The organism is Paenibacillus hexagrammi (genome assembly GCF_021513275.1).
GTDB lineage: Bacteria > Bacillota > Bacilli > Paenibacillales > NBRC-103111 > Paenibacillus_E > Paenibacillus_E hexagrammi.
Genome location: NZ_CP090978.1, coordinates 6,058,015 through 6,115,685, shown reverse-complemented (window position 1 = coordinate 6,115,685; position 57,671 = coordinate 6,058,015). Strand labels below are relative to the sequence as shown.

The window sequence follows — 57,671 nt, the reverse complement described above, 5'->3', positions numbered from 1 at the left end:
GGAATAATGACAGAATCAGCAGCAGTTAGGGAATTAATCGTTAGAAGCCCTAGTGATGGTGGACAGTCAATCAAAATATAGTCGTATAGATGCTTTACTAGCTGAAGAGACTTTTTCAACCGAACTTCTCTTGAAATCGTAGGAACAAGTTCAATTTCGGCACCAGCAAGCTGGATAGTAGCCGGAATGATTTTAAGATTTTCTACGTTCGTTTCAACCGTTGCGTCCTTCGGATGAATGTCATTGATGAGAACATCGTAAATGCAATAAACGACATCCGCTTTGTTGACGCCAATTCCACTTGTTGTGTTTCCCTGCGGGTCAATATCTACTAACAGCACTCTTTTGCCGAGCGAAGCCAAAGATGCTCCTAGATTTACAGAAGTAGTCGTCTTACCGACGCCACCCTTCTGATTCGTTATTGCAATGATTTTGGACAACCTGTTCACCTCTATCGCTTATGCTCCACAAGCTTACATACAGAATACTATTATCTTACCATATCTACCAAACAGTTACCTTATCAATATTTTACTACAGAACCTGATAGATTCCAAAAAAAGAAGCAAAAAAACGGCTTGCGCCGTTTAGTAAGCACTAGATTGCTATTATCTTTTTGGTATTTTAATAATAATTTCGTAGTGATCTTCGTGATCTCTCTCGGAGGTATCAATGTTCATACCTGAGCTTGTCACCATCTCAACAGACTGGCGTATCGTATTTAAAGCTAACCGTACATCCTTCGTATAGGAGACGCGCTTAGCTTTTTTAATTTAGCAGCTTCTTTAAGGAAATTAATTTTCGCTTCGGTTTGTTTGACATTGAGCTCCTTCGCGATAACTTCCTCAAGCACTTTAATTTGTAATTCCTCTTGGTCGAGGGCTAGGAGAGCACGAGCATGACGTTCCGTAATTTTGCGTTCCATTAGAGCCGTCTTTGCCGGTTCACTTAAATGAAGCAAACGGATCTTATTAGCAATAGTAGATTGACTTTTCCCCAACCGTTGAGCAAGACTTTCTTGCGTTAAATCATGCATCTCAATGAGCTGCTGATAGGCTGCTGCCTCTTCAATTGCTGTCAGCCCTTCTCTTTGCAAGTTTTCAATTAGAGCAATTGATGCAGCTTGTGAATCATTGAAGTCCCGCACGATGGCTGGAATCGTATCCAGGCCAAGCTTTCTAACCGCTCTTAATCTTCGTTCACCGGCAATCAGTTCAAATGCATTGTTTTTAACCCTAACGACAACAGGCTGAATCACACCATGAGTACGGATTGTCTGACACAGTTCGTCTATGCGATCATCATCAAAAACCGTTCTTGGCTGGTACGGGCTAGGCGTGATGCTATGTACGGGTATATTCTTTACCTCATCTGTATTGGATCGATCCGTAAGGCCAAATAGTTTTGATATTTGTTCTTTCATAGGAAAACTTACCACCAACTCTTCCCCGTAGTTTAACAGTCCGTGCAGCTGTAGAGCTGAACCGACATAGGATGACGAGAAATCTCATACTATTACTAATTCTCCATGAAAACGGAAGTTCCTGCTGACAAATTATGAACGTTTTGAATAAAATGTTTCACGTGGAACATTAAGTTAAGGTTTCACCAGAGGGCTTTTTAAAGGGGTGCCCGCTTTTCTAGGATATTTACCAGGTGTGTTTCCCACCTTATGAATTCGAACAAAATGACGAATCGATTGTTCAATTGGAAGTTCCATTTTATCTACGCTGACGAGCTTGCCCTTGAGTTCCGATAGACTGAATTTTGCTTCACTCAGCTCCTCTTCAATCTCGGAACCTTTCATCGCCATAAATGTCCCCTCTTTTCTTGCAAAAGGAAGACAGAACTCATTAAGAACACCTAGCCTAGCAACAGCTCGAGCTGTTACAAGATCAAACTGGTCACGAAAGGCGGACTGCCTTGCTATATCCTCTGCTCTTCCATGCACACAATTCACTTGATCAAGCTCAAGCTGAGATACCAACTCACGTAAAAAGGTAATTCTCTTATTCAAAGAATCGACGATAGTTACTTGTAAATGTGGGAACGCAATCTTCAATGGAATACTTGGAAATCCAGCGCCAGAGCCTATATCAGCTAGCTTGATAACATCCCCGATAGGAAAATAAAAAGAAAGAAGAGAGTCGTAGAAATGCTTCATATAGACTTGTTCTCTTTCTGTAATTGCCGTTAAATTCATTTTTTCGTTCCACTCAATTAAGGTCCGGTAATACATGTCAAACTGGTCAAGTTGTCTCTGAGAAAGTTGAATCCCGCGATCTGTAAGCAGCTGTGAGAAATATTGTTGAATAGCGTCCATGATTACCCTCTTGAAGCCGTGACTCTATTGTAATGTTCCAAATACACCAACAAAATTGAAATGTCAGCCGGTGTCACCCCAGAGATACGCGATGCTTGCCCTATGGATACAGGGCGAATCTTCGTCAACTTTTGCTTCGCTTCTGTAGCGATACCATGGATTTCGCTGTATTCGATATCATCAGGGATTTTCTTTTTCTCCATTTTGCGAAGTCTTTCTACCTGGGCCAGTTGCTTTTCGATGTACCCGGCATACTTCACCTGAATTTCTACTTGTTCTTTCATTTCATCCGTTAGCTCTAACGGAGATGGCGACATTTGCTCAATATGCCCATATTCCACTTCCGGTCTGCGAAGTAAAGATAGTGCGTCAACAGAATTGTTCAAAGTCACGCTATTTAAACTCTCCAATATCGCCTGCACGTGCGGCTCAGGACGGACTTTAGACGTTCTCAAACGTTCGATCTCTTGCTCAACCAAATCTTTCTTCTGCAAAAATATCTGATAGCGTTCCTCAGGGATCAGTCCAATTTCATAGCCGATGGGAGTCAACCGCAAATCCGCATTGTCATGACGAAGCAGCAAACGATATTCCGCTCTTGAAGTCAGCAAACGATACGGTTCGCTTGTGCCCTTAGTAACAAGATCATCGATAAGTACACCAATGTATCCCTCAGAACGATCGAGGATAACAGCTTCTTTGTTTTGCGCTTTACGTGCTGCGTTAATGCCAGCCATGATACCCTGCCCAGCAGCTTCTTCATACCCGGAAGTTCCGTTAATTTGACCAGCAGTGAACAAACCGCTGACCACCTTGGTTTCAAGTGATGGCTTCAATTGAGTTGGAATAACAGCATCATACTCAATTGCATATCCGGTACGCATCATTTCTACCTTTTCAAGACCCGGGATAGATCGAAGAATGTTTAACTGTACATCCTCAGGCATACTCGTCGAGAGACCTTGCACATAGTATTCAGACGTGTTACGACCTTCCGGCTCCAAAAAAGATTTGGTGCTTTGGCTTATCAGCAAAACGAACGATTTTATCTTCAATAGAAGGACAATAACGTGGACCTGTACCTTCAATAGCCCCCGAGAACATTGGAGCTCGGTGCAGGTTATCATTGATAATCTTATGTGTACCTTCCGATGTGTAAGTTAACCAGCAAGGGATTTGTTCGCCTACGCCTTCTTTCGTTTCATAAGAGAAGAATTTGGGATTCTCATCACCAGGCTGAATTTCTGTTTTCTCAAAATCAATCGTGTCTTTGTGTACCCGCGGCGGCGTACCTGTCTTAAAGCGGACTAGATCCAATCCAAGCTTACGCAGAGATTCGGAGAGTTTAACTGCCGGCTGCTGATTATTCGGGCCACTCTCATACATAAGCTCACCAATAATAACTTTCCCCCGCAGATAGGTGCCTGTCGTAAGTACGACGCATTTCGCATAGTATTCAGCGCCTGTTTTCGTAATGACCCCTTTGCAAACACCGTCTTCTACGATCAAATCCTCAGCCATACCTTGACGAAGAGTCAAGTTCTCTGTAGCTTCTATAGTTTCTTTCATTTTGTGCTGATACAAAAACTTATCCGCTTGAGCACGCAAAGCATGGACTGCAGGTCCTTTACCGGTATTCAGCATTCGCATTTGAATGTAGGTTTTGTCAATATTTCTGCCCATCTCTCCGCCTAAGGCGTCAATCTCCCTAACAACATGGCCCTTTGCAGGACCACCAATAGATGGATTACACGGCATAAAAGCCACCATATCCAAGTTAATTGTGAGCAATAGTGTATTACAGCCCATTCTTGCTGAGGCAAGAGCTGCCTCACAACCGGCATGTCCGGCACCGATCACAATGACTTCATAATCGCCAGCATGATATCCCATTTCTCATTCTTCCTCCCTCTTTTTTGAAAACCAAAAATGAAAATCGTAAAATCCAATCATTTACCCAAACAAAACTGTGTAAAAATCTGATCGATCAATGATTCCCCCACGGAATCCCCTATAATCTCACCTAACTGCTCCCACGCAGCTCGAATATCAATCTGAATCATATCAATTGGCACATAATCTGCATTTGCATCCAGAGCATCCTGCAGTGATTTCAGCGCCTGCTTCAATAAGGAAATATGTCTTACATTACTCACATAGGTTAAATCAGCGGATTCCAATTTTCCCTCAAAGAATATGGAGGATATCGCTTTTTCCAAGCTATCCACACCACGATTTTCAAGCAAAGATAATTCTACAATCCGTTCATCCGAAAAATAAGCACGTACTTGATCGAGATCAATTCGTCTCGGCAAATCGATCTTATTCAAAATGACGATTGTTTGCTTCTCGGCTAATTGCTTCATCATGACAAGCTCATCCATCTGAAGCTCTTCATTGCTATTCAAGACCAGCAAGATCAAATCCGCCTCAGCAAGCGCACTCTTGGATCGTTCCACTCCGATTCGCTCAACAATATCTGTTGTTTCCCGTATCCCTGCAGTATCCAGCAGCTTCAGCGGAATTCCACCCACATTTACGAATTCCTCAATGACATCCCGAGTCGTTCCAGGTATATCGGTAACAATAGCCCTGTTTTCTTGGGCCAATTCATTAAGAAGAGAGGATTTTCCCACATTCGGTCTGCCGACGATAGCGGTCTCAATCCCCTCACGTAATATCTTACCTTGCTGTGCTGTATGGAGCAGCCTTTCAATTTCTGTCTTAACCAACGTACATTTGTCTCTAATCAAAACATTGGTCATTTCCTCGACGTCATGCTCCGGATAATCAATATTCACCTCAACATGCGCCATTAATTCAACTAATTGATGCCTTAGCAGCTTGATTTCTTTGGACAGCTTGCCTTCAACCTGCTTTAATGCAACCTTGAAAGCCCGATCCGATTTGGCTCTGATCAAGTCAATTACAGCTTCAGCCTGTGTCAAATCAATACGGCCATTCAGAAAAGCCCTCTTCGTAAATTCCCCTGGTTCAGCTAAACGAATACCTTGAAGCAAAAGCAAATCAAGTACTTTCTTAACGGAAACGATTCCCCCATGACAGCTAACTTCCACGACATCCTCCATCGTAAACGATCTCGGATTTTTCATAACAGTCACAAGTACTTCTTCTAGCTTTTCCGTTGTTCCCGGTTCAACGATATGCCCATAATGCACGGTATGTGTAGCTGCATCAGGCAGTCTAATTTTGGAGTGAAACACTCGGTCGACCAAAGGAATTGAATCATCTCCACTAACTCTTATAACAGAAATGCCCCCCTCGCCAAGTGGCGTCGATATGGCGGCAATCGTATCTTTTAACATCCTTTTCACCTCGATAAAGTCCCTATATGAAAGAAAAAGCAATGACATGAACCAAGTCATTGCAGCGAATTAACCATTATTTAAGGGCGATAACCACTCTACGGTTCGGTTCCTCGCCTTTACTATATGTTTTAACTAATCGATGATTCTGAAGCTCGGAATGGATAACTTTTCGTTCCTGAGAATTCATCGGTTCCAATATCACTTCTTTTTTCGACTTAATCACACGGTTCGCAAGCCTTACAGCCAGTTCCTCTAGCGTTTTCTTCCGTCTTTCACGGAAATTCTCCGCATCTAAGATTATACGCAAATGTGAATTCGAATATCGGTTCGCTACAATGTTAACCAAATATTGCAGCGCGTCCAAAGTTTGTCCTCTTTTGCCGATCAATATACCAAGCTCAGGACCGCTTAAGCTCAAGACCGTGCCTTCTTTATCTTTACGCTGATCTATGGTGATGGAAATTTGCATCGTCTTGAAAATATCCTGTAAAAAAAGGTTCGCTTCCTCAAGCGGGTCCGGTATCAATTCTAGCTCGACTTTCGCCTCTTTAGAACCGATGAAACCGAGGAACCCTTTGGAGGGCTGCTCGAGAATATGAATATGAACACGATCTTCAGATACTTGCCATTTAGCGAGACCGGCTTTTACCGCATCTTCGATGGTTTTTCCAGTCACCACGATTTTTTTCATTTGGACAGGCCACCCTTATTTTTTTGAGATCCAGGAGAACCATAAATAAAGTAAGACTGAACAATTGTGAAAATGTTACCGTATATCCAGTAAAGCGGCAGAGCGGCAGCGAAATTCATCGACATGACAAAAATCATTACCGGAAAAATAAACAACAGGCTTTTCATCTGCTGATTCATTTGTGAAGACATGAACTTCTGCTGAATGAAAGTTGTTGCAGCCGCGATCAGTGGCAGAATGTAATAATGATCCGGTGAACCTAAGTTCAACCATAAGAACGTATGCTCACGAATATGTTCGTTCCGCATAATCGACTGATACAATGCAATCAAAATTGGCATCTGAATAACAATCGGGAAACAACCTGCAAGCGGATTGACTCCATTTTGTTGAAACAGCTTCATCGTTTCTTCCTGCTGTTTCTTAGCGTCATCCTTGTATTTCTCTTTCAACTTCTTCATTTCTGGTTGCAAATCTTGCATCCGTTTGGAGCTTTTATACTGCTTGAGTGTCAGAGGCAATATAATGAGACGAATAATGATCGTGACGACCAGGATGGAGAGACCGTACTGACCCCATAAGTGATCTGCGAACCAATCAAGCGTTTCTGATAAAGGGTACACAAAATACTTCGTGAAAGGATTTGCGGTGTTTAAATCAATGGGTGCCGTGGCAGCAGTATGTGGCGCACAACCGGCGAGCAAAACGAGCATCGCTGCAGCGGCAGCAAGCAAATAGATTCGACGAGTCAAAATGAGGTCCTCCTATATATCTTTTCCAACATAAACTATACCACAACTTCTATGCACAAGGAAATACGAGCTACTTTTTTACGGGCTCGCTTCTTTTCGGATTAGAAAAGGCTTTCCTAATAACATGGTTCAAACTCTTTTCAATTTCGTGATAGTCCATTTCCGCCGCAGGCTTTCTTGCGATCAAGACATAATCGAAGTGAGGCGGCATCGAATCCTTACGCAGACGGATAACTTCCTTTATTACACGGCGAAGACGGTTGCGAACAACCGCATTACCTACTTTCTTACTAACGGATATGCCTAACCGGAATTCCTCCTGCTTTGGCTGAGCCAAGTAATATAGTACAAATTGATGATTTGCCATCGATTTGCCATACCGGTAAACCTTATTAAAATCTTCTCTTCTGGCCAACCTATATTTCTTTTCCACAGATAAGCACAACTCCAGGCAAGCAGGCCCCTTCATCAAAGGTTGCTTATATATAATCTATTTATTCAGTGTAACCGCATCGTTTTGAATCGAAACCCCAATTTCTTCTGTAGACACAAAAAAAAGCCCCTTTCGGAGCCTCTCTTTATGCGCTAAGAATTTTTCTTCCTTTTAGACGACGAGCGCTCAGCACTTTACGGCCGTTCTTCGTGCTCATTCTTTTACGGAAGCCATGGTTTTTCTTGCGCTTTCTCGTATTAGGGTTAAACGTTGGACCCATCTATAGCACCTCCCTGTTCGAGGATATCCATCCTTCAAATTTCTTTAATCATTAAAGCATTTTCGCAGCGAAAAGTCAACCAGCACATAGGATCGCCAAGATTGGACAATTTAATGCTAAAGAACAACCTGTGTATAAAATTTCGAGCGCAAAAATCAAAGAATGTCGAAAATTAACAGAATATCAACAATATCTTGTGCTGTGTATAAAACCTATGCACAACTTATTGAAATTGTGGATAAAGGTAAACAATCCGTTGATTAAGCCGTCATCTTTTGATAAGATGATAATGTTTCTGTTGTGGATAGTCCTCACACATCCTCAAAATTATCAACAGCCTGTGGATAACATTGTGAACAATTTTCCCTCTCAACGAATAAGTCTTTTTAACCGATTCTTAGTTGTGTGGATAAAACGACAAAACCTACTCTTTTCTGACATGCCATTCCTCTTGCTGGCCTTATGCCACATGTACGAATTTCAAAGGAGTGAATTACTGTGGAAGGCCATACTAACGATTTATGGCAGCAAGTCTTGTCCATCATTCAAACCAAGCTGAGCAAGCCCAGTTTCGATACATGGTTAAAATCAACCAAAGCTTCAGTATTTACAGATGCTTCGGTTGTTATTTGCGCGCCGAACAATTTTGCTAGGGAGTGGCTCGAAAGCCGCTACACCAAACTAATAGAAGGAACCATCTACGATTTCACCGGCAAACGAGTTGAGGTCAAATTCATCATCGAAACCGAAGAGCAGAAGTCACAAGCTGCTGCGCCGACAGGTGTTGTAGTTCCGCCCAAAGGCCCGGTCATTACAGCCCAAGAAGAGAATTTCACCAATATGATGAACGCACGCTACACATTTGACACGTTCGTCATCGGTTCGGGCAACCGCTTTGCACATGCAGCATCACTAGCGGTAGCGGAAGCGCCGGCCAAAGCTTATAACCCTCTCTTCTTATATGGAGGAGTTGGACTCGGCAAAACTCACTTAATGCATGCGATCGGCCATTACGTACTGGAGCACAATCCCAAAGCGAGAGTTTTATATATCTCATCCGAGAAATTTACGAACGAATTTATCAATACCGTGATCCTTCATAACCGCGGTGAAGATTTCCGCAATAAATATAGGTCTATCGATGTTCTGCTAATTGACGATATTCAATTCTTAGCTGGAAAAGAAGGTACACAAGAGGAATTTTTCCATACATTCAATGCGCTTCATGAAGAAGGCAAACAAATTATTATCTCGAGTGACCGTCCGCCCAAAGAGATCCCAACTCTTGAAGATCGGCTGCGATCAAGATTCGAATGGGGACTTATTACCGATATCCAGCCGCCCGACCTGGAAACACGAATCGCGATTCTACGCAAGAAAGCGAAAGCGGAAAATCTAGAAATTCCGAATGAAGCGATGAATTACATTGCGAATCAGATCGATACGAACATTCGTGAGCTGGAGGGTGCCTTGATTCGCGTAGTAGCCTATTCTTCCTTAATCAATCAAGACATTAGTGTTCACTTAGCAGCCGAAGCGCTGAAGGATATCATTCCTTCAAGCAGGCCTAGGTCATTACGATTCAGGATATTCAGCAAAAAGTAGGCGAATTCTATGGGCTGAAGCTTGAAGATTTCAAAGCGAGGAAACGAACGAAGGCAGTAGCCTTCCCGCGGCAGGTTGCCATGTACCTAGCGAGGGAGCTGACTGACTTCTCCCTTCCGAAGATCGGAGAAAATTTCGGTGGGCGTGACCATACTACCGTTATACATGCGCATGAAAAAATAACCGAGTCGTTAAAAGCCGATCAGGAATTATATAAAATCATTCATACCTTAATTGAGAAAATCAAAAATCCGTCGTAATCGGATCCCATCTATAAACAATAGCCTTAAGCCTATGCACAATCTATTCACATGTGGATAGGCTTGATTTTTGAGTGTTTCGTCCACATATCCACATATTCAGTGGCCCTACTTCTATTACTAAAAATAATTCAAATATTAAAATATGTTATTATAGATCAATATGCTCGTTCATCGAAAAAAAGAACCGCAGGAGTGAAAATATGAAACTAACCATTTTGAAAGACCATCTAATTGAATCCATTGGTCACGTTTCCAAGGCTATATCGAGCAGAACCACAATTCCTATCCTCACCGGGATAAAAATAGATGCAAACCATCACGGCGTTACACTAACCGCCAGCGATACCGATATTTCTATTCAAAGCTTTACAACTACAGAAAATGGGAACTTGAGAATTATTGAATTATTTCGCCCTGGCAGTGTAGTGCTTCCCGCTAAATTCTTTGTAGAAATTATTCGAAAGCTTCCCTCTCAATCGATTGAGATTGAGGTCGGACAGCATTTTCAAACGACCATTCGGTCCGGTTCCTCCGAAATTCAAATTATGGGACTTGACCCAGACGAATACCCGCTTTTGCCACAAATCGAAGAAGATAAAATGATTCGTGTTCCTAGCGATCTCTTAAAAATGATGATCAAGCAAACTTCATTTGCTGTTTCGACCAATGAGTCCACACCTATTCTAACCGGTGTACTGTGGCATATTAGCGGCGACAAGTTGAAGTTTATTGCATGCGACCGTCACCGCCTGGCAAGCCGGGAAATCACGATTGACAATGAAACCGCGCAAAACTTGCAAAATATCGTCATATCCGGGAGAACCCTTAATGAACTAAGCAAAATTTTGCCGGATCAAAACTCCCTTATAGACATTGTTATTTCGGACAATCAGGTTTTATTCAAGATTCATTCGATTTTGTTCTATTCGAGAATTCTGGATGGTACCTATCCGGATACGTCTAAGCTGATTCCGCAGTCTTTTCAAACTGAAATGGTAGTTCCAACCAAAGGATTAGCTGAAGCGATCGACCGCGCTTATTTATTGTCGCGAGAGGACAAAACCAATATTGTGAAAATGATTATGCGTGAGGATCAGACTATAGAGATTTCCTCCAGCTCCTCCGAGCTAGGTAAAGTAACCGAGCAAATTAACCTGCAAAGTATTAGTGGTGAGCTGCTTCGAATCTCTTTTAACTCTAAATACATGCTCGATGCGCTTAAGGTTCTCGATTCTGATTTTATTCATATTGGATTTACCGGTGCTATGCAGCCGATTATTATTAAGCCTGAGGATACCTCCAATATTCTTCAGTTGATTCTTCCTTACCGCACGACGAACTAATCCACATGTGCATAACTTTTCAAAAAAGGGAGCTGCCGTATGAAGCAAATCGCTATTCGCGATGAATACATCACGTTGGGACAATTTTTAAAGCTGTCGGACTGTATATCCACAGGTGGACAAGCTAAATTTTTTGTGCAAGAGACGAAAATTGAAGTGAACGGACAAGCGGAGAACCGCAGAGGACGAAAGCTGGTACCGCGAGATGTGGTATCGGTTGAGGGCTTCGGACAATTTGAAGTGGTAAGCTCCTGATAGCGCCGGGCTTCCAGGAGGGTCTGCCATGTTTTTAAATAAGCTGAAGGTGAATCACTATCGGAATTATGAGCAGGTAGAGCTAACAACGGACAGCAATATCAACATTTTTGTCGGCCCCAACGCTCAAGGGAAAACGAATCTGCTCGAATCCATCTATGTCCTGGCCATGACGAAATCGCATAGGACCCATCAGGATAAAGAACTGATCGGTTGGAATCAAGATCATACCAGTCTGCACGCCGAGGTCACTAAGCGATACGGCAGCTGCAAGCTGGACCTTGCTATTTCCCCTAAAGGAAAAAAAGCAAAGATAAACGGCCTGGAGCAAAAAAAACTGAGTAATTTTATCGGTGCTCTTAATGTCGTTATGTTTGCCCCCGAAGATTTGGAAATCGTGAAAGGGACCCCGGGGATCAGACGGCGATTCCTGGATATGGAGATCGGACAGGTGCATCCAGCCTATCTCTATGATTTGTCCCAGTATCAAAAAATACTGCTGCAGCGTAATAATTACTTGAAGCAGTCGGGTCCTGTCAAAGCGTCATTAGACCCCATGCTGGAGATCTGGAACGAACAATTAGCCCAGTATGGTGTTAAAATCATGAAAAAGCGTCAAAGCTTTATTAAGAAGCTCCAACAATGGGCGGAAACTATTCATAGAGGGATAACCAATCATAACGAAGAGCTCAGAATCCGCTACTCCCCATCGTTCGACATCCAGGACTTTGAAGATGAATCTGTTTTCTTAGAACAATTTATGATAAAGTTATCACAGGTTAAAGATCAGGAATTTCGCAGAGGTGTAACCCTGGTGGGCCCTCACCGCGACGATCTTCTTTTTTACATCAATGAGAAAGAAGTTCAAACTTACGGATCTCAGGGACAGCAGCGCACAACTGCCCTATCGCTTAAGCTGGCCGAGATTGAACTCATTCATGAGGAAGTCGGCGAATACCCTCTTCTATTGCTGGATGACGTACTTTCGGAGCTGGACGAATATAGACAGACTCAACTTATTCAGACATTTCAACAAAAGGTGCAAACGTTTATAACAACAACCGGTCTGGATAGCGTTCATATGGATAAGCTGGACCACGCTTCCGTGTTCCATGTTTTGAAAGGAAATGTAAGTAGCAGGAGCTGATGCGAATTGTTTATACATTTGGGCGGAGAAAAGATTATTCGGGCTTCCGAGTTGATTGCTATATTTGACATTTCCATCGAGAAGTCTTCCAAAATATCAAAGCAGTTTATCCAGTTTGCCAGCAAGAATAAAAATATCGAGAAAATCGGCGAGGAAGAGTGCAAATCGCTCGTGGTTACGCAGAGTAAAGTCTATTACTCCCCAATCTCTTCAACGACTCTTAAGAAAAGAGCTCATCAATTATTGACGAACTAACCGGTTTTCACTATAAAAAAGCAGGTGGAGATTAACATGTCTGTGAATCAAAATGCGTATGATGAAAGCCAGATTCAGGTTCTGGAAGGCTTAGAAGCAGTCCGGAAACGGCCTGGGATGTATATCGGCTCGACCAGCTCTCGCGGACTTCATCATCTCGTGTGGGAGGTTGTCGATAATAGTATCGACGAGGCTCTGGCCGGATTTTGTACGAGAATTGATGTCATCGTTCACAAAAATAATAGTATAACCGTCATTGATAACGGACGGGGAATTCCAGTCGGCGAGAACGCAAAGCTAAAACGTCCGACTCTTGAGGTTGTTCTCACCGTGCTTCACGCAGGCGGTAAATTCGGCGGAGATGAATCTGGTTATAAGGTTTCCGGAGGGCTGCATGGTGTAGGTATCTCCGTTGTAAATGCGCTTTCTGAGACATTGACCGTTCAAGTAAAGCGCGAAGGAAAGATTTATCAACAGGAGTACCGTCGAGGTACGCCTCAATACGATGTCAAAGAGGTCGGAGAAACAGAAGAAACAGGGACGATAGTAAAGTTCCAGCCGGACCCGGAAATTTTCAAAGAAACCACCGAATACGACTACGATATCTTGCAAGCTAGGATTCGTGAGCTGGCGTTTTTGAATAAAGGAATCGAAATTAACCTACTGGATGAGCGTACTGATACTTCGAATACATACATGTACGAGGGCGGTATCATTTCCTTTGTTGAGTACTTGAACCGGAATCGCGAGGCAGTGAACCAAACTCCGATTTACGTGGAAGGCTCCAAAGATAATATCTCCATCGAGATTGCCTTACAATACAACGACAGCTATACAGAAAACATTTATTCTTTCGCTAACAATATCAATACTCACGAGGGCGGAACACACGAATCCGGTTTTAAAAGTGCTTTGACACGGATTCTGAACGACTATGCCCGCAAAAGCAACTCCATCAAAGAGAGTGACTCCAATCTCTCGGGCGATGATGTACGTGAAGGACTGGCTGCAATTATTTCGGTGAAAATTCCCGAGCCTCAGTTCGAGGGTCAAACGAAGACGAAGCTAGGTAACAGTGAAGTCCGCGGTATTGTGGAGTCTTTGTTTGCCGAGAAGCTGCAGACTTTCCTGGAAGAGAACCCGGCTACCGCTAAACGCATTGTAGAAAAAGGCGTACAGGCCGCTCGTGCGAGAGAAGCAGCTCGTAAAGCAAGAGAGCTTACAAGACGTAAGAGTGCGCTTGAGGTTAGTTCTCTCCCTGGTAAGCTTGCGGACTGCTCCTCCAAGGATGCGTCAATCAGTGAAATTTACATCGTAGAAGGTGACTCCGCGGGGGGATCTGCCAAGCAGGGGCGCGACCGTCATTTCCAAGCTATTTTGCCACTGCGCGGTAAAATTTTGAACGTGGAAAAAGCGAGACTTGATAAGATTTTATCGAATACAGAGATTCGAGCCATGATCACAGCCTTCGGTACCGGAATTAGTGATGACTTCGATATCGCTAAGGCTCGCTATCACAAAATCATCATTATGACCGATGCTGATGTCGACGGCGCGCATATCCGTACCCTGCTGCTAACTTTCTTTTACCGTTACATGAAGAAGCTGATCGAATACGGCTATGTCTATATCGCACAACCCCCTCTCTATAAACTCGAACGTAATAAGATCATTCGTTATGCTTATAATGACAAGCAGCGTGAGGAAATTATGCAAGAGTTCGGAGATAGTATGAAGGTGAACGTACAGCGCTATAAAGGTCTAGGAGAGATGAATCCAGATCAGCTTTGGGAAACCACCATGGACCCGGAGAGCCGAACTCTTTTGCAGGTTACCATTGAGGACGCCATTGAAGCGGACTCCATCTTTGATGCTCTGATGGGAGATAACGTAGAACCGCGCAGAGATTTTATCGAAGAGCATGCGAAATACGTGAAAAACTTGGATTTCTAAAATCGACGTCTTAGGCGTTGCATATGATGTAAGCTTTCAGGAGGAACATTCATGAGCGAAGAATTACATTCGCAAGTCAAAGAAATCGATATTGGTACGGAGATGCGCACATCCTTCCTGGATTATGCGATGAGTATTATCGTCTCGCGTGCCCTGCCTGATGTAAGAGATGGACTTAAACCGGTTCATCGGCGTATTTTGTATGCCATGTCAGAGCTGGGAATGTCACCGGATAAACCTTACAAGAAGTCGGCTAGAATCGTCGGCGAAGTAATCGGTAAATATCATCCGCATGGTGACAGCGCTGTTTATGAGACCATGGTACGTATGGCCCAGGATTTTTCACTCCGCTATATGCTTGTAGACGGTCATGGTAACTTCGGTTCGATTGACGGTGATATGGCTGCTGCGATGCGTTATACGGAGGCTCGTTTATCCAAAATTGCGATGGAACTTCTTCGTGATATTAACAAAGAAACCATTGATTATGCGCCTAACTACGACGGTGAAGAGCAAGAACCGGTTGTACTGCCTTCTCGTTTCCCTAACCTATTGGTCAACGGAAGCTCTGGTATTGCGGTAGGTATGGCTACTAACATACCTCCTCATAATTTGCGTGAGGTTATCGAAGGCATTCAGATGCTAATTGAAAATCCCGACATAACGCCGCTTGAGCTGATGACAGCTATTAAAGGCCCCGATTTCCCTACAGCTGGGTTAATCTTAGGCCGTGAAGGGATTCGGCAGGCCTATTCAACGGGCAGAGGCTCCGTTACCATGCGAGCTCGCACGAACATCGAGGAAACAGGTAATAAGGCCAAGATTATCGTCACAGAACTTCCATACCAAGTGAATAAAGCACGACTGGTTGAAAAAATAGCCGAGTTAGTCAGAGAAAAGAAAATCGACGGAATTACTGATCTTCGCGACGAGTCCGACCGTAACGGAATGAGGATTGTCATTGAGCTTCGAAGAGATGTGAATCCGAATGTTGTGCTGAATAACTTGTTTAAACAAACGGCGATGCAGTCCAATTTCGGTATCATCATGCTAGCCCTCGTAAACGGCGAACCTAAAGTGTTGAACTTACGTCAGATGCTGCATTATTATCTCAAACATCAGCAGGAAGTAATTCGTCGCCGTACCGAGTATGATCTGCGCAAAGCTGAGGCTCGCGCACATATTCTAGAAGGATTGCGTATTGCGTTGGATCATCTCGATGAAGTCATTGCGCTCATCCGTTCTTCACAAACGACCGATGAAGCCCGGGAAGGCTTGATCAACACATTCAGCTTAAGTTATGAGCAGGCACAGGCTATTCTGGATATGCGTTTGCAGCGCCTGACAGGCTTAGAGCGTGAGAAGATCGAGGCTGAATATGCCGAGCTTATGAAAAAAATCGCTGAATACAAGGCAATTCTGGCTGATGAGCAGCTAATCCTTGGCATCATCAGTGAAGAGCTGAAAGAGATTAAAGAGAAATTCGGAGACGAGAGACGCTCTGAAATCACCATAGGTGAAGAAAGCATCGAAGATGAGGATCTCATACCACGCGAAGATGTAGTTATAACAATTACGCATACCGGCTACATCAAGCGACTTCCAGTAACGACATATCGAAGCCAGAAGCGCGGTGGGCGTGGTGTTGTTGGGATGGGTACCAAAGACGATGACTTTGTAGAGCATTTGTTCGTAACCAACACGCATCATTACCTGATGTTCTTTACTGATAAAGGGAAGGTATATCGTCTGAAAGCTTACGAGATCCCGGACCTGAGCAGAACGGCACGGGGAACGCCGATTATTAACTTAATTCAGATCGAACAGGGCGAAACCGTGAATGCGGTAATTCCGGTAGAGAGCTTTGAGACTGAACAATATCTGTTCTTTGCCACAAAGCAGGGTATAGTGAAGAAAACCCCGATTAATGATTATTCCAATATCCGCAAGGGCGGATTGATTGCTATTAATTTGCGGGAAGACGACGATTTGATCGGCGTCAAGCTGACAGATGGTAATCAAGGCATCATTATGGGGACTAAATTCGGTATGTCCATTCATTTCCCTGAACAAGAAGTTCGTTCAATGGGGAGATCGGCTACAGGGGTTAAAGGAATCCATCTGGATGAAGACGATGCGGTAATCGATATGGATGTTGTGCACCAAGACAATAGCGTACTTATCGTAACCTCGAAAGGGTTTGGTAAACGAACACCTGTCGGCGAGTACCGGATGCAGTCCCGCGGAGGTAAAGGTATCAAAACCTTGAATGTCACGGATAAAAACGGCCTAGTCGTAGGACTTAAAGTTGTGCAAGAAGACGAGGACCTCATGATTATCACGGCATCAGGAACTGTTATTCGTACCAGTATGTCTGGAATTTCCTTGATGGGTCGTAATACACAAGGTGTGCGTCTCATTAACATTCGAGAAGACGATGAAGTAGGAACACTGGCTCGAGTTCAGAAAAATGAGGAACAGAATGATGATTTGGATGAAGAATCGGAAGATACGGAATCCTAAAAATAAAATGTCGGGATGGGCTTACAAACCCATCCTTTTTATTTTACAATGAAGGTAAGACCAACTAGTAAAGCGAGTGAATGATGTGCCAACAATAGCCGTTACTCAATTGAAATATGGAGACAAGCTAGGCGACAACGTTGTAACGAAGCTGGGCAATATACTTTTTAATAAAGGGAAACTACTTTCAGAAAGAGATATTGAAATTCTTAAAGCTTTTCTTATTCCATCCGTTTCGATTGAATCAAAGACAAGCAGCTCTGAGCCGGAAAGTATTTCAAGCGAACCGAGAATTGAAGAAAGCACTGCATCACATTCATTTCATACGGAATACCAGAGTATGTTAACCCTGCTCAAGAGAGTATTCCATTTGGTTAACGGTGGACAGCCGATCCCGATACTCGATGTACGAACTAGATTAGAGGCATTAATCCAACACATTGATTCGTATAAGGTGCTTACCTATACACCTAAGAATCCTAATCTTCAGGATTATTTGTATCATAACAGCATTATGGTCAGCTTAACTTCCTATTTGCTAGCGAAGTGGCATGGAATGCCTCAAAAAGATCTCATGCAAATCGCATTAGGAGGATTACTTCACGATATTGGTAATGCGAAGGTTGATTACGCGATTCTTGAGAAGAAACACTCGCTTACCCGGCCTGAAATGGAGGAAATCAAGCAACATACCTTGATTGGGTATAATGTCCTTAAGAACTTGAGCGCAATTAACGAGGGAGCCAAATTAAGTGCGTTGCAGCACCATGAACGAGAAGACGGATCCGGCTATCCGTTAGGAGTTAAAGGCGATAAGATTCACATCTATGCTAAGATCATTGCAATTGCGGATATTTATCATGCTATGACAAGCGATCGTTTCTACCGTTATGGATTTTCCCCCTATTTGGTGCTGGAGCAGCTGTTTACAGAATCGTTTGGTAAGCTTGACCCCACACTTGTTCAGGTTTTCATAAACAAATCTACACAGATTAGCAATGGAACTTTAGTAAAGCTAAACGATAATCGTGTGGGTGAAATTGTGTTCTCAGATCGTGCCTATCCGACAAGGCCTTGGGTGAACATTAATGGAACTATCGTGAACTTGGCTATTGAACGCAGTCTCTTTATTGAAGAAGTCATTGGCCATGTGTAAATAGTTGAATGCCTTGTGCAAAGCACAGGGTATTTTCTTTTTCAATAAAAAGCTTGCATTCATTATCTAGATTTGGTATATTACTTCTTGTCGCTTCGAAAGCCGAACGAAAGAAATAAAAAAAACTTGCAATTGGCTGAATGAATGTGATATATTAATCAAGTCGCCCTCGAGAGATGGCGGGTTTGAACGAAAGAAATTGTTCTTTGAAAACTGAACAACGAGTGAAGAAGCAAGTCGAGAAATCGACTTAAAACAAAGAGATTATAAAATCTCGTCAGCTTTGAAATTGAGCTATTCAGCTTAACAATAGGTAATACCTTATTGGAGAGTTTGATCCTGGCTCAGGACGAACGCTGGCGGCGTGCCTAATACATGCAAGTCGAGCGGGTTTGTCCCTTCGGGGACAAGCTAGCGGCGGACGGGTGAGTAACACGTAGGCAACCTGCCTGTAAGACCGGGATAACTATCGGAAACGATAGCTAAGACCGGATAGCTGGTTTCTCTGCATGGAGAGATCATGAAACACGGTGCAAGCTGTGGCTTACAGATGGGCCTGCGGCGCATTAGCTAGTTGGTGAGGTAACGGCTCACCAAGGCGACGATGCGTAGCCGACCTGAGAGGGTGAACGGCCACACTGGGACTGAGACACGGCCCAGACTCCTACGGGAGGCAGCAGTAGGGAATCTTCCGCAATGGACGAAAGTCTGACGGAGCAACGCCGCGTGAGTGATGAAGGTTTTCGGATCGTAAAGCTCTGTTGCCCTAGACGAACAGCATCAGGAGTAACTGCCTGGTGTGTGACGGTATAGGAGAAGAAAGCCCCGGCTAACTACGTGCCAGCAGCCGCGGTAATACGTAGGGGGCAAGCGTTGTCCGGAATTATTGGGCGTAAAGCGCGCGCAGGCGGCTATTTAAGTTTGGTGTTTAAGCCCGGGGCTCAACCCCGGTTCGCATCGAAAACTGGATGGCTTGAGTGTAGGAGAGGAAAGTGGAATTCCACGTGTAGCGGTGAAATGCGTAGAGATGTGGAGGAACACCAGTGGCGAAGGCGACTTTCTGGCCTATAACTGACGCTGAGGCGCGAAAGCGTGGGGAGCAAACAGGATTAGATACCCTGGTAGTCCACGCCGTAAACGATGCATGCTAGGTGTCGGGGATTCGATTCCTCGGTGCCGAAGTAAACACAGTAAGCATGCCGCCTGGGGAGTACGCTCGCAAGAGTGAAACTCAAAGGAATTGACGGGGACCCGCACAAGCAGTGGAGTATGTGGTTTAATTCGAAGCAACGCGAAGAACCTTACCAGGTCTTGACATCCCTCTGACCGCTCTAGAGATAGGGCTTCCCTTCGGGGCAGAGGAGACAGGTGGTGCATGGTTGTCGTCAGCTCGTGTCGTGAGATGTTGGGTTAAGTCCCGCAACGAGCGCAACCCTTGATCTTAGTTGCCAGCACTTCGGGTGGGCACTCTAAGATGACTGCCGGTGACAAACCGGAGGAAGGTGGGGATGACGTCAAATCATCATGCCCCTTATGACCTGGGCTACACACGTACTACAATGGTCGTTACAACGGGAAGCGAAGGAGCGATCTGGAGCCAATCCTAAAAAGGCGATCTCAGTTCGGATTGCAGGCTGCAACTCGCCTGCATGAAGTCGGAATTGCTAGTAATCGCGGATCAGCATGCCGCGGTGAATACGTTCCCGGGTCTTGTACACACCGCCCGTCACACCACGAGAGTTTACAACACCCGAAGTCGGTGAGGTAACCGCAAGGAGCCAGCCGCCGAAGGTGGGGTAGATGATTGGGGTGAAGTCGTAACAAGGTAGCCGTATCGGAAGGTGCGGCTGGATCACCTCCTTTCTATGGAGACTCGGTTCTGCAACGAACCAGTCAAGTGCTCTTGGAGCACAAATAGCTTCTTCACTCGTGTTCAGTTTTGAAAGGTCAATCCTTTCAAAGTAATGCATTTGTTCCTTGAAAACTAGATAACGAAAACGAAACGTAAAGCGTGAAACTTAGAAATCCTTTTCGACATCTGGTCAACAGATGAAGAAAGTACATTCTAGTGGTTAAGCTAGAAAGAGCACACGGAGGATGCCTAGGCGCTAGGAGCCGAAGAAGGACGTGGCGAACGACGAAATGCCTCGGGGAGCCGTAAGCAGGCTTTGATCCGGGGATGTCCGAATGGGGGAACCCAGCTGTGGTAATGCGCAGTTACTATGCAGTGAATACATAGCTGCATGAGAGGCATACCCAGGGAACTGAAACATCTAAGTACCTGGAGGAAAAGAAAACAAAATGTGATTCCGTCAGTAGCGGCGAGCGAAAGCGGATTAGCCCAAACCAAGGAGCTTGCTCCTTGGGGTTGTAGGACCTCAACGTGGCAAAAGTTTGTTAGGTGAAGTGATCTGGAAAGGTCCGGCAAAGAGGGTAAAAGCCCCGTAGCCAAAAACAAACGTATGCCTAGAGGGATCCTGAGTACGGCGGGACACGTGAAACCCCGTCGGAATCCGGCAGGACCATCTGCCAAGGCTAAATACTACCTAGCGACCGATAGTGAAGCAGTACCGTGAGGGAAAGGTGAAAAGCACCGCGGAAGCGGAGTGAAAAAGAACCTGAAACCGTGTGCTTACAAGAAGTCAGAGCCCTCTTTATGGGTGATGGCGTGCCTTTTGTAGAATGAACCGGCGAGTTACGTTCCCGTGCGAGGTTAAGCTGAAGAAGCGGAGCCGTAGCGAAAGCGAGTCTGAATAGGGCGCTTTAGTACGTGGACGTAGACCCGAAACCGTGTGATCTACCCCTGTCCAGGGTGAAGGTGAGGTAACACTCACTGGAGGCCCGAACCCACGAATGTTGAAAAATTCGGGGATGAGGTGGGGGTAGCGGAGAAATTCCAATCGAACTCGGAGATAGCTGGTTCTCCCCGAAATAGCTTTAGGGCTAGCCTCGGAATCAAGAGTTGTGGAGGTAAAGCACTGATTGGGTGCGGGGCCCGCCAAGGGTTACCAAGTCCAGTCAAACTCTGAATGCCACAAACTCATATCCGGGAGTCAGACAGTGAGTGCTAAGATCCATTGTCAAAAGGGAAACAGCCCAGACCATCAGCTAAGGTCCCCAAGTGTGTGTTAAGTGGGAAAGGATGTGGAGTTGCACAGACAACCAGGATGTTGGCTTAGAAGCAGCCACCATTGAAAGAGTGCGTAATAGCTCACTGGTCGAGTGACTCTGCGCCGAAAATGTAACGGGGCTAAACACGCCACCGAAGCTATGGCATGTACGTAAGTACTTGGGTAGGGGAGCGTTGAATGCGGGTAGAAGTCAGACCGGAAGGACTGGTGGACTGCATTCAAGTGAGAATGCCGGTATAAGTAACGAAAAGATCAGTGAGAATCTGATCCGCCGAAAGCCTAAGGGTTCCTGAGGAAGGTTCGTCCGCTCAGGGTCAGTCGGGACCTAAGGCGAGGCCGAAAGGCGTAGTCGATGGACAACAGGTTGATATTCCTGTACCACCGTAGCCGTTATGAGCGATGGAGTGACGCAGAAGGATAGTGACGCGAGCTGATGGATGCTCGTCCAAGCAGTGAGGCTGGTGTGTAGGCAAATCCGCACACCATAAGGCTGGGCTGTGATGGGGAGGGAAACTTATAGTACCGAAGGTCATGATTTCACACTGCCAAGAAAAGCTTCTAGCCAGGCGAAGGTGCCCGTACCGCAAACCGACACAGGTGGGCGAGAAGAGAATTCTAAGGCGCGCGGAAGAACTCTCGTTAAGGAACTCGGCAAAATGACCCCGTAACTTCGGGAGAAGGGGTGCCTCGGTAGGGTGAATAGCCCGAGGGGGCCGCAGTGAAAAGGCCCAAGCGACTGTTTAGCAAAAACACAGGTCTGTGCGAAGCCGCAAGGCGAAGTATACGGGCTGACGCCTGCCCGGTGCTGGAAGGTTAAGGGGAGCGGTTAGGGGTTTACCCCGAAGCTGTGAACCGAAGCCCCAGTAAACGGCGGCCGTAACTATAACGGTCCTAAGGTAGCGAAATTCCTTGTCAGGTAAATTCTGACCCGCACGAATGGCGTAACGACTTGGGCGCTGTCTCAACGAGAGATCCGGTGAAATTTTAATACCTGTGAAGATGCAGGTTACCCGCGACAAGACGGAAAGACCCCATGGAGCTTTACTGCAGCTTGATATTGGACTTTGGTACGATCTGTACAGGATAGGTGGGAGCCGTAGAAGCCTGAGCGCCAGCTTGGGTGGAGGCGCCGTTGGGATACCACCCTGATCGTATCGGAGTTCTAACCTTGTACCGTGAACCGGTATGGGGACAGTGTCAGGTGGGCAGTTTGACTGGGGCGGTCGCCTCCTAAAAAGTAACGGAGGCGTCTAAAGGTTCCCTCAGAATGGTTGGAAATCATTCGAAGAGTGCAAAGGCATAAGGGAGCTTGACTGCGAGACAAACAGGTCGAGCAGGGACGAAAGTCGGGCTTAGTGATCCGGTGGTACCGAATGGAAGGGCCATCGCTCAACGGATAAAAGCTACCCTGGGGATAACAGGCTTATCTCCCCCAAGAGTCCACATCGACGGGGAGGTTTGGCACCTCGATGTCGGCTCATCGCATCCTGGGGCTGAAGTAGGTCCCAAGGGTTGGGCTGTTCGCCCATTAAAGCGGTACGCGAGCTGGGTTCAGAACGTCGTGAGACAGTTCGGTCCCTATCTGTCGCGGGCGTAGGAAATTTGAGAGGAGCTGTCCTTAGTACGAGAGGACCGGGATGGACGTACCGCTGGTGTACCAGTTGTCTCGCCAGAGGCATAGCTGGGTAGCTATGTATGGAAGGGATAAGCGCTGAAAGCATCTAAGCGTGAAGCCCACCTCAAGATGAGATTTCCCAATTCGTAAGACCCCTTGTAGACGACGAGGTTGATAGGTTCGAGGTGGAAGTGCAGCAATGTATGGAGCTGACGAATACTAATCGGTCGAGGGCTTAACCTAAATACCCAAGAAAGTGAAGAAGAGCTTCGAAGCATATTCCGAATACTTTCTCGGGGCCCGGAACAAAACCGGTAAACAAATACTCACACTTTACGTAAGTTTCGTATCTAGTTTTCAGGGTGCAAGCCTTGAAGAAAGCTTATGCTTTCGTAGTCAGTTTTGCTAAAGCAAAACTCTTAGTTTGGTGATGATGGCGGAGGGGATCCACGCGTTCCCATCTCGAACACGACCGTTAAGCCCTCCAGCGTCAATGGTACTTGAACCGAAGGGTTCTGGGAGAGTAGAACGTTGCCAAGCAACAAAAGAGTCTTTTTGGGTGAAATCCCAGAAAGACTCTTTTTCTTTAATCGTTACAAATTGATGAATTTAACCATACTAGCCCTATGAGGAGGGATTGGTATGGAAAGACTTTTACTAAGAAGTACAACGCTTATTTTGTTAGTATCTGTGATTATCTTACAGAACGGATGTACTGGACAGCCTGATTCAGCAACTCATCAAATAAATCCGCAGGCTCATTCATCGGCAGTGCCTATCCCTAAATCCCAGGAAGAAAAGCCAAAAGCATCGCCTACAACGGAAGCGCCACCTTCGCCACCTTCACCATCAACTTATCCACCTAATGGGCCTAGAGTACAAAGTACGAATGACAATAGGCAGCCGATATCACAGAATGTCCAAGTAAAAGGGATCTACGTATCTGCTTGGTCAACAGTTGGCAGCAAGTTCGATAAGCTTGTAAAGTTAGTGGATGATACAGATCTAAACGCAATGGTGATTGATGTTAAGAATGACTCCGGTCAGGTTACACATCCTTCTAAGGTTCCTTTAGTAAATGAAATTGGGGCCAATAGTAATATTATAATTAAGGATATGAAGGCAAAGCTTCTATATCTGAAAGAGAAAAACATATACTCCATAGCAAGAATTGTTGTTTTTAAAGATCCATACCTAAGTAAAAAGAAACCGGATTATGCCATGAAACGTAAATCGGGAGGGGTATGGAAGGACAATAAAGGTATTGCTTGGGTGGACCCATATATAGAAGATGTATGGAATTATAACATTGAAATTGCGAAAGAGGCTGCAAGTCTGGGCTTCGACGAAATTCAGTTTGATTATGTTCGTTTCCCTGATAACGGAAGAAAAGTAGATAAGGAAGTTACATTTAGTAATAATCGTGGATGGTCAAAGCCGGAGGTCATTGAGGGCTTTTTAAAAAGAGCTAAAGAGCAAATTAAAGGTACACCCATCTCTGCAGATGTATTTGGCTTAACAACATCATCAGATAATGATATGGGTATCGGGCAAGAGTGGAATCGAATTAGTAAGTATGTCAATACCATATCGCCTATGCTTTATCCTTCACATTATTCTAGTGGTGTGTATGGAGTGAAGCATCCTGATTTACAGCCGTATGCGATTATCCATAAAGCAATTGGAGATGCTATTTTAAAGAATAATATTTTACAGAAACAAGGAATACAGGCCGCAGGGATTAGACCCTGGTTTCAAGATTTTACGGCGACTTGGGTAAAGCCACATCAAACATATGATGCCAATGATGTACGAGAGCAAGTAAAAGCAGCGAAAGAATATCAGGTAGAACAATTCATTTTGTGGAATTCAACAAGCACTTATACGTATCGTTAACGCAATCTTCATATTTAGATGATATCGATTTGGAATAGAGTCCTTTTCCTTGACACGAAAAAAAGGCTTTTGTTACTATTGCAATAATTATATAGATGTCTGAGGAGGAATTCGTGTTGTGAGGGAAGACAAGTTCGCTAAGGAAGGCTTAACGTTTGACGATGTGCTTTTGGTGCCAAGAAAGTCGGAAGTGTTTGGTAAGGAAATAGATATAGCTACGGTTTTGGCTCCAAACGTCAAACTGAACATTCCTTTCATCAGCTCTGCGATGGATACCGTTACAGAATCCAAGCTTGCTATTGCTATGGCACGTGAAGGTGGAGTAGGTATTATTCATAAAAACATGCCGATCGAGCAGCAAGCGGAAGAAGTGGATCGTGTTAAAAGATCCGAAAGCGGAGTTATCACGAATCCTTTTTCACTTACACCTGAACATCATGTCTATGATGCGGAAGCTCTTATGGCTAAATATCGGATTTCAGGCGTACCAATCGTTAATGAGGACAATAAGCTCGTTGGTATCCTGACCAACCGAGACCTTCGTTTTGTACATGACTATTCGATAAAAATCAAAGAAGTTATGACCAAAGAAGATTTGGTTACCGCTCCTGTAGGTACAACACTGCAGCAAGCAGAGATCATACTCCAGCAGCATAAAATAGAGAAATTGCCTTTGGTTGACGATAATAATGGACTGAAGGGTTTAATTACCATTAAGGACATTGAGAAAGCGATTCAGTTCCCGAATGCAGCTAAAGATTCATTAGGACGTTTGCTGGTAGGTGCAGCAGTTGGCGTATCTAAGGATGTGATGGAACGTACAGCAGCTTTAGTGAAGGCGGGTATCGACGTAATCGTTGTAGATTCAGCTCATGGTCACCACATTAACATTGCAAATACGGTCAAAAAGATAAGAGAGCTATATCCTGAACTTCCAATTATTGCGGGTAATGTGGCAACTGGTGATGGAACTAGGGATTTAATCAAAGCTGGTGCCTCCATGGTCAAAGTAGGTATCGGTCCTGGATCGATTTGTACAACACGTGTAATCGCAGGAATAGGTGTCCCTCAAGTTACGGCCATTTACGATTGCGCTCAAGCGGCTGCAGAATTTAATGTCCCGATCATCGCTGATGGTGGTATTAAGTATTCGGGAGATGTAGTCAAAGCAATTGCAGCAGGAGCCAGCGCCGTCATGATCGGAAGCTTGTTTGCCGGTACGGAGGAAAGTCCGGGAGAGTCTGAAATTTTCCAAGGTCGAAGATTCAAGGTTTACCGAGGTATGGGCTCACTAGGAGCGATGAAAGAAGGGAGTAAGGATCGATACTTCCAGGAGAATGAGAGTAAGCTTGTTCCGGAAGGTATTGAAGGGCGTGTGCCATATAAAGGACCTCTAGCGGATACCGTTTATCAATTGATTGGCGGATTACGTTCAGGTATGGGTTACTGCGGCGCTCACAATATTCAAGAGCTCATTCACGATACTCAGTTCATTCGCATTACCGGTGCAGGGCTTCGTGAAAGTCACCCGCATGATGTTCAAATTACAAAAGAGGCTCCTAACTATTCCATGTAAGTCTAATTGCTCATAAGAGAGAGGCGAGGGATTGAACCTTCGTCTTCTTTTTTTGTCTATTAGGGTGTGTTACAATATATCGTGACTTTTAAAAGATCAGGGAGAGTGAAATTGTGAATATATTGGCTTGGAATAAAAGGAAGTTGGCAATTGCATTGGGTGCGAGTCTAATGGTTCAATCCGTACTTTTACATATACAGCCATCGAAAGCTCTAGCGGCGGAAACACCGGCTGCAACAACAGCACCAGCGGGAAATGAACCGCAAATTAATGGGAAGTCTGCAATTGTTATGGAGGCAAGCACGGGTACGGTTTTGTATGAAATGAATGCAGATGAGGCACTTCCGCCAGCAAGTATGGCAAAAATGATGACAGAATACCTTGCAATGGAAGCCATTAAGGAAGGCAAATATACTTGGGAAACCCCAATCACTGCTAGTAAAAATGCAGCAGATGTCATTGGTTCCGGTCAATTAATTGCAGAGAATGAGACGCTTACTTACAAAGATATGTTCAATGCAATGTCGATCTACTCAGCTAATGATGCTTCGGTTGCGTTCGCCGAGACGCTTGGTGGAACGGAAGAGAATTTTGCTAAAATGATGAATGAGAAAGCTAAAGAGCTGGGGATGTCCGATCAAGCACATTTCATCAGTGCAACGGGCTTATCTCGTGCTGACTTAAAGAACCCTCCTGCATCTATTGAGGGAGAAACAGTTATGACTGCAAGGGATGCCGCTATTCTCGCCTACAATATTTTAAAAGATCATAAAGAAATTCTGGAATTTACTAAAATTCCATCGTTGAAGCTGCGCCCTACAGACAAAACGCCGATGATTAACTGGAACTGGATGCTGGAAGGTAATGCGAGCAATACGAATTTTAAAAAGTATGCGTATCCTGGCTTGGATGGTTTAAAAACAGGCTCAACCGACGATGCGGGCTACTGCTTTACCGGTACGGCTGAAAGAAATGGTATGCGTATTATTACAGTTGTGATGGGAACGAAAACAGAGCCTGAGCGGTTTAACGAAACACGCAAGCTGCTAGACTACGGGTTCAATAACTTTGAAGTCAAGCCTTACATGAGTGAAAAGACAGAAATAGATTCATTGAAAAAGGTAAACATTAAAAAAGGCGTCCAAACGGAAGTTCCTCTTGTCACGAAGTCCGGCGTAACCTTTGTAACGAAAAAAGGCGCGAAGCCGGAGGAATTCACCATCACTGCTGAGCCTGTTGAAGAAAGCAAGCTGGTTGCCCCAATCAAGAAGGGTGATGTGTTAGGCAAAGCGAAGGTTAGCTATAACGGTCAGGTACAAACTATTGACTTAATTGCTGATGCAGATGTGGAAAAAGGCAGCTGGATTCGTCTGCTATTCCGTTCCATCAAAAACTTCTTCGGTGACATGTTTAGCGGAATGAAGGACATTTTCTAGAACCAGATAATGGGTTGTATATTGAGGCACCATCATGTAAAATGATTGTTTAGAAGTTTACTATCGAATCGTGCAAAGAAACGCATGAATTTGGCATAAAGGCATAGGAGGAATTGGAGTATGGAAACAGGAACATCCCGCGTGAAAAAAGGTATGGCCGAAATGCAAAAAGGCGGCGTCATCATGGACGTTATGAACGCCGAGCAAGCAAGAATCGCTGAAGCTGCAGGCGCCTCTGCAGTTATGGCATTAGAGCGGGTACCTGCCGACATCCGTGCAGCCGGCGGCGTAGCTCGCATGGCTGATCCTACAATCGTCGAAGAGGTAATGAAGGTTGTTTCCATTCCGGTTATGGCGAAAGCAAGAATCGGTCATTTTGTTGAAGCGAAAGTGCTTGAATCCATGGGTGTCGATTACATCGATGAGAGCGAAGTACTGACTCCGGCGGATGAAGTTTATCATATTAGAAAAAGTGAGTTCACAGTTCCTTTTGTTTGCGGAGCGCGTGACCTTGGTGAGGCGCTTCGCCGTATTGGTGAAGGTGCTTCCATGATCCGTACAAAAGGTGAACCGGGAACGGGTAACATCGTCGAAGCTGTTCGTCATATGCGTATGATGGTCGGTCAGATTCGCAAAGTACAAGCTATGTCTACAGATGAGCTGATGAACGAAGCTAAGCTTCTAGGCGCTCCATACGAGCTGCTGCTGCAGGTTCACCAAACAGGCAAGCTGCCTGTCGTTAACTTCGCTGCAGGAGGCGTAGCGACACCTGCTGACGCTGCACTGATGATGCACCTTGGCTCGGACGGGGTATTTGTAGGCTCCGGTATTTTTAAATCGGACAGCCCTGAGAAATTCGCTAAAGCGATCGTAGAAGCCGTAACTCACTACACAGACTATAAAATGATCGCAGAAATTTCCAAAAACCTAGGAACTCCAATGAAGGGAATTGAAATTTCCAAGTTGGATGCATCCCAACGTATGCAGGAGCGCGGTTGGTAATGATCAAAATTGGTGTTCTTGCCCTGCAAGGTGCGGTAGCTGAGCATATTCGGTCTATCGAATTAGCGGGAGCTCAAGGCGTTGTTATTAAAAGAACGGAGCAGCTGCAGGATATCCAAGGTATTATCATTCCTGGTGGTGAAAGTACAACAATCGGAAAGCTGATGCGTACGTATGGCTTTATAGATGCGCTCCATCAGTTTTCGGCTGAGAACAAGCCTATCTTCGGTACATGTGCAGGTCTCATTGTCATTGCTAAGGAAATTACAGGACAGCCGGAGGCCCATCTAGGGCTAATGGATATCACGGTAGCCCGCAATGCTTTTGGACGACAACGGGAGAGCTTTGAAACAGATCTGCCTATCAAAGGCATCGATGAGAAAGTACGGGCGGTATTTATCCGTGCACCGCTCATTGAGAAGGTTGGTCCTAACGTTGAGGTGCTTTCCACCTACAATGGGCAGATTGTTGCAGCACAACAAGGTCACTTGCTGGCAGCGTCATTTCATCCTGAACTAACGGATGACTATCGTCTGCATCGTTATTTTCTTGATATGGTCAAGGCTAGACAAGCCTAATGAAAAAGCAGGAACCAAGCACCTCGTATGACCGGATCTCCGGCTAGGGTGCTTGCTTCCATATCATCAACCATTTTGCGCTAACGGAGGAATCTCCTTGTTTGATGTAAAGTTACTTCGAAATGATTTAGCGGCCGTACAAGCCGCCATGCAAAATCGCGGCAAGCAAATTGAAGAGCTACATGGCTTTACAGAGCTCGATGTAAAGCGCCGTGAGAAGCTGCAGGAAACGGAGCAGTTAAAAAACCGTCGTAACACGGTCTCACAGGAAGTAGCAGCTCTAAAGAAATCCGGACAGAACGCGGATGAATTGATTCAAGAAATGAAGGTTGTCGGCGATCGCATTAAAGAGCTGGATGATGAAATTCGTCTTCTTGATGAATCTCTTCAGCAGGTTCTGCTGTCCATTCCGAACATGCCGCATGCCAGTGTTCCGGTAGGCTTATCGGAAGAGGAGAACGTTGAACTGCGCCGTGTAGGTGAAGTACAGGAATTCTCGTTTGAAGCAAAGCCTCACTGGGAAATTGCTCAGGAACTGGGGATTCTTGATTTTGAAGCTGCTGCAAAAGTAACCGGTTCCCGCTTTGTCTTCTATAAAGGCTTGGGAGCTAGGCTTGAGCGGGCTCTGATCAACTTTATGATGGACCTGCACAGCGACGAGCACGGGTATGAAGAAATGCTGCCGCCATATATTGTGAATCGCGACAGCCTGACAGGTACTGGCCAGCTTCCTAAATTCGAAGAGGATGTATTTAAGCTCGAGAATTCAGAATATTTCTTAATTCCGACTGCAGAAGTGCCGGTAACCAATTATCACCGGGATGATATCCTTTCTGCAGAGCAGCTACCGGTGAACTTTGTGGCATTCAGCGCATGCTTCCGTTCTGAAGCAGGCTCGGCCGGCCGCGACACGCGCGGACTGATTCGCCAGCATCAATTTAACAAAATTGAACTGGTTAAGCTAGTTAAGCCGGAAGAATCTTATGACGAGCTGGAGAAGCTCACAGGACACGCTGAGCGCGTTTTACAGCTATTGAAGCTTCCATACCGCGTACTAAGCTTGTGTACCGGTGATATTGGCTTCTCATCAGCCAAAACATACGATCTCGAGGTCTGGCTGCCAAGCGGCGCATCATACCGCGAAATCTCTTCTTGCAGTAACTTTGAGGATTTCCAAGCTCGCAGAGCTAATATTCGCTTCCGCCGAGATGCCAAATCAAAGCCTGAGTTTGTACATACATTGAACGGCTCGGGTCTTGCTCTGGGTCGCACAGTAGCAGCAATCTTGGAAAATTATCAGCAAGCTGACGGATCTGTGGTCATTCCTGACGTTCTGGTGCCTTACATGAATAACGTGAAGGTCATCTCTAAAAAATAGACTTGCTTACTTCCTTTCAATATGCTACAATGCTTTTTGTCACTGCATAAGTTGTTCCTTCAACAGGGACAACTTCATGGAGAGGTGGTCGAGTGGTTTAAGGCAGCGGTCTTGAAAACCGCCGTGTCTTTGCGGGCACCGTGGGTTCGAATCCCACCCTCTCCGTACACAAGAAGTCATGCGATTCTACAAAGAATCGTGTGGCTTTTTTTATTTCTTGATAAGAACGTATAAGTTGTATACTTTTGCTTCGCATCAACCTGGACAGACGGCTTGTCCCTTAAGGTGACGTAGTCGGTTATCCGTATATGCAGTATCAAGTAAGGGATATTTTCCTAACTAGCAATCCGGATAAAAGGACCTAAGCTTTCACAATTTAATCTTGTGGAGGTGTTACTCATGAGTAAAATAGATACGCTAAACATTAGTCAAACGAGCTTGGTTGAAGAATGGAAGAAACGCTTGCCTGAGGTACTGAACAGCTCCGACCAAGCAAGAGTCTGGGCTGATGAGGCCGACTCCAACGCCCTGCGCGTTCATATTACGACTGCCGGGCACAGCATGTACACCTTTGACTTTAAGGTGACTTATGTGGATTCCAGAGAAGTGAAGGTTGAGGTTATTGATGTAGAGCAGGAGCAGAAGCATATTGATGAGCGTCACGGCGTTGTTCAGAATCTACTGGATGATTATGTGCGACATATTCATGAATGTGCGCAAATTCTGCATCAAGTTACACATGCTTAATTCACGGAGGGTTCAGCGATGACACAGCAAAAGAGTCGAGATAAAAATTTGCAAAACGTGGTAAAGGATCTTGAACAAAGACCGGTCAACAGCCACCACGCTCAGCAGGTTCAGCAGCAAACCAATGATCACAGACATCAAGATGCATTGAATCACGACGAAGAATAGGAGCGTGTAGACTCATGACGAAACCGGAAGCGTACTCTGTTCAGGATGCCGTAACGAACCATAACAGTGAAAAAGACCACGAGAACAACCTTCAAGATCCATTGTCTGGCTCGAAAAAGGTCAAAAACCGTAATCATTCTAGAGCAAACCAGCAATCAAAAGGTTCAGGGCACAGATAAAATTTTTCACTTCGTAAATGTTTAAAATGAGCCAAACCGGACATACTATATTTGTCGGTGAGCAGAGAGGTGTGGTTCCGTTGGAGAAGTTCAGCGAAATACAACCGTTGCATAGAGGACTTTCATACCTGTTATAATCAGGCTGGAGGGGATGTGCGAAAGACACGTAACGTGTTTTAGAAGCAGATTTACCAAAGGTTTACAAAGTAACACGGTTAAGAAAGAACATCAACACCGACAAAAAAGAACCCGCAAGGGTTCTTTTTCATTCATAATGATTGTCGGTCGTTTACTTTGATTGAGTGGCCGTTTTACGGGAATTTTCTCCTCCTCTTCTCCGAATACATAGACGAGATTCATGGAACGAAACCCTGCAGTCGGCAAAGAAAAGAACGAATCCGATGATTCGTTCTCTAAGGTGGATTTATAGGGACATGGAGCTTTCTTTGCTGGAGGAAGGCTGCTTAGGTGCTTGAGCGACTCGTATAAACAATTGAGATAACACAGCAGTAAACACGCCGAGTATGCCTAATACGATGAAGCCTTGGCTGAGCTTAAACCAGTCACCGATCCAACCCATTAAGACGGGTCCGACAAACATTCCTAGACCATAAATGGCTTGGAAAAAGCCCATCGCCGTTGCCCGTTTGTCTGAAGGCATATGCTTGATGCTGAGCGCCATCAGAACGGTAAACGAAAGCCCTCTGCCAAAACCGGCTGCAGCTTGAGTCAACATCAGCACCCACAAGTGCTGAGAAAATGGTATCGATAACGTAAAGATGCCCATGAGGACAAAGCCCCAAACGACTACACGTTTTTCACCGAACTTCGCTGCCCATTTGCGCCCGCCGAAGAGGGAAGCGATAGCTACCGGTACGTTAGAAAAGAAAGTGAGCAAAGCCAGGTCGAACTTGCTCGCACCCATCCCAGTTGCAAACACAGGTGTGAAGCCGAATACTGTCGCAAAAGTTAACACTTGCGATAAAATGGCAAGCAGCGAGACGAACAACAGCGTGCGGTCTGTAGCCACGTTACCGATGCCGCGAAGCGTTATCTTCGGTGCGTCTTCCGGCGCATTTTCCACTAGGAACAGTGAAGCGACGAGCCCTACGGCGCCAAGAGCCGCACCCATAATAAAGGCCGCCTCCCAGCCAAGCTGGTCTGTCGCCCAACCGGCAGCCAGAATGCCGAGCATTTGACCCGAAGAATTATAGAAGCTGATCGTACCGATCGCCTTGGTGGATTCCTCATGCTTATAGTAGCTGGTAAAGAGCACGGTAAAATCGACCCATGTTGCTGCTGCTGCGCCGCAAGAGCTCTTAGAAGAATCATCCACGTAAAATCCTGGGTGATCCAAAGCCCAAGGCCGCTAAGTCCTGTGAACAGCAGGCCGAATGTAATGAACATCTTACGTTTGTGAAACCGGTCTGATAGTACGCCTACCGGCACGCGAAGCAGCATTTGGGAGATACCGTACATACCCACGATCCAACCTGCGAGCTGGTGAGAGCCGCCCAAATATTCTACATACGGTGCAATGATGGGCACACTGGTGTACATGGACATCCAAAATAATAAAGTTACGATACAAAATAACGGAATACGATAAGAACGATTTGCAGGTATCTGACTCATGGAATCGTGCTCCTCTCCTTACTGGTCATGAACGATTGATCCTAATGTTGGTTTGCTGCGGCTTGGCATAGGGGATACTGAATATGTCACAAAAAAACAAAGGGATCGCCAACCTATAAGGCGTAATCCCTTTGTTTAATATGTAACCAACCGTTCGAACATAACTTCGCTACTTGTTATTGTAACTCAAGATACATGTTGTCACAAGCTATCTGATATGGTAACTTGAAGCATATGAGCTCAGGAGGAATTAGGATGACGAAGCAGCAATATAGATGTAATTTCCGTCTTAAGAAAAATAACGAATACCTCGGTACGATTTATCTAGGAGATCCGATTCCTGCTGTGGAAGATGCGATTATGATCGGCGAAAAAAAATATGAAATCGTGGAAATTGCAGCTGGTAATGCGCGAGAAGCCTATGAGGTATATGTTTCGGAAGTGAAAAAAAGTAATAGATTATGCCAAGAACATACAGCGCCAAGGTCGGCTATAAAGCTGCTCTTGGCGCTGTTTTGTGTATCTCTTGATTTACTTAGTATCAGGATATCGAAAGTCAACGAGTTCTTCTGTCCAGTACTCTTCTTTGCAATTCGATTCATCTTGAAGAAAGAGATGAATCCCTAGACAGATCGCAATAATGAATAAAATAGACACAGTAGTCTCCTATTGTTCAAAAAATTTCCTGTAGTGTTACATTTACATATAATAACACAAGTATTTTGGAAGCGCTATACGACAATTTTTCTCCAAATTAGGTCTTTAGATATAACAAAAAACCTCCTACGTAATAACGTAAGAGGATACAAAACCACAAGACGCGCCACGGCGGGATTCGAACCCGCGACGCACAGTTTAGGAAACTGTCGCTCTATCCTGCTGAGCTACGGGCGCATAAGCAAGGATTATGATAGCACGAAGGCAAGCCGTGATGCAACCTCATACAGGCGGCTGCTTTTTACTGCTGCGCAGCTTCCGGAAAAATTGCGTGAGCATGGATGAGCATTCCTCCTGCAATATACCGCTAATGACATCTACACGATGATTGAACCGCTCCTCTTGAAGTAAATTCATAAGCGTTCCTGCACAGCCGGCCTTGGGATCGGTAGTTCCATAAATCACTTGCGGCACCCGGGACTGTACGATCGCTCCCGCACACATGGGGCAAGGCTCCAAGGTCACATACAGCTTGCAATCCAACAGCCTCCATGCTTGCAGATGCTCACTTGCTTGGCGAATAGCGATCATTTCTGCATGGGCAGTGGGATCCAGAGAAGTTTCTCGGAGGTTATAGCCCCGCCCTATAATCTCTCCTTGATGTACGACAATAGCCCCAATAGGCACCTCGCCAAGGGCCTCTGCTTTAAAAGCCTCTTGTATGGCTTCATTCATCCAGTAGGTATGTTCAAGTAGTTCATCCACAGGGGGCACCTCTCTTTCAGACTCATTGTCCACATGTGCATAAAAAGTCGAACAGGCATTCGTTGTTAACAATCTGTGGACAACTTTGTGGATAACGTACTATTTTGTGGATAGTTGCTCTTATTGTAGGGGCATCTTGTCATGGAATCAAGTTATCAACATAGCATTCCGTAAATTAAGCTTAAAAAAATGAAATTTTTTAGCAAAACATGGTGAAACCTAGTTGATAATGAGAGACAAAGTGAATATACTAATAATTACATATAGTAGGTCTTTTCGCCTACAGGGTATAAGAGTATTGTTAGGTCTAAGAATAGGTCTTTATATACATCAATAAATAGATTCGATAATGGCAAACTTGTCGAAAGACAAGGACGCAAAGCTGAGGGTCTAACGTTCCATCAAGGAGCTATGACAGCCTGGTTACCGAAAATCTGGAGGTATCGATTTTGGTAATAGGCTGCTCCTGGGATAGTTATCAGGGGGAGTCTATTTTTATATCCAATAACAATGCTGAAAGGATGTGGCATGATGTTATCGAACAGGGAGTCTAGATTTGAACCAATGAAGTATTATGGTAGTAAAGAAGGCAATGACGCAGAGATTTTAATAGATAGTAAGGCGGTTTTGGACAAAAGGGATTTTGTAGCCACAGGAGTGATCACCTACGTATTGGGAGATATCATCGAGATTGAGCTCCCACAATATAATATCTTCCAGCTCGGGGACAAGATTAAAGTCACCATCTACACTAAATCAGGACTCTTTGTGTTCGACACCTCTGTTGTAGCCAAGGACCATGGTTCCATTATTGTTATAAATCCTCCAGATAATCGAAAGAAATTTACCGAGAAGCGGGAATTCCCACGAATTGAGATTGTAAAAGGCGGCTTGCTGCACGGCTTGCATGATATACAAAGAAGGAAGCATCAGTTTGAACGCCCGGTAAGTATCAACATCAAAAATATTAGCTTGAGCGGTGTTGGATTTACAGTGGATGATAATATTCATCTGGACACAACCGCACACCTTGAATTAGAGCTCTTGCTCGGATTCTCCATTTCCTGCCTAACAGAAGTAGTTAGACGAGAAACGCAAGATACCGGAATTTACTACGGCGCCAGATATATCAATGTACCTGATGCTAAAACAAACGCACTTCGAGCGTTCATCTTAAAGAATCAAGTCGAGGCCTATTTTGTTCAGAAAAAAGATGTTAAAATGAAAAAAGTCACGGATATGGGATCCGGGGTCCGCTAAGATAGCGGGCTTTTTTTTGATTGACAAGTGCTATATAATAAATGAGGATATTTTCAAACATTAAGGAGTTGTGAACGGCAATGGCGTTGAAAGCAGGAATCGTCGGTCTACCGAACGTCGGCAAATCGACTTTGTTTAATGCAATAACACAGGCGGGAGCAGAATCTGCGAATTATCCGTTCTGTACGATTGATCCGAATGTCGGTGTAGTGGAAGTGCCGGACGAAAGACTGCGGAAGCTGGTGGAACTTGTAGTGCCCAAGAGCATTGTTCCGACCGCTTTCGAATTCGTCGATATTGCGGGTTTAGTGAAGGGCGCGAGCAAGGGCGAAGGGCTTGGAAATAAGTTTTTGGCGCATATTCGTGAAGTTGATGCGATCGTGCATGTCGTTCGCTGCTTTGTGGATGAGAATATTACGCATGTATCCGGGAAAGTAGATCCGATCGGCGATATCGAAACGATTAATCTGGAGCTGATTCTGGCGGATATCGATTCCGTTGAGAAAAAGCTGGAGCGTTCCCGTAAGAATTTGAAGGGCGGCGACAAGAAAGTTGCGGCTGAAGTAGAAGTGCTTGAGCGTATTAAAGAAACGCTGTATGAAGACAAACCGGCGCGCAGCATGGATCTGAGCGATGACGATAAACTCATTGTCCGTGATCTCCATCTGCTCACAATGAAGCCCGTGCTGTATGCAGCGAATGTAAGCGAAGACGAGGTAGCAACGGCTGATGATAACCAGTATGTGAAAATCGTTAAGGAATTCGCAGCGCAAGAGAATGCCGAGGTCGTTCCAATCAGTGCGAAGGTGGAATCCGAAATCGCTGAACTGGAAGACGAGGAAAAAGCGATGTTCCTTGAAGAGCTGGGACTTCAGGAGTCCGGTTTGAATAGATTGATTAAAGCAGCTTATAAACTGCTCGGCTTATACACGTATTTTACTGCCGGGGTGCAGGAAGTACGAGCATGGACAATCCGCAAAGGAATGAAGGCTCCGCAAGCGGCGGGCGTCATTCACTCGGATTTTGAGCGCGGCTTTATCCGTGCGGAAGTCGTGTCTTACGATGATTTGATGGCTGCCGGATCGATGAATGCTGTGAAGGAAAAAGGACAGCTGCGTTTGGAAGGTAAAGAATATGTCGTACAAGACGGCGATGTCATGCATTTCCGTTTCAATGTGTAAAATAGTGAAAAACCTATAAAAGGAGTGGTCCGGATGTTAGATCGACTTCAGGCAGTAGCGGATCGCTACGAGAAGTTAAGCGAGCTTTTGTGTGATCCTGATGTAACCAGCGACACGAAGAAGCTTCGGGAGTATTCCAAGGAGCAATCGGATCTTCAGGAAGCTTACGATGCTTATCAGGAGTATAAAACAGTTACTGAACAGCTCGAAGATGCAAAGGTTATGCAGAATGAGAAGCTAGATGACGAGATGCGCGAAATGGTCAAAATGGAGATCGAGGAACTCAGCGAACGAGCTGCAGAGCTGGAAGAGAAGCTGAAAGTTTTGATGATGCCAAAAGACCCGAACGACGATAAAAACGTCATTGTGGAAATCCGCGGCGCTGCAGGCGGCGACGAGGCTGCTTTGTTTGCGGGCGACTTATACCGCATGTATACACGCTACGCGGATTCGCAAGGCTGGAAGACCGAAGTCCTGGATGCCAGCTTGAACGACTTGGGCGGATTTAAAGAGATTATCTTCATGATTACGGGCAAAGGCGCTTACAGCAAGCTGAAGTTCGAGAGCGGCGCTCACCGCGTACAGCGTATTCCGGTAACGGAATCGGGCGGACGGATCCATACGTCCACGTCGACGGTTGTGGTCATGCCCGAAGCGGAAGAAGTAGAAATTGAAATTCACGATGCGGACATTCGCGTGGATACGTTCTGTTCCAGTGGAGCGGGTGGTCAGTCCGTTAATACAACGAAATCTGCGGTTCGCGTTACGCATGTGCCAACAGGCATTGTTGCTACCTGTCAGGATGGCAAATCGCAAAACTCCAATAAAGAGCAGGCACTCCGCGTGCTTCGCGCACGGATTTCCGATAAAATGCGCGAAGAAGAAGAAGCGAAGTATGCCGGCGAGCGGAAAAGCAAAGTAGGTACGGGCGACCGCAGTGAGCGGATCCGCACGTACAACTTCCCGCAAAGCCGTGTAACCGATCATCGTATCGGCCTTACGTTACATCGCTTGGAAACGGTCTTGAGCGGCGATATGGATGAGATCGTATCTGCCCTTACGATTGCGGCACAGTCCGATCTGTTGGAAAAAGGGGAGCAGGCGATCTGATGCCGACTGCTGGAACGATTCGAGAAGCCTATGTTGAGGCTTCTTCTTTTTTAGCGGCGCAGGGCGTGGCGGAAGCAGCCGCCTGCGCAGAACTCCTGATGCAGCACCTGCTGGGCTGCAGCCGCACCGAGCTGCTGTTCCGCTGGCAGGAACAGCTCCCTGCTGAGCTGGCGAACCGCTGGCGCCAGCTGATCAAGAGGAAGGCCGCGGGGGAGCCGGTGCAGTATATCACCGGCGAGCAGGAGTTTTTCGGCCTTCCTTTTGCCGTGAGCGGCGCGGTGCTGATCCCGCGGCCGGAGACCGAGCTCCTCGTGGAGGCAGTGCTCCACGAGGGCTCGCGCCTCTTCCCGCAAGGCGCTCCGCTGCTTGCGGATGTAGGCACCGGGAGCGGAGCCATCCCGGTGACGATCGCGCACGCGCGCCCGGCGTGGCGCGTGGCGGCCAGCGACATCTCCGCGGCAGCGCTGGAGATGGCTCGTGCCAATGCGCAGCGTAACGGCGTCGCTGCGCGCATCGAGTGGCTCGAGGGCGACCTCCTCGAGCCTTGGATCCAGAGCGGGTTGGCACCGGACATCCTGGTGTCCAACCCGCCTTACATCCCCGACGGCGATTTGCCGTCGCTGATGCCCGAGGTGCGGCTCTATGAGCCGCACACGGCTTTGTTCGGCGGTCCCGAAGGGCTGGACCTGTACCGCCGCATGATACAGCAGCTGCCTCAGCTGCCGCGAATCCCGACGGTGGTCGGATTCGAGGTTGGCATCCGGCAGGCGGGGGATGTGGCGGCTATGCTGCGTGAAGCCGCCGACTGGCGCGAGATCCGCATCGTGAAGGATCTCGCGGGGATCGAGCGCCATGTGATTGCGCTGCGCGACCCGGAGCTTGTGTAGACGAAGCCCTGCTTTGGCAGAGTCTAGTAGAACTTGCTGTAGAGATTATTCTCGTCAACTTCAATTCGTTCATAAGTTGACCGGCCTCATTTGTTAGCTGCACAAATGTGTGTCTTGTTTCATGTGCGTCGGGGTGCTGTATTACAGTCTAAGTGAATTGATCGACTGTATGCCTGGCGGCGAGAGAGTTAGGTCTAGCATGAAGAGCCTACTGCCTAGCAATCATGAGGAGAAGCTGAATAAGGAACGCAACATAGTGCTGCGTAAATTTTTGAAAGAGGTCCGCCACTACACGGCTGGGCCAATCCTTGAAGCACTCGATCCCATGCCCGCAGCGTATGTACAAAAGACGCTCAACCGCTCACCGAATTACTACAAACTTCAGATAAAACTCACACTCTCTCACTAGCATCTATCAAAAATAAAAAAATAATAGATTACTAGGTTTAGCCTCTCTCTTTTTTGCCCATACTGTCTGATATGGAAGGTAGAAGCGAAGAGAAAGGGGCTTTTCCTAATGGTGAAGAGAGTGAACCGTTCTTATAAACATTTATTATTCGTGGCTTTTGCACTTATTGTTCTTATGGCTTGTTGGGATTCAAACCGCACGAATGCGGCTGTAGTAGCTTCTGAGATTCCGCAAGATTCTATCCGTTTGCGCATTCTTGCTAACTCTGATTCTGCTCAGGACCAAGCGCTAAAAAGAGAGATTCGCGATGCCGTCATCGCCCGCATGCAGGAGTGGGTCGTGGGCCCGCATACGTTGGATGAGGCTAGAGCTGTAGTTAGAGCACATCTGCCGGAGTTTGATAAGCTGGTAGGTCAAATGATCGAAGAACGCGGCTACACCTACACACATTCCGTTGAATTGGGCGTTGTTCCGTTCCCGACTAAGCTGTATGGTAATGTTGTTTATCCGGCAGGAGATTATGAGGCTCTCCGTATTATCATCGGCAGCGGTCAAGGACAAAACTGGTGGTGCGTATTGTTTCCGCCGCTCTGCTTCGTGGATTCGGTATCCGGCGAAGCGGTTGCAACAACAGCAGAAGTAGTCGCCAAAACAGAAGCTAGCGATGCTAAAATGGCGGCAGCTGCGAAAGCGGATGGTAAGTCTGCAAAAGCTGAAAGCAGCAAGACTGCTGCTAAGAAAAGTGATAAAGCCTCCGATGCAGATAAAGGCAGCGAGGTAAAAGGAGCATCTGATAACGCAAAGCCTAAAACGGAAGTGAAGTTCTTCCTGTGGGAAATGCTTAAAAAAGTAGCATCTTGGTTCAGTTAATCCTATGATACTGAGCAAGCTGCTGATAGTAAGGATGGTACCAACGTGACCCAATATTGGACAGCAAGGGCTTCGGAAGTTGGAGCACTTGACCCGGATTGTATAACTCAGGCTGCGAAGCTTCTCCGTGAGGGAGAAACCGTGGCCTTTCCTACTGAAACGGTATATGGATTAGGAGCCGATGCTACCAACACCAAAGCCGTTGATCAAATTTATAAAGCAAAAGGACGGCCTTCCGACAATCCTTTGATCGTGCATATTGCGGATATCCGGCAATTGAACGATTTGGTGGCCGCATCTGCAATTACATCTTCACACCGGCGGCTGATGGAGGCCTTTTGGCCGGGGCCTCTGACGATTGTTTTTCCTGTGAAAGAGGGAGTCCTCTCACCTTTGGTAACAGCAGGCCTTTCGACTGTCGGCATCCGCATCCCCGATCACCCTGTTGCCTTGGAGCTGTTGAAGGAAGCGGGATGTCCAGTAGCGGCACCGAGCGCTAACAGCTCTGGCCGTCCAAGCCCTACGTTGGCTGTGCATGTGAGAGAGGATTTGGAGGGGAAGATCGGAGGTCTGCTTGATGGCGGACCCACTGGGGTGGGCGTTGAATCGACCGTCATCCAGATGGTGGATGATAACGAATTATATATTCTTAGGCCTGGCGGGATAACGGCTGAATCGCTCCGTGCTGCACTTCCCGGTAAGGTGGTTCACGAACCCCAGAAGGAAACGCTGCATGAATCGGAAGCGCCACGAGCTCCAGGAATGAAATACACGCATTACGCTCCGCAAGGCGCCATGCAAATTGTAATGGGAGACACGCCGCAGGCTGTCGCCGCTTGGATTCAGCAGGACCTTGATGCTGCCAAACTACAAGGAATGAGAACGGGTGTTCTAACCTATGAGGAACACGCTGCTTGGTATCAGGCTGATCTTGTTATAGCCTGCGGCAGTCTTTCACGTCCTGAGACGATTGCGCGGGAGCTATACGGAGCGTTAAGGCGTTTTGATACGGAAGGTATAACCTATATGAATGCTGAGGCTTGTCCGGAAGAGGGGCTAGGCCAGGCGATCATGAACCGGATGTACAAAGCAGCCGGCCATAGCCTTGTGCAAGTATAGCTAGCATGAATCCCTGTTTGTCCGCATATCTTGGGAAAGAAAACGTGGACAGGGGGTTCGGGCATGTTTGCAACATCAATGGAATTAGGACAACTGCTGACGATTATCATCATGGCCATCGCCTTGGGGCTGGATGCATTTTCACTGGGCATCGGCATTGGGATGAAAGGTGTGCGCCTGCTCGATATTCTCAAAATTAGCATCGTCATCGGCATTTTTCATGTCATTATGCCTTTAATGGGGATGTTCATGGGGCACTATGCGAGCTCGCTGCTCGGTAATGTAGCGACAGCTGCAGGAGGCTGTTTGCTTATTTTATTAGGCGCTCATATGGTATACAGCTCTTTGAGAGGAGAAGACGTCTCCTCATTCGATCACAGCACGTTATGGGGACTTACGCTTTTTGCACTGAGTGTGAGTATCGATTCCTTGTCCGTAGGTGTTTCCCTGGGGATGTTTGCTTCTGATATTGTTCTCACTGTACTCATATTCGGGGCGTTCGGAGGACTCATGTCCATCGCGGGACTTCTGCTCGGCAGACGGGTGGGCAATTGGGTTGGTGAATATGGAGAAGCCTTTGGCGGACTGATTCTTCTCGCGTTTGGGATCAAATTTCTGCTGTGATACAATATAAAGATGCAGTGGTTGCAAGAAATGGCAACTGCAATCGAATTATGCTTTCATCAGGAAAGCTTGGTAAGGAGTGATCAAGTTGCGAATTCTTTTTGTCTGTACAGGAAATACGTGCCGAAGTCCACTCGCGGAAGGGTTGCTGCGTATCAAGGTGCAAAAAGAAGGACTTGCGGCTGAGGTCCGTTCTGCTGGCGTATCGGCATTCACCGGAGGGGATATTTCGGCGAACAGCGCCTCTATTTTGCAGGAAGCGGGTTTCAGGATACCATCCGTTCTCTGGCTGTCCAAGCCTCAGAAGTCGAATGGGCAGATCTCATACTAACGATGACCGTTGGCCATAAGCGCAATGTGATCCAACGATTTCCGGATGCCGTTGAAAAAAACGTATACACTAAAAGAGTACGTTGAGGATGACCCGAAGGTAATCCAGGTGGTAGAAGAGCGGGAAAAGCTCATTAGCGAGCTTCAATTGAAGCAAGCCCTATCCGAGCCGATTACAGATGAAGAACGCCAGCGATATATGATGCTTGACCTGCAGGCCCCCGACTATGATATTTCCGATCCTTTCGGAGGACCCATTGAGGTATACCGGGAGACAGCCGCAGAGATTGATCAATTTCTCGATAAGCTGATCCCTAAGATTCGTGAATGGCAGTCCCGCTCAAAGTCTTAAATTACAGGTGCACAGCGGAACCATCTTTACAGGTGTGAAGGAATGCGTTAAAATAATGATAACAAGCAAGACCTGATGTAACTGGCGACGAGTGGGAGCAACCACAATGGAGCATCGGGTTATACGGCCGGTCGCCTGGGCAAAAGAGCAATACGCGGAGTTCCGCGTATCCTGCTCTTTTTTTCGTTTTCTGGTGGACATTAGGCTATAATAGGAAGGGCAAGTTACTTAACAAAGGAGCGTTTACCGATGAAAATTGCATTAGGTGCGGATCATGCAGGGTATCGTTTGAAAGATGTTATCATTCCTTTTATTGAATCTTTGGGCCACCAGGTTATAGATTACGGCTGCAGCTGCGCAGATTCCGTGGATTATCCCGACTATGCGTTGGAAGTTTGCGAGAAGGTTGTTGCCGGTGAAGCGGATAAAGGTATTCTCATTTGCGGTACAGGAATCGGCATGTCGATCGCTGCGAACAAGGTTCCCGGCATCCGCTGTGCACTAGTTCACGATTTATTCTCAGCTAAAGCAACTCGTGAGCACAACGATACGAATGTACTCGCGCTTGGTGAGCGTGTAATCGGGCCTGGCGTTGCTGAAGAAATCGTAAAGATTTGGCTGGAAACGGAGTTCTCGCAAGGCGTTCGTCACCAAAATCGGATTAACAAGGTTCAGAAGATCGAAGACCGCTTTACTCTGCATCCCTAAGGCAGGAGGCGACCCTATGTCCGATTCCATTCTTGAAAGTGTGGCTGAAGGTGTAGAAGCGAATCTTCGTGCGTTGGTGCAAGCAGGAGGACTGAAGCCGGGGCAGCTGCTGGTTGTTGGCACGAGTACGAGTGAAGTCGTAGGGCAGCGCATCGGAACTTCCGGGACCTTGGATGTGGCACAGCCAATCTTCCAAACCGTACAGGCTGTATGCCGGGAATTTGGACTTCATCCTGCATTCCAATGCTGTGAACACTTGAACCGGGCTCTTGTTATTGATGAGGCAACACTTGCCTTGTACCCGCATTTGGAAGAAGTGTCGGTGATTCCGGTACCGAAGGCCGGTGGCGCTATGGCGTCCTATGCGTTTCGCCACTTTGAAAAAGCTGTTGCAGTAGAAACGATTCAAGCTCACGCGGGCATCGATATCGGCAGTACGTTGATCGGCATGCATGTACGCCGTGTAGCCGTGCCAGTCAGACCGCCCGTGAAGCACATTGGTCATGCCTATGTCACGATGGCTTATGCAAGACCTAAGCTGATCGGCGGCATGCGTGCGGTTTATACCGAGGAAGCGGCAGGACGGCAATATCAAGGAGCATCACCCCAATCGGATTGTTGAAAGAAGATATAGATATAACTAGGGAGGAATGTTAACATGTCTACGAATTTTTTGAGCAAGCAGGATCCAAAAATCGCGGAAGCGATGAACCTTGAGCTAGGTCGCCAGCGCGACAAAATTGAATTGATTGCTTCCGAGAACATTGTCAGCGAAGCTGTAATGGAAGCAATGGGTACGGTCCTTACCAATAAATATGCGGAAGGCTACCCAGGCAAAAGATACTACGGCGGCTGTGAATACGTCGATGTCGTAGAAGATATTGCACGTGACCGCGCGAAAGAATTGTTCGGTGCTGAGCATGCGAACGTGCAGCCTCACTCCGGTGCCCAAGCTAATATGGCGGTATACTTGGCAGCATTGAATCATGGTGATACCGTCCTGGGTATGAATCTGGCGCACGGCGGCCACTTGACTCACGGCAGCCCGGTTAACGCATCCGGTATCCTGTACAACTTCGTTGCTTACGGCGTTAGCGAAAAAGATTTCCGCATTGATTACGACGATGTCCGCAAAGCGGCATTCAAACATAAGCCTCGCATGATCGTAGCGGGCGCAAGCGCGTATCCGCGTATCATCGACTTCGAAGCACTGGCTTCCATCGCTAACGATGTAGGCGCATTGTTCTTCGTAGATATGGCACATATCGCAGGTCTCGTAGCTGCAGGCTTGCATCCAAACCCAGTGCCACACGCGCATTTTGTTACAACAACAACGCACAAAACGCTTCGCGGTCCTCGCGGCGGTATGATTTTGACCCGCAAATCCTGGGCGGCAGCGATCGATAAAGCGGTATTCCCTGGCTCCCAAGGCGGACCATTGATGCACACCATCGCAGCTAAAGCCGTATCCTTCGGCGAAGCTTTGCAGCCTGAATTCAAAGAGTATGCGAAGAAAGTCGTCAGCAATGCTCAAGTTCTAGCTGAGTCCCTGCAAGCGGAAGGCATTAACCTGGTTTCCGGCGGTACGGATAACCACTTGATGCTCGTTGACCTGCGCAACCTGAACATCACAGGTAAAGATGCAGAGCATGTACTGGACGAAATCGGTATTACAGCGAACAAAAATGCAATTCCTTTCGATCCTACAAGTCCGTTTATCACTAGCGGTATCCGTTTGGGTACGCCAGCAGTGACTTCCCGCGGCATGGATGCTGAAGCGATGAAGACAATTGCTAAAGTCATCGGCATGACACTGAAAAATCCGAAGGATGAAGCTATTTTGGAAAAAGCAAGCGGTATGGTGAAAGATTTGACAGCTCAGTACCCGCTTTACCCAGGTTTGAGCTACTAATTTCATAGATCTCCATAAATAAGAGCTGACTCGATCGATGAGCCGGCTCTTTTTTTGCTCTGTAATAAGAAGAATAGAATAGGCAGGTTTTGTAGAGGATAAGTTGGATAACATATGATATAATGGATAAGATTTGCGTAAATAACGGTTTACGCTTATGTAGAAAGCTTTCAGGAGGAAACAAATTATGGGGAAAGTATTTATCTGTGATCATCCGCTTATCCAACACAAACTTACATATATTCGTGATGAAAATACGAATACAAAAGACTTCCGCGAGCTCGTAGACGAAGTCGCGACGCTAATGGCTTACGAGATTACCCGCGATATCCCGCTAGAGCACGTACAGGTGAAGACGCCAGTGACGACTGCAGATTGCCGTATTATTTCCGGCAGAATGCTGGGGCTTATCCCAATTCTGCGTGCAGGTCTAGGGATGGTAGACGGCATTCTTAAGCTGCTTCCTGCAGCTAAGGTCGGACACGTCGGCTTGTACCGCGACCCGGAGACACTTCAACCGGTGGAGTACTATGTGAAGCTTCCAACGGATGTCCTGGAGCGGGAGCTGATTGTCATTGACCCGATGCTGGCAACCGGGGGCTCGGCGAATGCAGCAATTGAAGTGCTAAAACGCAGAGGCTGCACGCAGATCAAGCTGATGTGCCTGATTGCAGCGCCGGAAGGCATTAAAGCCGTGCAAAATGAGCATCCAAACGTGGACATCTACGTGGCGGCTGTAGACGATTATCTGAACGATCATGGCTATATTGTTCCTGGTCTTGGAGATGCAGGGGACCGTTTGTTCGGTACGAAATAAGAGTGGGGGAGTAAGAACCGATGAAGCGTTTGAAAATCATTACGATCTTTGGGACAAGACCTGAAGCTATTAAAATGGCTCCGCTCGTACTAGAGCTGGAGAAGCATCCTGAGCATATTGAATCGCTCGTATGCGTAACAGCACAGCATCGCGAAATCCTGGATCAGGTACTCGATCTGTTCAAGATTAAGCCGGATTTCGACTTGAATGTCATGAAGGACCGCCAGACGCTGAACGAAATCACCATCCGCGTGCTGCAAGGACTGGAGCCGGTCTTTCAGGAAACGAAGCCGGACCTGATTCTGGTCCATGGCGATACGTTGACGACATTCTTGGGCAGCTATGCGGCGTTTCTGCAGCAGATTCAAGTGGGCCACGTAGAAGCGGGCCTCAGGACTTGGAATAAGATGTCCCCGTATCCGGAAGAGATGAACCGCCAGTTGACGGGTGTACTCTCCGATCTGCATTTTGCCCCGACGGATCTATCGGCGAGCAGCCTGCGCAAAGAGAACAAACCGGAGGATCGCATCTACATTACAGGCAACACAGTAACGGATGTGTTCCAATATACGGTTCAGAAGGACTTCCAGCATCCGATTCTGGATTGGGCGCAAGGCCGCAAACTGATCCTAATGACAGCCCACCGCCGAGAGTCGCAAGGCGAACCGCATCGACAAATTTTCCGAGCTGTGCGCCGGATTGCCGATGAATTCGAGGATATCGCCATTGTGTATCCTGTTCACCCAAGCCCAGCCGTTAAAGAGCCGGCTCATGAGATTTTAGGCGATCATCCTAGAATTAAACTGATTGATCCGCTTGATGTGTTCGAGCTTCATAATTTTTATCCGCATACCCATATGATTTTGACCGATTCCGGCGGTATTCAAGAAGAGGCACCTTCATTCGGCGTGCCGGCACTAGTACTTCGTGAGACGACGGAGCGTCCTGAAGGCATTGATGCAGGCACTCTGGAGCTGGTGGGAACAAGCGAGGAGAAGGTATATGAACGTACACGGGCCTTGCTGACGGATGCAAATTTATACAATAAAATGAGTCAGGCAGCTAATCCTTACGGGGACGGAAAAGCCTCTCAGCGCATTGTTCAGGCGATCCTTCACCACTTCGGAAGAACGAGCGAACGCCCGGCCCCGTTCCAACCGTGACAAAATCATGACAAACGCTACAGCGTACAGTTCGACTGTTTGGTTTGAAAATCGGCAAACCCTAGAGCCGCAAGGCTCTAAGGCGTTTGCGCAATGCGAACATTAGGAGTTTCCTCAATTGACAAACCTTGCATCGCTTCGTTACAATAAATGAGGATTCAGCCTAGGCTACGAGTTTCCCTAGAGGGAGGCTCTCAGGAGGAATGCGATGAATAAGCCAGATCCCAAGGATAATCCATGGCGGGCGGCTGCCTTGACCAGTGCAATCGGTATCGATCTTGTCGTATGTTTGTTGGCCGGCTACTGGTTCGGCGAATGGCTGAGCCATACGTTAGGCGGGCAGTTTTGGCTGCTGGGCGGATTTCTGTTAGGGCTAGGGGCTGCTGTCGGAAGCATTTACCTCATGATAAAGCAGTACGGAGGGCTATAATGGATGATTTTTCAGCCCATCTGAAAACGGTTCAAAATGTATTTCTCTTCTTTCTCTCCTTTTGTCTGGCGGCTTGGGCACTGCTTGTAGATTACAGGGTGTATGTGGCCGGTATCATGCTCGGCTCAATTGTCAGTATGATCAATGCCCGCTATTTAGCCTGGAAAATCTTTAAGATGTCCGCAGCTGTTGTGGAACAGAAGGGACGCAAAGTAAACATTGGCTTTTTGACAAGGGCAGCCATTGCGGCGTTGGCAGGGATTATCGCCATTCGATATCCGCAGCATGTCGCTTTGACGACAACGGTTGCCGGATACTTTTTCGTACAATTGGTAACAATTGTATTGGGTATTCTTTCTATTAAAAAGTCAAGGAAGTAAGACCAACTGTTGAAAGGGGTGAAAATGGAAAACATGGAACATCATGCACCAGAGTTTGAATGGATGGGCATTCATTTTGATGCGGCAGCGTTATTGATGATTGTCATTACGACGATTCTTGTCTTGATTCTTGCTATTGCGGAGCGAGCAGAGCTTCGGTAGACAATCCGTCCAAGCTGCAAAACTTCATGGAATGGGCGATCGAGTTTGTCGAAGGAATTATCGGAAGTACAATCGGTTCCAAGCACGGCAAGCCGTTTATCGCACTCGGTCTTACGCTGATTATGTACATCTTCATAGGTAACATGTTGGGACTTCCGTTCTCAATTGTAACCGAGGATCATGTGTCATGGTGGAAATCGCCGACAGCGGATATCGCCGTAACTGGAGCATTAACCGTTATCGTTATCTTCCTCAGTCACTATTTGGGGATTACCCGCAACACGAAGCATTACTTTGCGCATTATTTTGAGTACAAAGGGGCTATGCTGATCCTTCATTTAATTGAGGTCGTATCCAAGCCGCTGACGCTCGCTTTCCGTCTTTACGGTAATATTTACGCAGGTGAAATTATGATATCTGTCATCATCGGGGCTAGTTGGTGGGGAATTGCGCCTCTATTTGTATGGCAGGGCTTTAGTGTGTTCGTAGGGGCTATTCAGGCGTTCGTTTTCACAATGCTGACGATGGTATATATCTCGCAGACATTGGTCCACGAAGAAGAACATTAAGCAACAAGATTTACCTCGGGATGTCTCGAGTCATCTAATAAACTAACTAATTCAATTTAAGGGAGGATTTTCTCAATGGGAGTTATGGCATTAGTAGCAGCAGCAATCGTATTTGGTCTTGGAGCGCTTGGCGCAGGTATTGGTAACGGTTTGATCGTAGGTCGCGCTTTGGAAGGTATTTCCCGTCAACCAGAACTTCGTGGTACGCTTCAAACAACAATGTTTATCGGTGTCGGTCTGGTAGAGGCAATGCCGGTCGTTGCGCTCGTTCTTGCATTCATTTTCTACGGGGCTGCCTAAGAAATACGTTTGGCGGGGATGGCGAAGCAGCCTCCACGCCTTCGTTTTGCCTACGTTATCAGAAGGGAGTGACGTTACTTGCATATTGAATGGTCCACATTTTTTATACAAATCATCGCGTTCTTGATTTTGTATCTCCTGCTCTCTAAGTTTGCGTTCGGTCCTCTGTTTGGGATGATGGAAAAACGCAGACAGTTGGTGAAAGATCAAATCCAAACGGCAGAAAACAGCCGTAAGCAAGCTGATCAGTTGTTAGAGGAGCAGAAGCAAGCTCTTCAACAAACACGTAAGGAAGCTTACGACATTATCGAGCAAGCGAAACAAACAGGCTCCAAACAAGCGGATGAGATTATCCATGCTGCGCAAGCAGAAGCAGGCCGTCTGAAAGACGAAGCGCTGAAGGATATCGAAACGGAGAAAAATAAAGCAGTTGCTGCTCTGCGCAGCCAAGTGGGCGCGATGTCCGTTATGATCGCATCCAAAATTATTGAAAAGCAAATCGACGAAAAGTCACAGGAAGAATTGGTTGAGCAATACCTCAAAGAGGTAGGAGGCAACGTATGAGTGACATCGTCGTAGCGAAGCGTTATGCCAAGGCTCTTTTTGAAGTCGCTCAGGAGAAGAATGCAGTCTCCCAAGTCGAAGAAGAGTTAACATCTGTAGGTAGTGCCATTAAGGACAATGCAGATTTGCAGAAGTTCTTAAGCCATCCGAACATCGGAGCTTCCGTCAAGACAGACCTGCTCAAGCAGTCACTCAGCGGTAAAGTTTCCGAGATGGTCATGAACACGCTGCAGGTCTTGATCGATAAAGGCAGAATTTCGATTTTGTCGGCGCTAGTCAGCGACTATGTCAAGATTGCCAATGAAGCGCTCGGACAAGCGAGTGCGACGGTATATTCCACAGCTAGCCTGACAGATGCTCAACAAGCTGAAATTGCAGCCCAATTTAGCAAGATTACCGGAAAAACGATTCGTGTCACCAATGTAATCGAGCCTAAGCTGCTCGGCGGCATTCAAGTGAGAATCGGCGACCGTTTATATGACGGCAGCATTGCCGGCAAGTTAGACCGTTTGGCTAAATCATTAGCATAATTCGTTCGATTGCAAGTATAAGCACTGTAAGAATAGGGGTGAAGTTCGTTGAGTATCAAACCTGAAGAAATCAGCACATTGATTAAACAACAGATTGAGAATTATAAATCCGATATGCAAGTTGTTGACGTAGGTACAGTCATTCAAGTCGGTGACGGTATCGCTCGTGCTCACGGCTTGGAAAACGTAATGGCAGGAGAGCTGCTTGAGTTTCCAAACGGCGTACTGGGCTATGCGTTTAACCTTGAGGAAAGCAACGTAGGTATCGTTATTCTCGGACCTTACACGGACATTCGTGAGGGTGACCAAGTAAAGCGCACAGGCCGGATCATGGAGGTTCCTGTAGGTGAAGAACTTCTCGGCCGTGTTGTTAACTCCCTGGGTCAGCCGGTAGACGGCAAAGGTCCTGTGAACACAACATCATTCCGCCCTGTAGAGAACATGGCTCCAGGCGTTATGGCTCGTAAATCCGTTCATGAACCTATGCAAACTGGTATCAAAGCGATTGACGCGATGGTTCCGGTTGGTCGTGGACAACGGGAGCTTATTATCGGCGACCGTCAAACAGGTAAAACAGCTATCGCCATCGATGCGATCATTAACCAAAAAGGCAACGGCGTGAAATGTATCTACGTTGCGATTGGTCAAAAGCAATCCACAGTCGTTGGCGTTGTTGAAACGCTGCGTGCTGCTGGCGCATTGGAGTACACGATCGTCGTGACTGCATCGGCTTCCGAGCCGTCCCCAATGCTGTGGCTGGCTCCATATTCCGGCTGCGCAATGGCTGAGTACTTCATGTACAAAGGCGAGCACGTTCTGATCGTATATGATGATCTGTCCAAGCAAGCTGCTGCATACCGTGAGTTGTCCCTCTTGCTCCGTCGTCCTCCAGGTCGGGAAGCTTATCCAGGTGACGTATTCTACCTGCATTCCCGTCTGCTTGAGCGCGCTGCGAAGCTGAACGATGAACTTGGTGGCGGTTCGATTACGGCACTGCCATTCATCGAGACGCAAGCGGGCGATATCTCCGCTTACATTCCTACGAACGTAATTTCGATTACGGACGGACAAATCTTCCTTGAGTCCGACTTGTTCTACTCCGGTCAGCGTCCAGCGGTTAACGTTGGTAACTCTGTATCCCGGGTAGGGGGTTCCGCTCAAACGAAAGCAATGAAAAAAGTTGCCGGTACACTGCGTGTAGACTTGGCTCAATATCGTGAGCTTGCGGCTTTCGCAGCGTTCGGTTCTGACCTTGATAGAGCAACCAAAGCTCGTTTGGACCGTGGGGTTCGTACACTTGAGATTTTGAAACAAGGCGTACACCAACCGCTTTCCCTCGAGAAGCAAGTTGCATCCCTGTATTCCGTAGTAAAAGGACATTTGGATGATATCCCGGTTCAAGACGTGACTCGTTTCGAAGCACAATTCTTGGCTTACCTGGATTCCAACCGTCCAGAAATTCTGCAAAGCATTCGCGATACGAAAGATCTGACTGCGGATAACGACAAAGCTTTGGCAGAATCGATTCAACAGTTCAAAAAGAGCTTCGCAGTTTCTGAATAATTCATGTATACCTGAGCTTTTCCTTGCGAGAAGATCAGGTATGCCATGTTAAGCCTGGGATCAAGCGGTTCGCGTGAGGTCAGGTCTTTCGAATCAAGGCTTTCAAAGCCTCAAAAGAGAGGTGAGCAGGTATGGCAAAAGGAATGCGCGAGATTAAACGCCAGATTAAATCGACTCAAAACACGAAGCAGATCACCAGAGCTATGGAGATGGTAGCTGCAGCGAATTTGAGAAGAGCCCAACAGGCAGCGGAAGCAGCCCGCCCTTACTCCGATAAACTGAAGGAAGTGGTAGGCAGTATTGCTGCGGGTACTAAAGGCGTGAAGCACCCTATGCTTCAATCCCGTGAAGTGAAGAAAACCGCTTATCTGGTTATTACATCGGACCGCGGTCTGGCTGGTGGTTATAACGCTAACGTATTGCGTAAGGTTATGACGGAAATTCGTGAGAAGCATAAGTCGACTTCCGAATACGCAGTCTTTGTAATTGGCCGTAAAGGAAGCAACTTCTTCAATAAACGTCAAATTCCGATTGTTGAAGAAGTAACAGGCGTTCCGGATTCCCCCAAGTTCTCGGATATCAAGCAGGTTGCGGCTGCTGCCGTAGCTAATTTCGAGAATGGCACTTACGATCAATTGTTCTTGGTGTATAACCAATTCAAAAACGCGATTACTCAAATTCCTACTATGGTACAGCTTCTCCCTATGGAGAATGTGGCTGGAACGGCAAGCGCTGCAAGCTATGAGTATGAGCCATCACCAGAAGGCGTATTGGAAGTTCTTCTTCCTAAATACGCGGAGACGCTCATCTATAGCGCAGTTCTTGAAGGTAAAGCGAGTGAGTTCGGGGCGAGAATGACAGCCATGAACAGCGCGACGAAGAATGCAACGAAAATGATCAGCTCGTACACGCTTGCTTACAACCGTGCGCGTCAAGCTTCGATTACGCAAGAGATTTCGGAGATCGTCGCAGGGGCAAGCGCCAACGCATAGAACGTGAAAGCTCTGTGATACAGAGATCGGATATATGTTGAAAGAAAGCTTTCCTAGCGGAAAGCTCAGTAGTTCTTACGAAGTTAGCTTTGCTAAAGCAAAGCTTAGTAATGCTTACGATGTTAGCTTTCCTTACGGAAAGCTCTTAGGAGGGAAACCATGAGCAAAGGGCGCGTTGTGAATATCACAGGTCCTGTTGTCGACGTTGAGTTCGAACGTGGACATCTACCTGAAATTCTTAATGCTATCAAAATTGAAAAGACTGAGAACGGCCAGCAAACTTCGATGACAGTTGAAGCTGCGGTTCACCTCGGTGACAACCTGGTTCGCTGCGTAGCGATGTCATCTACGGATGGTCTCGTTCGTGGTGCCGTTGCTACAGATACAGGAGCTGCTATTACAGTACCTGTAGGTGCAGCAACTCTGGGTCGCGTATTTAACGTATTGGGAGATCCTATTGACGGTGTTGAAACAGTAGACCGTACATTGTCCAGCCCAATTCATAAAGAAGCCCCATCTTTCGAAAATCTGTCTACAAAAGCAGAAATCCTGGAAACAGGAATTAAAGTTATTGACCTGATGGCTCCTTACGCAAAGGGTGGTAAAATTGGTCTCTTCGGCGGTGCGGGTGTAGGTAAAACCGTAACGATGCAAGAGTTGATCCACAACATTGCACAAGAGCACGGCGGTATCTCCGTATTTGCCGGCGTAGGTGAAAGAACGCGTGAAGGTAATGACCTTTACCACGAGATGAAAGAATCCGGCGTTATTTCTAAAACAGCGATGGTATTCGGTCAAATGAACGAGCCGCCAGGCGCGCGTCTTCGCGTAGCATTGTCCGGTTTGACTATGGCTGAGTATTTCCGTGACGAAGAAGGAAGAGACGTTCTTCTGTTCATCGATAACATCTTCCGTTTTACCCAAGCAGGTTCCGAGGTTTCCGCCTTGCTGGGTCGTATGCCATCTGCGGTAGGTTACCAGCCTACTCTGGCAACAGAAATGGGTCAATTGCAAGAGCGTATTACATCCACGAAAAAAGGTTCCGTAACATCGATTCAAGCGATTTACGTTCCTGCGGATGACTATACGGATCCGGCTCCAGCGACAGCGTTCGCTCACTTGGACGCTACAACGAACTTGGAGCGTAGTATCGCAGCAGCGGGTATCTTCCCTGCCGTGGATCCGCTTGCTTCTTCTTCCCGTATTTTGACGCCAGAAATTCTTGGCGAAGAGCACTATAAAGTAGCTCAAGGCGTGAAGCAAATCCTTCAGCGCTACAAAGAGCTTTTGGATATCATCGCAATCTTGGGTATGGATGAGTTGTCCGACGAGGACAAATTGGTCGTAACCCGTGCGCGCCGTCTCCGCTTGTTCTTGTCCCAGCCGCTTCACGTGGCCGAGGCGTTCAACGGCATTCCTGGACTTTACGTTCCGGTTAAAGAAACGGTTCGCAGCTTCAAAGAAATCCTTGAAGGTAAGCACGACAACCTTCCTGAACCGGCGTTCCACAACGTTGGTACGATCGAGGATGCAATCGAGAAAGCGAAAACGCTGTAAGGCATAAGCATATGCTTTCGAGGCAAAACTCGAAGAAGGGGGAGTCCAAGTGAGTACATTCCTGTTAGAAATCGTAACTCCTGAGCGCAAAGTGTTTGCTGAGCAAGTGAACATGATTGTAGCGAAGGGCGTTCAAGGGGAGCTTGGAATTCTGCCGAATCACATTCCGCTTGTCACTCCATTAAAGATTGCGTCGGTTACTGTGAAACAACAAGGAGCAAAAGACCAGTTGGTTGCAGTGAATGGCGGGTTCATGGAAGTGCGCAAGGACAAGGTGGTTATTTTGGCGGAAAGCGCCGAGCTGCCGGAGCAAATCGATGTAGAACGTGCACGGGCTGCTAAAGAGCGTGCCGAGCAGCGTCTGAAAGACAACAAGCAAGCGAACGTTGACTTTAAGCGTGCTGAGACCTCTCTGCAGCGGGCACTGAATCGGATCGACGTATCCGGAAGAAAATAAATGCAAGACAGTGAAAGTCATCTCGGTATTGGGTTCATCCCATGCCGGGGTGGCTTTTTTCATAACCGGATGGCACACGCCGAGGTGAAACTATTGACTGAGGGAATATCGTAATGAATAACAAATAGTTCTCAAAATCGGGTAATCGCCGGCAACCTATTTTCATAAGTAGGTTTATACGTAGCTTAAACTCATGCATAATCGTGCATGACCGTTTGCAGAGGGAGTCTTTCTTTTTAACGGGCTCTCCGCATATATTGAATAATCGGCTATTTTTATGGAAAAATTATACGGAGGTGATCGTTTGGAAATAGTCATCGACGCCAAAATACCTTTTTGCTATAATTGTGAAGGTGATTATTACCAATTTTAAAAGGTGTCACAACGAAGGTAAATAAGATTGGAGGCGGTTACATTCGGATGATGTACACAAATAATTATGTAATTGTAGCAATTTTCCTGGGTTTGGCAATATTTCTTCCGATAGCAGCCCTCACTTTGGGCAAGCTGCTGCGACCGAATAAACCTGCCGAGGAAAAGTATACGACGTATGAGAGCGGAAACGAGCCTGTCGGTGAAGGGCAGATCCGGTTTAACATCCGTTATTACCTGTTTGCATTAATGTTTGTCATCTTTGATGTAGAGACCGTGTTCCTGTATCCATGGGCTGTGGCTTATAAGCAGCTTGGATTATTTGCTTTAGTGGAAATGTGCATTTTTGTAGCCTTGCTAGCCATAGGATTAATATACGCTTGGAAAAGAAGGTGCTGCAATGGACTTCAGTCTAGAATCCATATCCCCCGAGGAACGGGAAGAACTTAATCGCAACGTATTTATGACAACGCTGGAGCAAGTGAAAGCTTGGGCTCGCAGTAATTCCCTTTGGCCATTAACGTTCGGTCTGGCATGCTGCGCGATCGAAATGATGGGCACTGGCGGTTCGCACTACGATTTAGACCGATTCGGAGTCATCTTCCGTACATCCCCTAGGCAATCTGATGTGATGATTGTAGCAGGGACGGTTACGAAGAAAATGGCTCCTTTGCTGCGCCGTCTTTATGAGCAGATGCCTGAGCCCAAATGGGTCATTGCCATGGGTTCATGTGCAACGGCTGGGGGACCTTATGTCAAATCCTACTCCGTTGTAAAAGGTGTCGATCAGGTTGTCCCTGTCGATGTGTATATCCCGGGTTGTCCGCCGAATCCGGCTGCCCTCATCTATGGAATCAATAAGCTCCAGGAGAAGATTCGCTATGAAGCGAAGACCGGGAAGAAGGTGATCCATCAGTGAGCGATGAGCAAGAGAAGAAGCTAGTAGGACATCAAGGCGCCGAGCAAGAGAAGCAAGCGGAGGACACGCAGAAGGCCGAGGAATCAAATGCGGAGTTAACCGTTGACGACAAGAAAGAGCTAGACGAGGCAGCAGCAGAGATCGGCAAGATGCCGCCGGAGGCGCAAGCAAGCAATACACAGCTGAGCGCGAAGACGCAGGCTGAGGTGGACGCAGCGGCAGAGAAACAAGCGGCGGACCCGTCGGCACAGACGACGAGCGAGCCGAGCGACGCACCGGCTGCGGAGCTTGCCGAGGCGTCAGCCCGTGAGCCGGCAGCTGAGGCGGGGGAGCCTGCATCAGCGGGCTTAGCCGAGCCGACAAGCTTGCCGGGGCCGCCCGACGCAGCCGCAGGCGATGCGCCGAGCGCGGGTGCAGTAGACGCCGCGGCAGAGCGCGCGGCAGCCAGAGCGGCCCGCCAGGCGGCGCGCGCCGCAGCCGCAGGCGATGCGCCGAGCGAAGCTGCATCGGCGGAAGCAACAGCGCCCGCAGGCGATGCGCCCAGCGGGGGGCAGTAGACGCCGCGGCAGAGCGCGCGGCAGCCAGAGCGGCCCGCCAGGCGGCGCGTGCCGCCAAGGATGCGGACGCGGAGCCTGCCGCGCCGAAAGAGCCGTCGCCGAATCAGCCGATCCTAGACCGGCTGGTGGCGATTCTTAAGGCGACAGCGCCGGTGAAGGCGCTGTCGTGGACAGCTTCATTAACGAAAGGGACGGACATCGTCCTTACGTCGTGATACATAGCGAGCATTGGCCGGAAGCGGCCAAGACGCTCAAAGAGCATGAAGAATTGAAATGCGACTACTTGCGCAATCTTTCAGGCGTCGATCAGGAGACTCATCTGGAGGTTGTGTACCACGTGCTCTCAATGGAAAACAGCCGCGAGTACTGTGTGAAAGTCAAGACGGACCGCGAGCAGCCCAGCATTCCATCGGTGACGCCGGTATGGCCGACAGCCAATTGGAATGAACGGGAGGTTTACGACCTGCTCGGTATTGATTTTCCGGGACATCCCGACTTACGACGCA

At 46.9% G+C, this 57,671-nt stretch carries 56 protein-coding genes, 2 tRNA genes, 3 rRNA genes, 4 pseudogenes and 2 riboswitches (2 of these 67 only partly in view); of the genes and pseudogenes, 52 read left to right on the top strand and 13 right to left on the bottom strand.

Features of this window, described 5'->3' with window-relative positions; genetic code table 11:
• The 9 genes and pseudogenes from L0M14_RS28015 to rpmH all read right to left on the bottom strand — a co-directional run.
• Window positions 1-440, bottom strand: partial view of a ParA family protein gene (locus L0M14_RS28015; protein ID WP_235119662.1) — the 5' portion only. Its footprint begins 319 nt before the window's first position; the window shows 440 of its 759 coding nt (coding positions 1-440); the start codon lies at window positions 438-440; its stop codon lies beyond the left edge, outside the window.
• Window positions 441-608: 168 nt separating this feature from the next.
• Window positions 609-1,423: pseudogene (gene noc / locus L0M14_RS28010) on the bottom strand (nucleoid occlusion protein).
• Between the two features lie 174 nt (window positions 1,424-1,597).
• Window positions 1,598-2,323, bottom strand: coding sequence for a 16S rRNA (guanine(527)-N(7))-methyltransferase RsmG (gene rsmG / locus L0M14_RS28005; protein ID WP_235119661.1), 726 nt, complete (start codon window positions 2,321-2,323; stop codon window positions 1,598-1,600).
• Between the two features lie 2 nt (window positions 2,324-2,325).
• Window positions 2,326-4,216: pseudogene (gene mnmG, locus L0M14_RS31270) on the bottom strand (tRNA uridine-5-carboxymethylaminomethyl(34) synthesis enzyme MnmG).
• 56 nt (window positions 4,217-4,272) lie between these two features.
• Entirely contained in the window at window positions 4,273-5,649 is a 1,377-nt protein-coding gene (gene mnmE, locus L0M14_RS27990; protein ID WP_235119660.1) for a tRNA uridine-5-carboxymethylaminomethyl(34) synthesis GTPase MnmE, read from the bottom strand.
• 76 nt (window positions 5,650-5,725) lie between these two features.
• On the bottom strand, window positions 5,726-6,343 hold the full coding sequence (jag, locus tag L0M14_RS27985) for an RNA-binding cell elongation regulator Jag/EloR (RefSeq protein ID WP_235119659.1): 618 nt from the start codon (window positions 6,341-6,343) through the stop codon (window positions 5,726-5,728).
• Window positions 6,340-7,095, bottom strand: a complete 756-nt coding sequence (gene yidC / locus L0M14_RS27980) for a membrane protein insertase YidC (protein WP_405030808.1) — start codon at window positions 7,093-7,095, stop codon at window positions 6,340-6,342. The genes jag and yidC overlap by 4 nt, the downstream gene beginning before the upstream one ends.
• 70 nt (window positions 7,096-7,165) lie before the next feature.
• Window positions 7,166-7,528: a ribonuclease P protein component gene (rnpA, locus tag L0M14_RS27975; RefSeq protein WP_235119658.1), complete on the bottom strand. Its 363-nt coding sequence runs from the start codon at window positions 7,526-7,528 to the stop codon at window positions 7,166-7,168.
• 145 nt (window positions 7,529-7,673) lie between these two features.
• Window positions 7,674-7,808: a 50S ribosomal protein L34 gene (gene rpmH, locus L0M14_RS27970; protein WP_235119656.1), complete on the bottom strand. Its 135-nt coding sequence runs from the start codon at window positions 7,806-7,808 to the stop codon at window positions 7,674-7,676.
• Window positions 7,809-8,306: 498 nt separating this feature from the next.
• On the opposite strand from rpmH, the gene dnaA reads away from it, so the two are divergent.
• The 22 genes from dnaA to L0M14_RS27865 all read left to right on the top strand — a co-directional run bounded on the left by dnaA (window position 8,307) and on the right by L0M14_RS27865 (window position 32,014).
• Window positions 8,307-9,413 carry a chromosomal replication initiator protein DnaA gene (gene dnaA / locus L0M14_RS27965; RefSeq protein WP_405030807.1) on the top strand — a complete coding sequence of 369 codons (1,107 nt, stop codon included), beginning with the start codon at window positions 8,307-8,309 and terminating at the stop codon, window positions 9,411-9,413.
• Window positions 9,383-9,673 carry a helix-turn-helix domain-containing protein gene (locus L0M14_RS32285; RefSeq protein WP_405031151.1) on the top strand — a complete coding sequence of 97 codons (291 nt, stop codon included), beginning with the start codon at window positions 9,383-9,385 and terminating at the stop codon, window positions 9,671-9,673. Before dnaA ends, L0M14_RS32285 begins: the two co-directional genes overlap by 31 nt.
• Window positions 9,674-9,876: 203 nt before the next feature.
• Entirely contained in the window at window positions 9,877-11,019 is a 1,143-nt protein-coding gene (dnaN, locus tag L0M14_RS27960; RefSeq protein ID WP_235119655.1) for a DNA polymerase III subunit beta, read from the top strand.
• Between the two features lie 39 nt (window positions 11,020-11,058).
• Window positions 11,059-11,274: a S4 domain-containing protein YaaA gene (gene yaaA, locus L0M14_RS27955; RefSeq protein WP_235119654.1), complete on the top strand. Its 216-nt coding sequence runs from the start codon at window positions 11,059-11,061 to the stop codon at window positions 11,272-11,274.
• Window positions 11,275-11,302: 28 nt separating this feature from the next.
• On the top strand, window positions 11,303-12,421 hold the full coding sequence (gene recF / locus L0M14_RS27950; protein ID WP_235119653.1) for a DNA replication/repair protein RecF: 1,119 nt from the start codon (window positions 11,303-11,305) through the stop codon (window positions 12,419-12,421).
• A gap of 6 nt (window positions 12,422-12,427) precedes the next feature.
• Window positions 12,428-12,676, top strand: a complete 249-nt coding sequence (gene remB / locus L0M14_RS27945; RefSeq protein ID WP_235119652.1) for an extracellular matrix regulator RemB — start codon at window positions 12,428-12,430, stop codon at window positions 12,674-12,676.
• A 36-nt stretch (window positions 12,677-12,712) separates the two neighbouring features.
• Window positions 12,713-14,629, top strand: a complete 1,917-nt coding sequence (gene gyrB / locus L0M14_RS27940) for a DNA topoisomerase (ATP-hydrolyzing) subunit B (protein WP_235119651.1) — start codon at window positions 12,713-12,715, stop codon at window positions 14,627-14,629.
• 51 nt (window positions 14,630-14,680) lie between these two features.
• A complete protein-coding gene (gene gyrA, locus L0M14_RS27935) occupies window positions 14,681-17,152 on the top strand; it encodes a DNA gyrase subunit A (protein ID WP_235119650.1) in 2,472 nt (823 codons plus the stop codon).
• Window positions 17,153-17,237: 85 nt separating this feature from the next.
• A complete protein-coding gene (locus L0M14_RS27930) occupies window positions 17,238-18,308 on the top strand; it encodes an HD-GYP domain-containing protein (RefSeq protein ID WP_235119648.1) in 1,071 nt (356 codons plus the stop codon).
• A 321-nt stretch (window positions 18,309-18,629) separates the two neighbouring features.
• Window positions 18,630-20,171: ribosomal RNA gene (locus tag L0M14_RS27925) — 16S ribosomal RNA — on the top strand.
• Between the two features lie 207 nt (window positions 20,172-20,378).
• Window positions 20,379-23,297 (top strand): 23S ribosomal RNA (locus L0M14_RS27920).
• Between the two features lie 180 nt (window positions 23,298-23,477).
• Window positions 23,478-23,594 (top strand): 5S ribosomal RNA (gene rrf / locus L0M14_RS27915).
• Together the 16S, 23S and 5S rRNA genes form the textbook arrangement of a ribosomal RNA operon.
• 102 nt (window positions 23,595-23,696) lie before the next feature.
• A complete protein-coding gene (locus L0M14_RS27910; protein WP_235119647.1) occupies window positions 23,697-24,950 on the top strand; it encodes a putative glycoside hydrolase in 1,254 nt (417 codons plus the stop codon).
• Window positions 24,951-25,068: 118 nt separating this feature from the next.
• Entirely contained in the window at window positions 25,069-26,526 is a 1,458-nt protein-coding gene (guaB, locus tag L0M14_RS27905) for an IMP dehydrogenase (RefSeq protein WP_235119646.1), read from the top strand.
• Between the two features lie 170 nt (window positions 26,527-26,696).
• On the top strand, window positions 26,697-27,962 hold the full coding sequence (locus L0M14_RS27900; protein ID WP_235119645.1) for a D-alanyl-D-alanine carboxypeptidase family protein: 1,266 nt from the start codon (window positions 26,697-26,699) through the stop codon (window positions 27,960-27,962).
• A gap of 120 nt (window positions 27,963-28,082) precedes the next feature.
• Window positions 28,083-28,964 carry a pyridoxal 5'-phosphate synthase lyase subunit PdxS gene (gene pdxS, locus L0M14_RS27895; protein WP_235119644.1) on the top strand — a complete coding sequence of 294 codons (882 nt, stop codon included), beginning with the start codon at window positions 28,083-28,085 and terminating at the stop codon, window positions 28,962-28,964.
• Between the two features lie 2 nt (window positions 28,965-28,966).
• Window positions 28,967-29,542 carry a pyridoxal 5'-phosphate synthase glutaminase subunit PdxT gene (gene pdxT / locus L0M14_RS27890; RefSeq protein WP_311198929.1) on the top strand — a complete coding sequence of 192 codons (576 nt, stop codon included), beginning with the start codon at window positions 28,967-28,969 and terminating at the stop codon, window positions 29,540-29,542.
• 97 nt (window positions 29,543-29,639) lie between these two features.
• Window positions 29,640-30,920: a serine--tRNA ligase gene (gene serS / locus L0M14_RS27885; RefSeq protein ID WP_235119642.1), complete on the top strand. Its 1,281-nt coding sequence runs from the start codon at window positions 29,640-29,642 to the stop codon at window positions 30,918-30,920.
• Between the two features lie 78 nt (window positions 30,921-30,998).
• Window positions 30,999-31,085 (top strand) — tRNA-Ser (locus L0M14_RS27880).
• Window positions 31,086-31,319: 234 nt separating this feature from the next.
• Window positions 31,320-31,667, top strand: coding sequence for a hypothetical protein (locus L0M14_RS27875; RefSeq protein WP_235119641.1), 348 nt, complete (start codon window positions 31,320-31,322; stop codon window positions 31,665-31,667).
• Window positions 31,668-31,685: 18 nt separating this feature from the next.
• Complete coding sequence (locus L0M14_RS27870; RefSeq protein ID WP_235119640.1) at window positions 31,686-31,835, top strand: hypothetical protein; 150 nt, start codon at window positions 31,686-31,688, stop codon at window positions 31,833-31,835.
• A gap of 14 nt (window positions 31,836-31,849) precedes the next feature.
• The gene (locus L0M14_RS27865) at window positions 31,850-32,014 is read left to right on the top strand and encodes a small acid-soluble spore protein P (RefSeq protein WP_235119639.1); all 165 of its coding nucleotides are present in this window, start codon (window positions 31,850-31,852) and stop codon (window positions 32,012-32,014) included.
• 424 nt (window positions 32,015-32,438) lie between these two features.
• Here L0M14_RS27865 and L0M14_RS27860 read toward each other — a convergent pair whose 3' ends face one another.
• Together L0M14_RS27860 and L0M14_RS32120 are read right to left on the bottom strand one after the other, a co-directional pair.
• Window positions 32,439-33,350 (bottom strand): MFS transporter, encoded by a 912-nt coding sequence (locus tag L0M14_RS27860; RefSeq protein WP_235119638.1) that lies wholly within the window; start codon window positions 33,348-33,350, stop codon window positions 32,439-32,441.
• A 32-nt stretch (window positions 33,351-33,382) separates the two neighbouring features.
• Window positions 33,383-33,574, bottom strand: a pseudogene (locus L0M14_RS32120) (MFS transporter); the annotation flags it as partial.
• 330 nt (window positions 33,575-33,904) lie between these two features.
• Between L0M14_RS32120 and L0M14_RS27855 the strand changes: the two are divergent.
• Window positions 33,905-34,276 carry a hypothetical protein gene (locus tag L0M14_RS27855; RefSeq protein ID WP_235119637.1) on the top strand — a complete coding sequence of 124 codons (372 nt, stop codon included), beginning with the start codon at window positions 33,905-33,907 and terminating at the stop codon, window positions 34,274-34,276.
• Between the two features lie 192 nt (window positions 34,277-34,468).
• On the opposite strand, the gene L0M14_RS27850 is transcribed toward L0M14_RS27855, so the two are convergent.
• Together L0M14_RS27850 and tadA are read right to left on the bottom strand one after the other, a co-directional pair.
• Window positions 34,469-34,543, bottom strand: a tRNA-Arg gene (locus L0M14_RS27850).
• Window positions 34,544-34,588: 45 nt separating this feature from the next.
• Window positions 34,589-35,041 (bottom strand): tRNA adenosine(34) deaminase TadA, encoded by a 453-nt coding sequence (gene tadA / locus L0M14_RS27845; RefSeq protein WP_235123053.1) that lies wholly within the window; start codon window positions 35,039-35,041, stop codon window positions 34,589-34,591.
• 371 nt (window positions 35,042-35,412) lie between these two features.
• A riboswitch (cyclic di-GMP riboswitch) is annotated at window positions 35,413-35,502 on the top strand.
• A gap of 133 nt (window positions 35,503-35,635) precedes the next feature.
• On the opposite strand from tadA, the gene L0M14_RS27840 reads away from it, so the two are divergent.
• The 29 genes and pseudogenes from L0M14_RS27840 to L0M14_RS27710 form a co-directional block, all read left to right on the top strand.
• Window positions 35,636-36,331 (top strand): PilZ domain-containing protein, encoded by a 696-nt coding sequence (locus L0M14_RS27840; protein WP_235119636.1) that lies wholly within the window; start codon window positions 35,636-35,638, stop codon window positions 36,329-36,331.
• Window positions 36,332-36,411: 80 nt separating this feature from the next.
• On the top strand, window positions 36,412-37,512 hold the full coding sequence (gene ychF, locus L0M14_RS27835; protein WP_235119635.1) for a redox-regulated ATPase YchF: 1,101 nt from the start codon (window positions 36,412-36,414) through the stop codon (window positions 37,510-37,512).
• 33 nt (window positions 37,513-37,545) lie between these two features.
• Entirely contained in the window at window positions 37,546-38,622 is a 1,077-nt protein-coding gene (gene prfA, locus L0M14_RS27830) for a peptide chain release factor 1 (protein ID WP_235119634.1), read from the top strand.
• Entirely contained in the window at window positions 38,622-39,509 is an 888-nt protein-coding gene (gene prmC / locus L0M14_RS27825) for a peptide chain release factor N(5)-glutamine methyltransferase (protein WP_235119633.1), read from the top strand. The genes prfA and prmC overlap by 1 nt, the downstream gene beginning before the upstream one ends.
• A gap of 517 nt (window positions 39,510-40,026) precedes the next feature.
• Window positions 40,027-40,788, top strand: a complete 762-nt coding sequence (gene spoIIR, locus L0M14_RS27820; protein WP_235119632.1) for a stage II sporulation protein R — start codon at window positions 40,027-40,029, stop codon at window positions 40,786-40,788.
• Window positions 40,789-40,833: 45 nt separating this feature from the next.
• Window positions 40,834-41,907, top strand: a complete 1,074-nt coding sequence (locus L0M14_RS27815) for an L-threonylcarbamoyladenylate synthase (RefSeq protein WP_405030806.1) — start codon at window positions 40,834-40,836, stop codon at window positions 41,905-41,907.
• Window positions 41,908-41,970: 63 nt separating this feature from the next.
• Window positions 41,971-42,531 (top strand): manganese efflux pump MntP, encoded by a 561-nt coding sequence (locus L0M14_RS27810; RefSeq protein WP_235119631.1) that lies wholly within the window; start codon window positions 41,971-41,973, stop codon window positions 42,529-42,531.
• Between the two features lie 88 nt (window positions 42,532-42,619).
• Window positions 42,620-42,862 (top strand): arsenate reductase/protein-tyrosine-phosphatase family protein, encoded by a 243-nt coding sequence (locus L0M14_RS31720; protein WP_311198795.1) that lies wholly within the window; start codon window positions 42,620-42,622, stop codon window positions 42,860-42,862.
• Between the two features lie 45 nt (window positions 42,863-42,907).
• Window positions 42,908-43,213: a low molecular weight phosphatase family protein gene (locus tag L0M14_RS31715; RefSeq protein WP_311198794.1), complete on the top strand. Its 306-nt coding sequence runs from the start codon at window positions 42,908-42,910 to the stop codon at window positions 43,211-43,213.
• 67 nt (window positions 43,214-43,280) lie between these two features.
• Window positions 43,281-43,361: riboswitch (ZMP/ZTP riboswitch) on the top strand.
• 101 nt (window positions 43,362-43,462) lie between these two features.
• Window positions 43,463-43,921, top strand: a complete 459-nt coding sequence (rpiB, locus tag L0M14_RS27800) for a ribose 5-phosphate isomerase B (RefSeq protein ID WP_235119630.1) — start codon at window positions 43,463-43,465, stop codon at window positions 43,919-43,921.
• 16 nt (window positions 43,922-43,937) lie between these two features.
• Window positions 43,938-44,543 (top strand): TIGR01440 family protein, encoded by a 606-nt coding sequence (locus tag L0M14_RS27795; protein ID WP_235119629.1) that lies wholly within the window; start codon window positions 43,938-43,940, stop codon window positions 44,541-44,543.
• A 36-nt stretch (window positions 44,544-44,579) separates the two neighbouring features.
• Window positions 44,580-45,833 (top strand): serine hydroxymethyltransferase, encoded by a 1,254-nt coding sequence (glyA, locus tag L0M14_RS27790; RefSeq protein ID WP_311198793.1) that lies wholly within the window; start codon window positions 44,580-44,582, stop codon window positions 45,831-45,833.
• 187 nt (window positions 45,834-46,020) lie between these two features.
• Window positions 46,021-46,650 (top strand): uracil phosphoribosyltransferase, encoded by a 630-nt coding sequence (upp, locus tag L0M14_RS27785; protein WP_235119628.1) that lies wholly within the window; start codon window positions 46,021-46,023, stop codon window positions 46,648-46,650.
• Window positions 46,651-46,670: 20 nt separating this feature from the next.
• Window positions 46,671-47,813, top strand: a complete 1,143-nt coding sequence (wecB, locus tag L0M14_RS27780; RefSeq protein ID WP_235119627.1) for a non-hydrolyzing UDP-N-acetylglucosamine 2-epimerase — start codon at window positions 46,671-46,673, stop codon at window positions 47,811-47,813.
• A gap of 208 nt (window positions 47,814-48,021) precedes the next feature.
• On the top strand, window positions 48,022-48,243 hold the full coding sequence (locus tag L0M14_RS27775) for an AtpZ/AtpI family protein (protein ID WP_235119626.1): 222 nt from the start codon (window positions 48,022-48,024) through the stop codon (window positions 48,241-48,243).
• A complete protein-coding gene (locus tag L0M14_RS27770; RefSeq protein ID WP_235119625.1) occupies window positions 48,243-48,623 on the top strand; it encodes an ATP synthase subunit I in 381 nt (126 codons plus the stop codon). Before L0M14_RS27775 ends, L0M14_RS27770 begins: the two co-directional genes overlap by 1 nt.
• A 33-nt stretch (window positions 48,624-48,656) precedes the next feature.
• Window positions 48,657-48,785, top strand: coding sequence for a hypothetical protein (locus L0M14_RS31710; RefSeq protein ID WP_311198792.1), 129 nt, complete (start codon window positions 48,657-48,659; stop codon window positions 48,783-48,785).
• A gap of 26 nt (window positions 48,786-48,811) precedes the next feature.
• Entirely contained in the window at window positions 48,812-49,354 is a 543-nt protein-coding gene (gene atpB / locus L0M14_RS27765; protein WP_311198791.1) for a F0F1 ATP synthase subunit A, read from the top strand.
• A gap of 75 nt (window positions 49,355-49,429) precedes the next feature.
• Window positions 49,430-49,654: a F0F1 ATP synthase subunit C gene (gene atpE, locus L0M14_RS27760; protein WP_235119623.1), complete on the top strand. Its 225-nt coding sequence runs from the start codon at window positions 49,430-49,432 to the stop codon at window positions 49,652-49,654.
• Window positions 49,655-49,732: 78 nt separating this feature from the next.
• Window positions 49,733-50,218: a F0F1 ATP synthase subunit B gene (atpF, locus tag L0M14_RS27755; RefSeq protein ID WP_235119621.1), complete on the top strand. Its 486-nt coding sequence runs from the start codon at window positions 49,733-49,735 to the stop codon at window positions 50,216-50,218.
• The gene (locus L0M14_RS27750) at window positions 50,215-50,748 is read left to right on the top strand and encodes a F0F1 ATP synthase subunit delta (protein WP_235119620.1); all 534 of its coding nucleotides are present in this window, start codon (window positions 50,215-50,217) and stop codon (window positions 50,746-50,748) included. The genes atpF and L0M14_RS27750 overlap by 4 nt, the downstream gene beginning before the upstream one ends.
• A 48-nt stretch (window positions 50,749-50,796) precedes the next feature.
• Entirely contained in the window at window positions 50,797-52,311 is a 1,515-nt protein-coding gene (atpA, locus tag L0M14_RS27745) for a F0F1 ATP synthase subunit alpha (RefSeq protein WP_235119619.1), read from the top strand.
• A 131-nt stretch (window positions 52,312-52,442) separates the two neighbouring features.
• A complete protein-coding gene (gene atpG, locus L0M14_RS27740; protein ID WP_235119618.1) occupies window positions 52,443-53,303 on the top strand; it encodes an ATP synthase F1 subunit gamma in 861 nt (286 codons plus the stop codon).
• Window positions 53,304-53,462: 159 nt separating this feature from the next.
• Window positions 53,463-54,860 carry a F0F1 ATP synthase subunit beta gene (gene atpD, locus L0M14_RS27735; RefSeq protein WP_235119617.1) on the top strand — a complete coding sequence of 466 codons (1,398 nt, stop codon included), beginning with the start codon at window positions 53,463-53,465 and terminating at the stop codon, window positions 54,858-54,860.
• 49 nt (window positions 54,861-54,909) lie between these two features.
• The gene (locus L0M14_RS27730) at window positions 54,910-55,317 is read left to right on the top strand and encodes a F0F1 ATP synthase subunit epsilon (RefSeq protein ID WP_235119616.1); all 408 of its coding nucleotides are present in this window, start codon (window positions 54,910-54,912) and stop codon (window positions 55,315-55,317) included.
• 423 nt (window positions 55,318-55,740) lie between these two features.
• Window positions 55,741-56,105: pseudogene (locus L0M14_RS27725) on the top strand (NADH-quinone oxidoreductase subunit A).
• Window positions 56,090-56,608 carry a NuoB/complex I 20 kDa subunit family protein gene (locus L0M14_RS27720; protein WP_235119615.1) on the top strand — a complete coding sequence of 173 codons (519 nt, stop codon included), beginning with the start codon at window positions 56,090-56,092 and terminating at the stop codon, window positions 56,606-56,608. Before L0M14_RS27725 ends, L0M14_RS27720 begins: the two are co-directional and overlap by 16 nt.
• Window positions 56,605-57,165 carry a hypothetical protein gene (locus L0M14_RS27715; RefSeq protein WP_235119614.1) on the top strand — a complete coding sequence of 187 codons (561 nt, stop codon included), beginning with the start codon at window positions 56,605-56,607 and terminating at the stop codon, window positions 57,163-57,165. Before L0M14_RS27720 ends, L0M14_RS27715 begins: the two co-directional genes overlap by 4 nt.
• A gap of 166 nt (window positions 57,166-57,331) precedes the next feature.
• Window positions 57,332-57,671: the 5' portion of an NADH-quinone oxidoreductase subunit C gene (locus tag L0M14_RS27710; protein WP_235119613.1), read on the top strand. 71 nt of this gene lie beyond the right edge of the window; only the first 340 of its 411 coding nucleotides appear in the window; the start codon lies at window positions 57,332-57,334; its stop codon lies beyond the right edge, outside the window.

Excerpts from the sequence above, each read along its gene's own strand:
- L0M14_RS27855 (WP_235119637.1), top strand. The coding sequence starts at position 33,905 with ATGACGAAGCAGCAATATAGATGTAATTTCCGTCTTAAGAAAAATAAC.
- gyrA (WP_235119650.1), top strand. The coding sequence starts at position 14,681 with ATGAGCGAAGAATTACATTCGCAAGTCAAAGAAATCGATATTGGTACG.
- tadA (WP_235123053.1), bottom strand. The coding sequence starts at position 35,041 with ATGAATGAAGCCATACAAGAGGCTTTTAAAGCAGAGGCCCTTGGCGAG.
- ychF (WP_235119635.1), top strand. The coding sequence starts at position 36,412 with ATGGCGTTGAAAGCAGGAATCGTCGGTCTACCGAACGTCGGCAAATCG.
- L0M14_RS27795 (WP_235119629.1), top strand. The coding sequence starts at position 43,938 with ATGTCCGATTCCATTCTTGAAAGTGTGGCTGAAGGTGTAGAAGCGAAT.
- mnmE (WP_235119660.1), bottom strand. The coding sequence starts at position 5,649 with ATGTTAAAAGATACGATTGCCGCCATATCGACGCCACTTGGCGAGGGG.
- upp (WP_235119628.1), top strand. The coding sequence starts at position 46,021 with ATGGGGAAAGTATTTATCTGTGATCATCCGCTTATCCAACACAAACTT.
- rsmG (WP_235119661.1), bottom strand. The coding sequence starts at position 2,323 with ATGGACGCTATTCAACAATATTTCTCACAGCTGCTTACAGATCGCGGG.
- L0M14_RS27875 (WP_235119641.1), top strand. The coding sequence starts at position 31,320 with ATGAGTAAAATAGATACGCTAAACATTAGTCAAACGAGCTTGGTTGAA.
- L0M14_RS31710 (WP_311198792.1), top strand. The coding sequence starts at position 48,657 with ATGGAACATCATGCACCAGAGTTTGAATGGATGGGCATTCATTTTGAT.
- pdxS (WP_235119644.1), top strand. The coding sequence starts at position 28,083 with ATGGAAACAGGAACATCCCGCGTGAAAAAAGGTATGGCCGAAATGCAA.
- L0M14_RS27750 (WP_235119620.1), top strand. The coding sequence starts at position 50,215 with ATGAGTGACATCGTCGTAGCGAAGCGTTATGCCAAGGCTCTTTTTGAA.
- atpE (WP_235119623.1), top strand. The coding sequence starts at position 49,430 with ATGGGAGTTATGGCATTAGTAGCAGCAGCAATCGTATTTGGTCTTGGA.
- wecB (WP_235119627.1), top strand. The coding sequence starts at position 46,671 with ATGAAGCGTTTGAAAATCATTACGATCTTTGGGACAAGACCTGAAGCT.
- atpD (WP_235119617.1), top strand. The coding sequence starts at position 53,463 with ATGAGCAAAGGGCGCGTTGTGAATATCACAGGTCCTGTTGTCGACGTT.
- L0M14_RS27720 (WP_235119615.1), top strand. The coding sequence starts at position 56,090 with ATGGACTTCAGTCTAGAATCCATATCCCCCGAGGAACGGGAAGAACTT.
- L0M14_RS31715 (WP_311198794.1), top strand. The coding sequence starts at position 42,908 with ATGCCGTTGAAAAAAACGTATACACTAAAAGAGTACGTTGAGGATGAC.
- L0M14_RS27775 (WP_235119626.1), top strand. The coding sequence starts at position 48,022 with ATGAATAAGCCAGATCCCAAGGATAATCCATGGCGGGCGGCTGCCTTG.
- L0M14_RS27865 (WP_235119639.1), top strand. The coding sequence starts at position 31,850 with ATGACGAAACCGGAAGCGTACTCTGTTCAGGATGCCGTAACGAACCAT.
- atpG (WP_235119618.1), top strand. The coding sequence starts at position 52,443 with ATGGCAAAAGGAATGCGCGAGATTAAACGCCAGATTAAATCGACTCAA.
- L0M14_RS27900 (WP_235119645.1), top strand. The coding sequence starts at position 26,697 with ATGGTTCAATCCGTACTTTTACATATACAGCCATCGAAAGCTCTAGCG.
- L0M14_RS27810 (WP_235119631.1), top strand. The coding sequence starts at position 41,971 with ATGTTTGCAACATCAATGGAATTAGGACAACTGCTGACGATTATCATC.
- glyA (WP_311198793.1), top strand. The coding sequence starts at position 44,580 with ATGTCTACGAATTTTTTGAGCAAGCAGGATCCAAAAATCGCGGAAGCG.
- prfA (WP_235119634.1), top strand. The coding sequence starts at position 37,546 with ATGTTAGATCGACTTCAGGCAGTAGCGGATCGCTACGAGAAGTTAAGC.
- L0M14_RS27870 (WP_235119640.1), top strand. The coding sequence starts at position 31,686 with ATGACACAGCAAAAGAGTCGAGATAAAAATTTGCAAAACGTGGTAAAG.
- jag (WP_235119659.1), bottom strand. The coding sequence starts at position 6,343 with ATGAAAAAAATCGTGGTGACTGGAAAAACCATCGAAGATGCGGTAAAA.
- rpiB (WP_235119630.1), top strand. The coding sequence starts at position 43,463 with ATGAAAATTGCATTAGGTGCGGATCATGCAGGGTATCGTTTGAAAGAT.
- rpmH (WP_235119656.1), bottom strand. The coding sequence starts at position 7,808 with ATGGGTCCAACGTTTAACCCTAATACGAGAAAGCGCAAGAAAAACCAT.
- gyrB (WP_235119651.1), top strand. The coding sequence starts at position 12,713 with ATGTCTGTGAATCAAAATGCGTATGATGAAAGCCAGATTCAGGTTCTG.
- L0M14_RS27840 (WP_235119636.1), top strand. The coding sequence starts at position 35,636 with ATGAAGTATTATGGTAGTAAAGAAGGCAATGACGCAGAGATTTTAATA.
- yaaA (WP_235119654.1), top strand. The coding sequence starts at position 11,059 with ATGAAGCAAATCGCTATTCGCGATGAATACATCACGTTGGGACAATTT.
- recF (WP_235119653.1), top strand. The coding sequence starts at position 11,303 with ATGTTTTTAAATAAGCTGAAGGTGAATCACTATCGGAATTATGAGCAG.
- L0M14_RS27770 (WP_235119625.1), top strand. The coding sequence starts at position 48,243 with ATGGATGATTTTTCAGCCCATCTGAAAACGGTTCAAAATGTATTTCTC.
- prmC (WP_235119633.1), top strand. The coding sequence starts at position 38,622 with ATGCCGACTGCTGGAACGATTCGAGAAGCCTATGTTGAGGCTTCTTCT.
- atpB (WP_311198791.1), top strand. The coding sequence starts at position 48,812 with ATGGAATGGGCGATCGAGTTTGTCGAAGGAATTATCGGAAGTACAATC.
- dnaN (WP_235119655.1), top strand. The coding sequence starts at position 9,877 with ATGAAACTAACCATTTTGAAAGACCATCTAATTGAATCCATTGGTCAC.
- L0M14_RS27910 (WP_235119647.1), top strand. The coding sequence starts at position 23,697 with ATGGAAAGACTTTTACTAAGAAGTACAACGCTTATTTTGTTAGTATCT.
- spoIIR (WP_235119632.1), top strand. The coding sequence starts at position 40,027 with ATGGTGAAGAGAGTGAACCGTTCTTATAAACATTTATTATTCGTGGCT.